Annotated in this window: 51 protein-coding genes, 1 pseudogene and 1 riboswitch (2 of these 53 only partly in view); of the genes and pseudogenes, 27 read left to right on the top strand and 25 right to left on the bottom strand. The window is 65.6% G+C overall.

All coding sequences use genetic code 11. The annotated features are described in order from the left end of the window. Nucleotides 1–503: the 3' end of an NAD(P)/FAD-dependent oxidoreductase gene (locus tag CR917_RS22750; protein WP_043863590.1), read on the top strand. Its footprint begins 679 nt before the window's first position; 503 of the gene's 1,182 nt are visible here — the last part of the coding sequence; its start codon lies beyond the left edge, outside the window; it ends in the stop codon at nucleotides 501–503. 121 nt (nucleotides 504–624) lie between these two features. After that, on the top strand, nucleotides 625–2,805 hold the full coding sequence (gene yccS, locus CR917_RS22755; RefSeq protein WP_104573209.1) for a YccS family putative transporter: 2,181 nt from the start codon (nucleotides 625–627) through the stop codon (nucleotides 2,803–2,805). On the opposite strand, the gene CR917_RS22760 is transcribed toward yccS, so the two are convergent. Then, on the bottom strand, nucleotides 2,806–3,543 hold the full coding sequence (locus CR917_RS22760) for an ABC transporter substrate-binding protein (RefSeq protein ID WP_058541622.1): 738 nt from the start codon (nucleotides 3,541–3,543) through the stop codon (nucleotides 2,806–2,808). It abuts the gene before it with no gap. A gap of 242 nt (nucleotides 3,544–3,785) precedes the next feature. On the opposite strand from CR917_RS22760, the gene CR917_RS22765 reads away from it, so the two are divergent. Continuing rightward, nucleotides 3,786–4,238, top strand: a complete 453-nt coding sequence (locus tag CR917_RS22765) for a GNAT family N-acetyltransferase (RefSeq protein ID WP_104573007.1) — start codon at nucleotides 3,786–3,788, stop codon at nucleotides 4,236–4,238. A gap of 68 nt (nucleotides 4,239–4,306) precedes the next feature. On the opposite strand, the gene CR917_RS22770 is transcribed toward CR917_RS22765, so the two are convergent. From CR917_RS22770 to tkt, 9 genes and pseudogenes are all read right to left on the bottom strand, one after another. Beyond that, complete coding sequence (locus CR917_RS22770; RefSeq protein ID WP_043863593.1) at nucleotides 4,307–4,603, bottom strand: helix-turn-helix domain-containing protein; 297 nt, start codon at nucleotides 4,601–4,603, stop codon at nucleotides 4,307–4,309. A 17-nt stretch (nucleotides 4,604–4,620) separates the two neighbouring features. Continuing rightward, the gene (locus tag CR917_RS22775) at nucleotides 4,621–5,121 is read right to left on the bottom strand and encodes a YgjP-like metallopeptidase domain-containing protein (protein WP_043863594.1); all 501 of its coding nucleotides are present in this window, start codon (nucleotides 5,119–5,121) and stop codon (nucleotides 4,621–4,623) included. A 61-nt stretch (nucleotides 5,122–5,182) separates the two neighbouring features. Then, nucleotides 5,183–7,291 (bottom strand): annotated as a pseudogene (locus CR917_RS22780) (putative bifunctional diguanylate cyclase/phosphodiesterase); the annotation flags it as partial. 264 nt (nucleotides 7,292–7,555) lie between these two features. Beyond that, complete coding sequence (fba, locus tag CR917_RS22785) at nucleotides 7,556–8,620, bottom strand: class II fructose-bisphosphate aldolase (protein WP_043863595.1); 1,065 nt, start codon at nucleotides 8,618–8,620, stop codon at nucleotides 7,556–7,558. Nucleotides 8,621–8,720: 100 nt separating this feature from the next. Continuing rightward, a complete protein-coding gene (locus CR917_RS22790) occupies nucleotides 8,721–9,047 on the bottom strand; it encodes an MliC family protein (protein WP_043863596.1) in 327 nt (108 codons plus the stop codon). A gap of 51 nt (nucleotides 9,048–9,098) precedes the next feature. After that, nucleotides 9,099–9,317, bottom strand: a complete 219-nt coding sequence (locus CR917_RS22795; RefSeq protein WP_043863597.1) for a hypothetical protein — start codon at nucleotides 9,315–9,317, stop codon at nucleotides 9,099–9,101. 32 nt (nucleotides 9,318–9,349) lie between these two features. Continuing rightward, nucleotides 9,350–10,513, bottom strand: coding sequence for a phosphoglycerate kinase (locus CR917_RS22800; RefSeq protein WP_043863598.1), 1,164 nt, complete (start codon nucleotides 10,511–10,513; stop codon nucleotides 9,350–9,352). Nucleotides 10,514–10,525: 12 nt separating this feature from the next. Beyond that, nucleotides 10,526–11,593, bottom strand: a complete 1,068-nt coding sequence (gene epd, locus CR917_RS22805; protein ID WP_043863599.1) for an erythrose-4-phosphate dehydrogenase — start codon at nucleotides 11,591–11,593, stop codon at nucleotides 10,526–10,528. A gap of 150 nt (nucleotides 11,594–11,743) precedes the next feature. Next, nucleotides 11,744–13,741, bottom strand: a complete 1,998-nt coding sequence (gene tkt / locus CR917_RS22810; RefSeq protein ID WP_043863600.1) for a transketolase — start codon at nucleotides 13,739–13,741, stop codon at nucleotides 11,744–11,746. A gap of 257 nt (nucleotides 13,742–13,998) precedes the next feature. On the opposite strand from tkt, the gene CR917_RS22815 reads away from it, so the two are divergent. The 4 genes from CR917_RS22815 (at nucleotide 13,999) to CR917_RS22830 (ending at nucleotide 18,424) form a co-directional block, all read left to right on the top strand. Then, nucleotides 13,999–14,994: a metalloregulator ArsR/SmtB family transcription factor gene (locus tag CR917_RS22815; RefSeq protein WP_043863601.1), complete on the top strand. Its 996-nt coding sequence runs from the start codon at nucleotides 13,999–14,001 to the stop codon at nucleotides 14,992–14,994. Between the two features lie 19 nt (nucleotides 14,995–15,013). Next, nucleotides 15,014–16,204 carry a methionine adenosyltransferase gene (gene metK, locus CR917_RS22820; RefSeq protein ID WP_043863602.1) on the top strand — a complete coding sequence of 397 codons (1,191 nt, stop codon included), beginning with the start codon at nucleotides 15,014–15,016 and terminating at the stop codon, nucleotides 16,202–16,204. A gap of 112 nt (nucleotides 16,205–16,316) precedes the next feature. Further along, entirely contained in the window at nucleotides 16,317–17,969 is a 1,653-nt protein-coding gene (gene ligB / locus CR917_RS22825) for an NAD-dependent DNA ligase LigB (protein ID WP_104573009.1), read from the top strand. Between the two features lie 59 nt (nucleotides 17,970–18,028). Then, the gene (locus tag CR917_RS22830) at nucleotides 18,029–18,424 is read left to right on the top strand and encodes a DUF1090 domain-containing protein (RefSeq protein ID WP_043863604.1); all 396 of its coding nucleotides are present in this window, start codon (nucleotides 18,029–18,031) and stop codon (nucleotides 18,422–18,424) included. 98 nt (nucleotides 18,425–18,522) lie between these two features. Here CR917_RS22830 and CR917_RS22835 read toward each other — a convergent pair whose 3' ends face one another. Then, nucleotides 18,523–18,966 (bottom strand): cytochrome c, encoded by a 444-nt coding sequence (locus CR917_RS22835; RefSeq protein ID WP_173925103.1) that lies wholly within the window; start codon nucleotides 18,964–18,966, stop codon nucleotides 18,523–18,525. Nucleotides 18,967–19,097: 131 nt separating this feature from the next. Between CR917_RS22835 and CR917_RS22840 the strand changes: the two genes are divergently transcribed. Beyond that, the gene (locus CR917_RS22840) at nucleotides 19,098–20,255 is read left to right on the top strand and encodes a murein transglycosylase A (RefSeq protein ID WP_054915759.1); all 1,158 of its coding nucleotides are present in this window, start codon (nucleotides 19,098–19,100) and stop codon (nucleotides 20,253–20,255) included. A gap of 1 nt (nucleotide 20,256) precedes the next feature. On the opposite strand, the gene CR917_RS22845 is transcribed toward CR917_RS22840, so the two are convergent. After that, entirely contained in the window at nucleotides 20,257–20,643 is a 387-nt protein-coding gene (locus CR917_RS22845; RefSeq protein ID WP_104573010.1) for an MAPEG family protein, read from the bottom strand. Nucleotides 20,644–20,666: 23 nt separating this feature from the next. Continuing rightward, nucleotides 20,667–21,500, bottom strand: a complete 834-nt coding sequence (locus tag CR917_RS22850; RefSeq protein ID WP_104573011.1) for a DMT family transporter — start codon at nucleotides 21,498–21,500, stop codon at nucleotides 20,667–20,669. Nucleotides 21,501–21,670: 170 nt separating this feature from the next. On the opposite strand from CR917_RS22850, the gene CR917_RS22855 reads away from it, so the two are divergent. Beyond that, on the top strand, nucleotides 21,671–22,906 hold the full coding sequence (locus tag CR917_RS22855; protein WP_043863609.1) for a sodium:proton antiporter: 1,236 nt from the start codon (nucleotides 21,671–21,673) through the stop codon (nucleotides 22,904–22,906). Here CR917_RS22855 and CR917_RS22860 read toward each other — a convergent pair. Beyond that, a complete protein-coding gene (locus CR917_RS22860) occupies nucleotides 22,890–23,771 on the bottom strand; it encodes a LysR family transcriptional regulator (RefSeq protein WP_104573012.1) in 882 nt (293 codons plus the stop codon). The two genes, CR917_RS22855 and CR917_RS22860, sit on opposite strands and share 17 nt — an antisense overlap. Before the next feature lie 92 nt (nucleotides 23,772–23,863). On the opposite strand from CR917_RS22860, the gene CR917_RS22865 reads away from it, so the two are divergent. After that, nucleotides 23,864–24,277 carry a VOC family protein gene (locus CR917_RS22865; protein WP_043863611.1) on the top strand — a complete coding sequence of 138 codons (414 nt, stop codon included), beginning with the start codon at nucleotides 23,864–23,866 and terminating at the stop codon, nucleotides 24,275–24,277. A 45-nt stretch (nucleotides 24,278–24,322) separates the two neighbouring features. Continuing rightward, nucleotides 24,323–25,618 (top strand): cation:dicarboxylate symporter family transporter, encoded by a 1,296-nt coding sequence (locus CR917_RS22870; RefSeq protein ID WP_235593722.1) that lies wholly within the window; start codon nucleotides 24,323–24,325, stop codon nucleotides 25,616–25,618. Between the two features lie 18 nt (nucleotides 25,619–25,636). On the opposite strand, the gene CR917_RS22875 is transcribed toward CR917_RS22870, so the two are convergent. Then, nucleotides 25,637–26,035 carry an acyl-CoA thioesterase gene (locus tag CR917_RS22875; protein WP_043863612.1) on the bottom strand — a complete coding sequence of 133 codons (399 nt, stop codon included), beginning with the start codon at nucleotides 26,033–26,035 and terminating at the stop codon, nucleotides 25,637–25,639. A 183-nt stretch (nucleotides 26,036–26,218) separates the two neighbouring features. Further along, nucleotides 26,219–26,324, top strand: a riboswitch (S-adenosyl-L-homocysteine riboswitch). A gap of 21 nt (nucleotides 26,325–26,345) precedes the next feature. Here CR917_RS22875 and ahcY point away from each other — a divergent pair. From ahcY to CR917_RS22900, 5 genes are all read left to right on the top strand, one after another. Next, nucleotides 26,346–27,755, top strand: a complete 1,410-nt coding sequence (gene ahcY, locus CR917_RS22880; RefSeq protein ID WP_054915763.1) for an adenosylhomocysteinase — start codon at nucleotides 26,346–26,348, stop codon at nucleotides 27,753–27,755. A gap of 96 nt (nucleotides 27,756–27,851) precedes the next feature. Then, nucleotides 27,852–28,697: a methylenetetrahydrofolate reductase [NAD(P)H] gene (metF, locus tag CR917_RS22885; RefSeq protein ID WP_043863614.1), complete on the top strand. Its 846-nt coding sequence runs from the start codon at nucleotides 27,852–27,854 to the stop codon at nucleotides 28,695–28,697. A gap of 104 nt (nucleotides 28,698–28,801) precedes the next feature. Next, nucleotides 28,802–29,884, top strand: a complete 1,083-nt coding sequence (locus CR917_RS22890) for a hypothetical protein (protein WP_078479850.1) — start codon at nucleotides 28,802–28,804, stop codon at nucleotides 29,882–29,884. A gap of 48 nt (nucleotides 29,885–29,932) precedes the next feature. Next, nucleotides 29,933–30,718: an ABC transporter substrate-binding protein gene (locus tag CR917_RS22895; protein WP_043863615.1), complete on the top strand. Its 786-nt coding sequence runs from the start codon at nucleotides 29,933–29,935 to the stop codon at nucleotides 30,716–30,718. A 222-nt stretch (nucleotides 30,719–30,940) separates the two neighbouring features. Beyond that, nucleotides 30,941–32,833, top strand: coding sequence for a DEAD/DEAH box helicase (locus tag CR917_RS22900; RefSeq protein WP_043863616.1), 1,893 nt, complete (start codon nucleotides 30,941–30,943; stop codon nucleotides 32,831–32,833). A 65-nt stretch (nucleotides 32,834–32,898) separates the two neighbouring features. Here CR917_RS22900 and CR917_RS22905 read toward each other — a convergent pair whose 3' ends face one another. From CR917_RS22905 to CR917_RS22915, 3 genes are all read right to left on the bottom strand, one after another. Then, nucleotides 32,899–33,477, bottom strand: a complete 579-nt coding sequence (locus tag CR917_RS22905; RefSeq protein ID WP_043863617.1) for a YceI family protein — start codon at nucleotides 33,475–33,477, stop codon at nucleotides 32,899–32,901. Between the two features lie 32 nt (nucleotides 33,478–33,509). Next, complete coding sequence (locus tag CR917_RS22910; protein WP_043863618.1) at nucleotides 33,510–34,061, bottom strand: cytochrome b; 552 nt, start codon at nucleotides 34,059–34,061, stop codon at nucleotides 33,510–33,512. A 245-nt stretch (nucleotides 34,062–34,306) separates the two neighbouring features. Then, the gene (locus tag CR917_RS22915; RefSeq protein WP_054915764.1) at nucleotides 34,307–36,073 is read right to left on the bottom strand and encodes a flavin monoamine oxidase family protein; all 1,767 of its coding nucleotides are present in this window, start codon (nucleotides 36,071–36,073) and stop codon (nucleotides 34,307–34,309) included. 190 nt (nucleotides 36,074–36,263) lie between these two features. Between CR917_RS22915 and CR917_RS22920 the strand changes: the two genes are divergently transcribed. Then, complete coding sequence (locus CR917_RS22920; RefSeq protein ID WP_104573013.1) at nucleotides 36,264–37,670, top strand: adenosylmethionine--8-amino-7-oxononanoate transaminase; 1,407 nt, start codon at nucleotides 36,264–36,266, stop codon at nucleotides 37,668–37,670. A gap of 107 nt (nucleotides 37,671–37,777) precedes the next feature. Then, nucleotides 37,778–38,497 carry a 16S rRNA (uracil(1498)-N(3))-methyltransferase gene (locus tag CR917_RS22925; RefSeq protein WP_043859631.1) on the top strand — a complete coding sequence of 240 codons (720 nt, stop codon included), beginning with the start codon at nucleotides 37,778–37,780 and terminating at the stop codon, nucleotides 38,495–38,497. A 55-nt stretch (nucleotides 38,498–38,552) separates the two neighbouring features. Here the strand turns inward: CR917_RS22925 and CR917_RS22930 are convergent, their stop codons facing one another. From CR917_RS22930 to pilG, 7 genes are all read right to left on the bottom strand, one after another. Then, a complete protein-coding gene (locus tag CR917_RS22930) occupies nucleotides 38,553–39,170 on the bottom strand; it encodes a hemolysin III family protein (protein ID WP_043862136.1) in 618 nt (205 codons plus the stop codon). A 77-nt stretch (nucleotides 39,171–39,247) separates the two neighbouring features. After that, nucleotides 39,248–39,712, bottom strand: a complete 465-nt coding sequence (locus CR917_RS22935; RefSeq protein WP_043862137.1) for a chemotaxis protein CheW — start codon at nucleotides 39,710–39,712, stop codon at nucleotides 39,248–39,250. Continuing rightward, complete coding sequence (locus CR917_RS22940; RefSeq protein WP_371920443.1) at nucleotides 39,705–45,041, bottom strand: Hpt domain-containing protein; 5,337 nt, start codon at nucleotides 45,039–45,041, stop codon at nucleotides 39,705–39,707. The genes CR917_RS22935 and CR917_RS22940 overlap by 8 nt, the downstream gene beginning before the upstream one ends. 17 nt (nucleotides 45,042–45,058) lie before the next feature. Next, nucleotides 45,059–47,107, bottom strand: coding sequence for a methyl-accepting chemotaxis protein (locus CR917_RS22945; RefSeq protein ID WP_043862138.1), 2,049 nt, complete (start codon nucleotides 47,105–47,107; stop codon nucleotides 45,059–45,061). 15 nt (nucleotides 47,108–47,122) lie between these two features. Continuing rightward, on the bottom strand, nucleotides 47,123–47,677 hold the full coding sequence (locus CR917_RS22950) for a chemotaxis protein CheW (RefSeq protein ID WP_078479846.1): 555 nt from the start codon (nucleotides 47,675–47,677) through the stop codon (nucleotides 47,123–47,125). After that, on the bottom strand, nucleotides 47,674–48,039 hold the full coding sequence (gene pilH / locus CR917_RS22955) for a twitching motility response regulator PilH (RefSeq protein ID WP_043862140.1): 366 nt from the start codon (nucleotides 48,037–48,039) through the stop codon (nucleotides 47,674–47,676). Before pilH ends, CR917_RS22950 begins: the two co-directional genes overlap by 4 nt. A gap of 48 nt (nucleotides 48,040–48,087) precedes the next feature. Continuing rightward, nucleotides 48,088–48,498 (bottom strand): twitching motility response regulator PilG, encoded by a 411-nt coding sequence (gene pilG / locus CR917_RS22960; RefSeq protein ID WP_043862141.1) that lies wholly within the window; start codon nucleotides 48,496–48,498, stop codon nucleotides 48,088–48,090. A 210-nt stretch (nucleotides 48,499–48,708) separates the two neighbouring features. On the opposite strand from pilG, the gene gshB reads away from it, so the two are divergent. The 9 genes from gshB to hslU form a co-directional block, all read left to right on the top strand. Continuing rightward, nucleotides 48,709–49,662 (top strand): glutathione synthase, encoded by a 954-nt coding sequence (gene gshB, locus CR917_RS22965; RefSeq protein WP_043862142.1) that lies wholly within the window; start codon nucleotides 48,709–48,711, stop codon nucleotides 49,660–49,662. A 99-nt stretch (nucleotides 49,663–49,761) separates the two neighbouring features. After that, on the top strand, nucleotides 49,762–50,667 hold the full coding sequence (locus CR917_RS22970; protein WP_043862143.1) for an energy transducer TonB: 906 nt from the start codon (nucleotides 49,762–49,764) through the stop codon (nucleotides 50,665–50,667). A gap of 781 nt (nucleotides 50,668–51,448) precedes the next feature. Next, nucleotides 51,449–52,018, top strand: a complete 570-nt coding sequence (locus tag CR917_RS22975) for a YqgE/AlgH family protein (protein WP_043862144.1) — start codon at nucleotides 51,449–51,451, stop codon at nucleotides 52,016–52,018. Continuing rightward, nucleotides 52,018–52,452 carry a Holliday junction resolvase RuvX gene (gene ruvX, locus CR917_RS22980; protein ID WP_043862145.1) on the top strand — a complete coding sequence of 145 codons (435 nt, stop codon included), beginning with the start codon at nucleotides 52,018–52,020 and terminating at the stop codon, nucleotides 52,450–52,452. Before CR917_RS22975 ends, ruvX begins: the two co-directional genes overlap by 1 nt. Nucleotides 52,453–52,511: 59 nt before the next feature. Continuing rightward, on the top strand, nucleotides 52,512–53,030 hold the full coding sequence (gene pyrR / locus CR917_RS22985) for a bifunctional pyr operon transcriptional regulator/uracil phosphoribosyltransferase PyrR (protein WP_054915766.1): 519 nt from the start codon (nucleotides 52,512–52,514) through the stop codon (nucleotides 53,028–53,030). A gap of 12 nt (nucleotides 53,031–53,042) precedes the next feature. Then, complete coding sequence (locus CR917_RS22990) at nucleotides 53,043–54,047, top strand: aspartate carbamoyltransferase catalytic subunit (RefSeq protein WP_043862147.1); 1,005 nt, start codon at nucleotides 53,043–53,045, stop codon at nucleotides 54,045–54,047. Then, entirely contained in the window at nucleotides 54,044–55,315 is a 1,272-nt protein-coding gene (locus CR917_RS22995; RefSeq protein WP_043862148.1) for a dihydroorotase, read from the top strand. Before CR917_RS22990 ends, CR917_RS22995 begins: the two co-directional genes overlap by 4 nt. 143 nt (nucleotides 55,316–55,458) lie before the next feature. Then, nucleotides 55,459–55,989: an ATP-dependent protease subunit HslV gene (gene hslV, locus CR917_RS23000; protein WP_028945572.1), complete on the top strand. Its 531-nt coding sequence runs from the start codon at nucleotides 55,459–55,461 to the stop codon at nucleotides 55,987–55,989. 77 nt (nucleotides 55,990–56,066) lie between these two features. Beyond that, on the top strand, nucleotides 56,067–56,669 hold the 5' end (the start) of the coding sequence (hslU, locus tag CR917_RS23005; RefSeq protein ID WP_054915767.1) for an ATP-dependent protease ATPase subunit HslU. Its footprint extends 735 nt past the window's final position; only the first 603 of its 1,338 coding nucleotides appear in the window; the start codon lies at nucleotides 56,067–56,069; the stop codon falls past the right edge of the window.

The following is a 56,669-nucleotide window of genomic DNA, read 5'->3' on the forward strand; positions in this document are numbered from 1 at the left end:
ACCTGCTGTTCACCCACCGCGGCCTCAGCGGCCCGGCGATCCTGCAGGTGTCGTCGTTCTGGCACAGCGGCGACAGCGTCGAGATCAACCTGCTGCCCGAGCATGACGCCCTCGCCTGGCTGCAACAGCAACAGGCCGAACGCCCCAACAGCGAACTCAAGACCCTGCTTGGCGAGGTCTTCACCAAGAAGATGGCCAACCTGCTGGCCGAGCACTGGTTCGTGTCCCGGCCGATGAAGCAGTACACCCCGGCCGAACTGGCCGAGGTCGCCGACAAACTGGCGGCCTGGCAGGTGGTGCCGGCCGGCACCGAGGGCTACCGCACCGCCGAAGTCACCCTGGGCGGGGTCGACACCCGCGAAGTGTCGTCCAAGACCCTGGAGTCGCTGAAAAGCCCCGGCCTGTATTTCGTGGGCGAAGTGCTGGACGTCAGCGGGCACCTGGGCGGGTTCAATTTCCAGTGGGCCTGGGCATCGGCCTACGCGGCCGCGCAGTTCGTCTAACCTTCGCGTTAGAATCGCGCATCACGGAACAAATTTTGCTGGTACGTGACCACGGTGACAGTTCGCTGCCACCGTGACCGGCTCAATTTCGATCATCGCCAAGCAGGCCTGCCGCCCTATCATGTCATCGTCTTCCTTGCGTCACTCGCTGCGTCGTTTGTGGGCCCTGGACAAGTTCAGCTACAGCATCCGGGTATTGATCGCGCTGACCGGCAGCATGGCGCTGTGCTGGTACCAGGACGAGATGGGGCTGCTGATCCCGCTGTTCCTGGGCATCATCGCCAGCGCCCTGGCCGAGACCGACGACAGCTGGCAGGGCCGGCTCAACGCCCTGGCCGTGACCCTGGTGTGCTTCACCGTCGCTGCGCTGTCGGTGGAGCTGCTGTTCCCCTACCCGATCCTCTTCGGCTGCGCCCTGGCGCTGGCGGCGTTCGCGCTGACCATGCTCGGCGCGCTGGGCGAGCGCTACGGCGCCATCGCCTCGGCCACACTGATCCTGTCGGTGTACACCATGATCGGCGTGGACCAGCGCGGCGGCCAGGTCACCGACTTCTGGCACGAGCCCTTGCTGCTGGTGGCAGGCGCCGCCTGGTACGGATTGCTGTCGGTGCTGTGGCAGGCGCTGTTCTCCAACCAGCCGGTGCAGCAGAGCCTGGCGCGGCTGTTTCGCGAACTGGGCCGCTACCTCAAGCTCAAGGCCACCCTGTTCGAGCCCATCCGCCAGCTGGACGTGGAGGCCCGCCGCCTGGAACTGGCCCAGCAGAACGGCAAGGTGGTGGCCGCCCTCAACGCCGCCAAGGAAATCATCCTGCACCGCGTGGGCAATGGCCGCCCCGGCTCCAAGGTGAGCCGCTACCTGAAGCTGTACTTTCTGGCCCAGGACATCCACGAGCGCGCCAGTTCCTCGCACTACCCCTACAACGCGCTCACCGAGGCGTTCTTCCACAGCGACGTGCTGTTTCGCTGCCAGCGTTTGCTGCGCCAGCAGGGCAAGGCGTGCGTGCAATTGTCCGAGTCGATCCAGCTGCGCCAGCCGTTCGTCTACGACACCAGCTTCGCCGCCGCACTGGAAGACCTGCACGCCTCGCTCGAGCACCTGCGCATCCAGAGCAACCCGGCCTGGCGTGGCCTGCTGCGCTCGCTGCGGGCGCTGGCGGCGAACCTGGCAACCCTCGACCGCCTGCTCGGCGATGCCAGCAACCCCGACAACCTGGCCGACAACAGCGACTCGAGCCTGCTCGACCGCTCGCCGCGCAGCCTCAAGGATGTGTGGAGCCGCCTGCGCCAGCACCTCACGCCGACCTCGCTGATCTTTCGCCACGCCCTGCGCCTGCCGCTGGCGCTGTCGGTCGGCTACGGCATGGTGCACCTGATCCACCCCACCCAGGGCTACTGGATCATCCTCACCACGTTGTTCGTGTGCCAGCCCAGCTATGGCGCCACCCGGCGCAAGCTGGTGCAGCGGATCATCGGCACCGCCATCGGCCTGACCGTGGGCTGGGCGCTGTTCGACCTGTTCCCCAGCGCGATCATCCAGTCGCTGTTCGCGGTGGCCGCCGGGGTGGTGTTCTTCGTCAACCGCACCACCCGCTACACCCTGGCCACGGCGGCGATCACGCTGATGGTGCTGTTCTGCTTCAACCAGATCGGCGACGGCTACGGTCTGTTCCTGCCGCGCCTGTTCGACACCCTGGTGGGCAGCCTGATCGCGATCCTGGCGGTGTTCCTGTTCCTGCCCGACTGGCAGGGCCGTCGGTTGAACAAGGTGCTGGCCAACACCCTGAGCTGCAACAGCACCTACCTGCGCCAGATCATGCAGCAGTACGCCCAGGGCAAGAGCGACGACCTGGCCTACCGCCTGGCCCGGCGCAACGCGCACAACGCCGACGCGGCGCTGTCGACCACGCTGGCCAACATGCTCATGGAGCCGGGGCATTTTCGCAAAGAGGCCGACGTGGGCTTTCGCTTCCTGGTGCTCTCGCACACCCTGCTCAGCTACCTCTCCGGGCTGGGTGCACACCGTGACAGCGCACTGGCACCCGAGGCCCACGAGCAGTTGATCGACGGCGCGGGTGCCAGCCTGGCCGCCAGCCTCGACGAAATCGCCACTGGCCTTGCCAGCAAGACCCCGGTGGCGATCCACAGCGACGCCGAGGAAGCCCTGGCGGCGAGCCTTGAGCAGATGCCCGAGGAAATGGACGAGAACCAGCGCCTGGTGCAGACCCAGCTGGCACTGATCTGCCGCCAACTGGGCCCGCTGCGCACCCTGGCCGCGCACCTGATCAAGGACACCCCGGCCTGACTACAGGCCGTAGTCCTTGAGCAACCGGGCATAGCTGCCATCGGCCTTCATGGCGGCGATGGCCTTGTCGAAGCCGGCCACGATCTGGGCATGCTGCGGATGCCTGAGGCTGACCAGGATGTGCAGGCTGTTCTCGCTCACCGGCTTGCCGAAGAACTGCACGCGGTTGCGCACGTCCGCGCTTTCACGCTGCAGGTAGTAGCGCGCCACGTATTCGTCCTCCAGGGTCAGGCGCACCCGCCCGGCAGCCAGCATGCCCACCGCCACCGAAAAGTCGCGCACCGGCACCTTCTGCAGACGCCCGTCATTGTCGAATTCGGCCGCATAGGCATAGTCGCGCACCACCGCGATGGCGTGCGGGTAGAGATCGCTCAGGGTATCGAAACGCAGCACGTCGCCCTTGCGCTTGAGCAGCCGCACGCGGTTGCTCAGGTAGCCTTGGGAGAAGGCCCCGATGCGGGTACGCGCATCGCTCTGCCAGGCGTTGATCAGCACATCGTAGCGGCCCTCGCCGATGCCCAGCAGCGCGCGTGCCCACGGCGCCTGCTCGAACTCGCTGGCAAACCCGGCACGCTCCAGGGCGGTGGTGACAAGGGCGGTGGCCAGCCCGCCCCTGGGTAGGCGGGCGTCGGTGAAGGGGGGCCAGGCATCGGCCACCAGCCGCAGTTTTTCGGCCTGGGCCGACTGGGCACAGAGCAGCAATCCAAGCAAACCCAAGGCTCGAAGCAGTGGCCGCATGCTCAAATCCCTTAGCGGATCGGGTCCGCGTTCTTGTTGAGTGGCATGAGATTTCTGTTGGCGCAAAGCTAGGCTGCACGGCCAGATTACACAAAGATTCCGGTATCGGGCAGTGCCGTGTGATAGCTAATTGCCTCTATTTTTGCCGATTCCGCGCCGACTTGATCCATGGCAATTCGCGACCTTCGCCCTGAGGTGCTCGGCGTGGTTATGATCGGGGCATTACACAGGAGAGAAACGCGATGAGCATCGACTGGATCTGCAAGCATCACACCGACCTTGGCAAGCAACAGCTGTACGCGCTGCTGACGCTGCGCATCGAGGTGTTCGTGGTGGAGCAGAAATGCCCGTACCTGGAAATCGATGGCCAGGACCTGGAGGGCGACACCTGCCACCTGATGGCCTGGCGCGATGGCGAGCTGGTGGCGTACCTGCGCCTGCTGGACCCCGAGTCACAGGGCGGCGACGTGGTGATCGGGCGGGTGGTGATTGCGCCGTCGGCGCGGGGCGAGGGGCTGGGGCATGCACTGATGGTGCAGGGGCTGGCACAGGCCGAGAAGCACTGGCCAGAGGTGCCGGTGTACCTGTCCGCACAGGCGCACCTGCAGGCCTACTATGCGCGGCACGGGTTCGAGGTGGCCGGGGAGGCGTATCTGGAGGATGGCATCCCGCACATCGGCATGCGCCGGGGCTAGACGCTTCGCCGGCAAGGCCGGCTCCTACAGGGGTTGGTGCAGGGGCCGGGCTTGCCGGCGGAGGGGCTTCAGGGGTAGCCCAGCACCTGGCGGATACTGCGCAGATGCTGGGTGATCCACTGCTTGTCGATCGCACCCCAGTCACGTATCCGGTAATGCCCGGCATGGTTGCGCGCACCTTCCTGCTGCTCGAACTCGCACACGATGTCCAGGTCGGCCAGCGCCGCGATGGTGTCCTGCGCCGTGCGCCGCGGCATGCCGGTGGCCTCCATCAGCGCCGGCACGCTGCTGGCGGTACGGCTGTCGATCAGCCACGCCACGTACAGGCGACGATAGAAACTGGTCTTGGTCTTGCTCACTTCCATTGGCAATTCCCTTTCGCTCACTGGGCACCGGACAGGTCGCGCCAGGTCAGGTAGATGCGCAGGTCGAACTCCAGTTGATGGTAGCCCGGCTGCATGTATTCGCAGAGTTGGTAGAACGCCTTGTTGTGGTCGCTCTCCTTGAGGTGCGCCAGTTCGTGCACCACGATCATCTTCAGAAACTGCGGCGCCGCGTCCTTGAACAGCGAGGCGATGCGGATTTCCTTCTTGGCCTTGAGCTTGCCGCCCTGCACGCGCGATACCGCGGTGTGCAGGCCCAGCGCGCGGTGGGTGAGATCGAGGCGATTGTCGAACAGCACCTTGTCCAGGTTCGGCGCATTGCGCAGGTGCTCCTGCTTCAGGGCCTGGGCATAGGCATACAGCGCCTTGTCGCTCTGTACCGCATGGCGCTCGGGGTAGCGCTGGCGCAGGTAGTCACCCAGACGGTTCTGGGCAATCATCTGGCGCACCTGGTCTTGCAGGGCAGGCGGATAGGCTTGCAGGTACTTGAGTACGGTCATGGGCACGGGGCATTGCAGGCAAAGGCGTCAGTGTACTCAATTCCCCGGCCGCCTCGTTGCGCCAGTCGAAAAAAGCCGGGAAATCACCGGCGCGCTGCGCCGTCAGGGGCCGTGCCACCAGAAAGCCCTGGGCATAGGCGCAACCGTTTGCCTGCAGCCACTGCGCCTGCTCCCGCGTCTCGACGCCCTCGGCCACCACACACACGCCATAGTCGCGGCACAGGCCGATGACACTGCGGACCAGCGCCGCGTCCGCCGCCGAACCGGGCAGGCGCGCCACCAGGTGCCGGTCGAGCTTGAGCGTGTCGATGGGCAGGTCGCGCAGCAGGCGCAGCGAGCACTCTCCGGCGCCGAAATCGTCCAGCGCCACTCGCACGCCCAGCTCGCGCAGCCTGCGCAACTGACGCAGCGCGATGTCGAGGTTGGCGGCCAGCGAGGTTTCCGCCACCTCCACCTCAAGCTGGGCCGGGCGCAGGCCATGGCTGGCGATCACCCGCCCCAGTTCCTCGACCAGGTTGGGCATGGCGAACTGCACGCGGCTGAGGCTGATGCTCAGCACCAGGTCCGGCTCGAACCGCGCCTCCCAGGCGCGCCGCTGCGCCGCACCCTGGGTGTAGATCCAGCTGGCCAGCCGCGAGACCAGCCTGGCCTCCTCCAGCAACGGCAGGAACAACCCCGGCGGCACATCGCCGACACTGGGGTGCTGCCAGCGCAACAACGCCTCGAACCCGCGCAGGCGACCATCGGCAAACGCCACCTGCGGCTGATACACCAGGCTGAAGTCGTGCCGCTCGATCGCGTCGCGCACACTGTCTTCGAGCATCAGGCGCGAGCGAGCACGACCGTTGAGCTCCTGGTCGTAGTAGCGGTATTGCTGGCGGCCGGCCTGCTTGGCGGCATACATGGCCGCGTCCGCCGCACGCAGCAGGCCGTCCAGGTGCGGCCCGCAGTCGGAGTAGGTGGCGATGCCGATGCTCACGCCAAGCGTCACCTCCAGGCCGTCGATCTGCTGGCAGATGGACATGCGCTCGATCAGCTTTTCGGCAAAGCGCGCCGCCTGCTCCGGGTATTCCAGGGTATCGAGCAAGGCCGTGAACTCGTCGCCGCCCATGCGCCCGAGGATCGCGTAGGCGCCCAGGCATTCCTTGAGCTGTTCGCCCACCCAGTGCAGCACGCGGTCGCCGGCCGCATGGCCGAGCGAGTCGTTGACCCGTTTGAAACCGTCAAGGTCCATGTACATCAAGGCCTGGGCCTTGTCGGAATGCTCGCTGCGCAGCAGCGCAGCTTCGGCGGCCTGGCAGAACCCGCGGCGGTTGAGCAGCCCGGTCAGCGGGTCGGTCACGGCCTGGAACTCCAGTTGCTGGTGCAGGTTGCGCACCACCGACATGTCCAGCACCGTCACCACCATCGCCCGCTGCTCGCCGGGCAGCGCCGCGCACGACAACGCCACCGGCAGGGGCAACCCGGAGGCGGTGAGCAGCACGGCGTCGTGCAGGCGGTAGATATCGCGCTCCTGGTAGGCCTGGTAGAATGCCGAGTCGCGCCACCGGGTTGGCACGGGCGACTGCACGAAGCCCAGCAGGTCTGCGCCCTGCAATTGCTCCACCGGGGCCTGGAGCAGGCGCGAGATGGCCGGGTTGGCAAAGCGGATGCGACCGTCCTCGGCCACCACCAGGATGCCTTCGGCGGCGTTGTCCAGCACCGAGGCGTTGAATGCGCGCTCGGCCTCCAGGTCGCGGCTCAGGCGCTGCAAGGCACGCCGGTTGCGCTGCTGGTCGAGCAGGGCCTGGACCTTGGGCTTGAGAATGTGCGGGTCGAATGGCTTGAACAGATAGTCCACCGCGCCACTGGCATAGCCCTTGAGCACGGCCGCCTGGGACTGTTCGTTGGCGGTCAGGAAGATGATCGGGGTCAGGCAGGTGCGCTGGCTGCCGCGCATCAGGCGCGCGACTTCGAAGCCGTCCATACCGGGCATCTGCACATCCAGCAGCACCAGGTCCACCTCATGCTCGAGCAGCGTGCTCAGGGCTTCGGTACCGGAGCTTGCGGTCAGCACACGCCAGTCCTCACGTGCAAGCAAGGCTTGCAGGCTGATCAGGTTTTCCGGGTAGTCATCGACGATCAGTAAAACCGAACCGCTGTCGTGAGTGTGAGGGTGCGCGCAATCCATGCTGCTTCTCTTGTGTAACGACGCCAGATTCCGGATGGAACTTGAGGCTTTACTCTAGACCTGGCTGAAACAAATCTGAAGTCAGCACATTGGCATCATCGGTATAAACAAAGTGTTGCCCGACTAACGGTCTGTCGCGTTGGGCCAGATCCGGTGTCCGTGGCGGCCCCGCAGCCGAAAACCCCCGGTTCCGGCCGGTGAAGCAGGCCGCACGGGCACAAAAAAACCCGCATCGCTGCGGGTTTTTCGTACAACCAACCAGGCTTAGTTGACCTTGGCGGCCAGCTCGCCCTTGGCATAGCGCTGGAACATCGCTTCGAGGGAGATCGGCTTGATCTTCGAGGCGTTGCCGGCGGTGCCGAAGGCTTCGTAGCGGGCGATGCACACGTCGCGCATGGCCTTGACGGTTTCACCGAAGAACTTGCGCGGGTCGAACTCGCTCGGATTGGTGGCCATCAGGCGACGCATGGCACCGGTGGACGCCAGGCGCAGGTCGGTGTCGATGTTGACCTTGCGCACGCCGTACTTGATGCCTTCGACGATTTCTTCAACCGGCACGCCGTAGGTTTCCTTGATGTCGCCACCGTACTGGTTGATGATCGCCAGCCACTCCTGCGGCACCGAAGACGAACCGTGCATCACCAGGTGAGTGTTGGGGATGCGCTTGTGGATCTCCTTGATGCGGTCGATCGCCAGCACGTCGCCGGTAGGCGGCTTGGTGAACTTGTAGGCGCCGTGGCTGGTGCCGATGGCGATGGCCAGGGCATCGACCTGGGTACGCTTGACGAAATCGGCGGCTTCTTCAGGGTCGGTCAGCATCTGGCTGTGATCCAGCACGCCTTCGGCGCCGATGCCGTCTTCTTCACCGGCCATGCCGGTTTCCAGCGAACCCAGGCAGCCCAGCTCGCCCTCTACCGAAACGCCGCAGGCGTGGGCCATGGCCACGGTCTGCTGGGTGACACGCACGTTGTAGTCGTAGTCGGTCGGGGTCTTGCCGTCTTCGCCCAGCGAGCCGTCCATCATCACCGAGCTGAAGCCCAGCTGGATCGAACGCTGGCACACGTCAGGGCTGGTGCCGTGGTCCTGGTGCATGCACACCGGGATGTGCGGGAATTCTTCGATCGCCGCCAGGATCAGGTGGCGCAGGAACGGCGCACCGGCGTATTTGCGGGCACCGGCCGAGGCCTGGACAATCACCGGGGAGTCGGTCTTGTCGGCGGCTTCCATGATGGCGCGCATTTGCTCGAGGTTGTTGACGTTGAAAGCCGGAACGCCGTAGCCGAACTCGGCGGCGTGGTCCAGCATCTGGCGCATGCTAATGAGTGCCATTGTGTATCTCTCTCCCGACAAGCGTCGTTTTTCGTGCAAGCCTGCCGCAGCGGCGGTTGCTATTCAAGTAGTGTGGGCCGACAGCGGTCGGCCCGGCCAGTCACGGTGCCTTGCAGCCCCGCCCTATCAAATCGTTGGTCGCTACCCAGTACACCAGGCCTTCATCACCCTTGGTGTGCAGGGCCAGCACGCCATCGCTGTACAGCGCACCCGACGCACCGGGCTCCGGCTTGAGCCGGTAGACCTGATCGCCGCCACCAAGGCGTACATCCACCTCTTCCTGGCTGGCATCGGCAAACCGCCACAGCACCTCGGCCTGACTGTCACAGACCCAGCGGGTCCAGTTGTCGGTCGGGGCCGGGGTTGGCTTGAGGCTTGCGCAACCTGCCATCAGAACCAGGGCCATCAGGGCTACAACGCTTTTCATCGAATATCCTCTAGAAGACCACGAACCGGCCAACAGGTTGCCTCGAACCGATCAAGGGCAACCCGGGGCCTGGCGCTGGTGTTCCTCGTCATACTTCTCCAGCCCGTCCGGGCCGAGCCTCTTGTTGATCACCGGCACGGTCTCTGCCTGCCACTGCGACTGGTAGCAACCGCCCTTCGGCTTGCCGGGGGCATCCGCCGCAGGCTCCGGGCTGCCAGCGCAGGCGCTGAGCAGACCGGCCAGGATAAACACAGGCAACCGCTTGACCATCAGGCCACACTCCCTTTGCCAGGCTGAGCGAGTCAGGCCTTGGCCCGTTGTTCCAGCACGTCCACCGCCGGCAGCACCTTGCCCTCGACGAACTCGAGGAATGCACCGCCACCGGTAGAAATGTAGGAGATCTGGCTGGCCACGCCATATTTGTCGATGGCCGCCAGGGTGTCGCCACCGCCGGCGATGGAAAACGCGGCGCTGTCGGCGATGGCCTTGGCCAGGGTCCTGGTGCCGTTGCCGAACTGGTCGAACTCGAACACGCCCACCGGGCCGTTCCACAGGATGGTCTTGGACGACTTCAGCAGCTCGGCGAACTGTTCGGCGGTCTGCGGGCCGATGTCCAGGATCATGTCGTCCTCGGCCACCTCGCCCACCAGCTTGACGGTAGCCGTGGCGCTTTCGGCAAATTCCTTGGCCACCACCACGTCCACCGGCAGCGGCACGTTGACCTTGGCCGCGATGGCCTTGGCGGTGTCGATCAGGTCGGCTTCGTACAGCGACTTGCCCACCGGGTGGCCGGCAGCGGCCAGGAAGGTGTTGGCGATGCCGCCACCGACGATCAGCAGGTCGCACACCTGGCTCAGGCTGTTGAGCACGTCCAGCTTGGTCGATACCTTGGAACCGGCGACGATGGCGGCCATCGGCTTGGCCGGGGCCTTCAGGGCCTTGCCCAGTGCATCCAGTTCGGCGGCCAGCAGCGGACCGGCAGCGGCGACCTTGGCGAACTTGGCCACGCCGTGGGTCGAGCCCTCGGCACGGTGGGCGGTACCGAAGGCGTCCATCACGAACACGTCGCACAGGGCGGCGTATTGCTGGGCCAGTTCGTCGGCGTTCTTTTTCTCGCCCTTGTTGAAGCGCACGTTCTCGAACAGCACGATGTCGCCGGCCTTCACGTCCACGCCGCCCAGGTAGTCGGCCACCAGCGGCACCTCACGGCCCAGCGCCTTGCTCAGGTAGTCGGCCACCGGCTTGAGGCTGTTCTCGGCCGAGAACTCGCCTTCGGTCGGGCGCCCCAGGTGCGAGCAGACCATCACGGCCGCGCCCTTCTCCAGGGCCAGCTTGATGGTCGGCAGCGAGGCCAGGATGCGCGCGTCGCTGCTGACCACACCGTCCTTCACAGGCACGTTGAGGTCTTCGCGGATCAGTACGCGCTTACCTTGCAGATCGAGGTCGGTCATCTTCAAAACGGTCATGAATGCAGTCCTTCAGGGCTGTTTGCGAGTGGTGCTGGTTGAGTCCACGACGCGCAGAAAATGTTCGGCGACGTCGAGCATGCGGTTGGCGAACCCCCATTCGTTGTCGAACCAGGCCAGCAGGTTCACCAGGCGGGGGCCGCAAACGCGGGTCTGGCTGGCATCGACGATGGCCGAATGTGGGTCATGGTTGAAATCACAGCTGGCGTGGGGCAGTTCGGTGTAGGCCAGCAACCCCTTGAGCGGGCCACTCAGGGCCGCTTCACGCAGCACCTGGTTGACTTCGGCCGCGGTGGTATCGCGGGCGGTCTGCAGGGTGATATCCAGGCACGACACGTTCACCGTCGGCACGCGTACCGCTTTGGCCTGGATTCGCCCGGCAAGTTCCGGCAGCAGGCGTTCGATACCCCGCGCGAGCCCGGTGGACACCGGAATCACCGACTGGAACGCCGAACGGGTGCGGCGCAGGTCTTCGTGGTGGTAGGCATCGATCACCGGCTGGTCGTTCATTGCCGAGTGGATGGTGGTGATCTGTACGTACTCGATGCCGAAGGCCTGGTCGAGCACACGCAGCAGCGGCACGCCGCAGTTGGTGGTGCAGGAGGCGTTGGACACCAGCCGTTCGCCGCCTTCAAGGCAATCCTGGTTGATGCCGTAGACAACGGTGGCGTCGACATCCGCCTCGCTGGCCATAGGCTGGGAAAACAGCACCCGTGGTGCGCCGGCGTCGAGGAAACGCTGGCCGTCGGCGCGGGTGTTGTAGGCCCCGGAGCATTCGAGCACCAGGTCGACGTCGAGCGCGGCCCAGTCGATGCCTTCGGGGGTGGCGCTGCGCAGTACTTTGACGCAGTCGCCATTGATATGCAGACAATCGCCGTCGACCCTGACCTCACCGGGAAAGCGCCCGTGGGTGGAGTCGAAGCGTGTCAGGTATTCGAGGCTGGCCTGATCGGCCAGGTCATTCAGTGCAACGATCTCGAAGCCCGCGCTGGCCCCCCGCTCAAAGAGTGCGCGCAGGACGCAACGACCGATGCGGCCGTAGCCGTTGAGTGCAACTTTGTAGGGACGCGGTTGGGGCATGGGATGCTCACGGAACAGAATGTTATCTGCAACCTGCAGGAACCGAGTCGCGGCAATCGCGGGTCAAGCCCGCTCCCACAAGGACACTCGTGATCCCTGTGGGAGCGGGCTTGACCCGCGATGGGTTCAACGCCGCTCCAACTGGTTTTATCAGTCTTCCAGCAGCTCTTCAGCCGTACCCAGGATGTTCTCCAGGGTGAAGCCGAACTCTTCGAACAGTGCCGAAGCCGGCGCCGACTCACCGTAGGTGGTCATGCCGATGACGCGGCCTTCCAGGCCCACGTACTTGTACCAGAAGTCGGCGTGGGCAGCTTCGATGGCAATCCGCGCGCCCACCTGCAGTGGCAGAACCGACTGCTTGTAGCTGGCGTCCTGGGCATCGAACACGCTGGTGCATGGCATCGATACCACGCGCACCTTGCGGCCCTGCTCGGTCAGCTTGTCGAACGCCTGCACCGCCAGGCCCACTTCGGAACCGGTGGCGATCAGGATCAGCTCAGGCTCGCCTGCGCAGTCCTTGAGCACGTAGCCACCACGGCTGATGTCGGCGATCTGGCCGGCGTCGCGGGTTTGGTGCTGCAGGTTCTGACGCGAGAAGATCAGCGCCGAAGGGCCGTCCTTGCGCTCCAGGGCGTGCTTCCAGCTCACGGCCGATTCGACCGCGTCGGCCGGACGCCAGGTGTCCAGGTTCGGCGTGGTGCGCAGGCTGGTCAGCTGCTCGATCGGCTGGTGAGTCGGGCCGTCTTCGCCCAGGCCGATGGAGTCGTGGGTGTAGACGTGGATCACGCGTTGCTTCATCAGGGCCGACATGCGCACGGCATTGCGGGCGTATTCCATGAACATCAGGAAGGTCGCGCCGTAAGGCACCAGGCCGCCGTGCAGGGCAACGCCGTTCATGATGGCGGTCATGCCGAACTCGCGCACGCCGTAGTACATGTAGTTGCCGCTGGCATCTTCGGCGCTGACGCCCTTGCAACCCTTCCACAGGGTCAGGTTGGAGCCGGCGAGGTCCGCCGAGCCACCGAGGAACTCCGGCAGCAGCGGGCCGAAGGCGTTCAGGGTGTTCTGGCTGGCCTTGCGGCTGGCGATGCTTTCGCCCTTGGCGTCCACTTCGGCGATGTAGGCGGCAGCCTTCTCGGCGAAGTCGGCTGGCAGTTCGCCGCTCAGGCGACGCTTGAGTTCGCTGGCCAGCTCAGGGAAGGCTGCGGCGTAGGCAGCAAAGCGCTGGTCCCAGGCGGCTTCGGCGGCGGCGCCAGCCTGCTTGGCATCCCACTCGGCATAGATGTCGGCCGGGATTTCGAACGGGCCGTGGTTCCAGTTCAGGGCCTGGCGGGTCAGGGCGATTTCGGCATCGCCCAGTGGCGCGCCGTGGCAGTCTTCCTTGCCGCCCTTGTTCGGCGAACCGAAGCCGATGGTGGTCTTGCAGCAGATCAGGGTCGGCTGCGCGCTCTTGCGCGCGGTCTCGATGGCGGTCTTGATCTCTTCTGGGTCGTGACCGTCGACATTGCGGATCACCTGCCAGTGGTAGGCTTCGAAACGCTTCGGCGTGTCGTCGGTGAACCAGCCTTCGACTTCGCCGTCGATGGAGATGCCGTTGTCGTCGTAGAAGGCGATCAGCTTGCCCAGGCCCAGGGTACCGGCCAGTGCAGCGACTTCGTGGGAAATACCTTCCATCATGCAGCCATCACCCAGGAACACATAGGTGTGGTGGTCGACGACGTCGTGGCCTGGACGGTTGAACTGGGCGCCCAGCACTTTTTCGGCCAGGGCAAAGCCCACGGCGTTGGCCAGACCCTGGCCCAGCGGGCCGGTGGTGGTCTCGACGCCTGGGGTGTAGCCGAATTCCGGGTGGCCCGGGGTGCGGCTGTGCAGTTGACGGAACGCCTTGAGGTCGTCGATCGACAGGTCGTAGCCGGTCAGGTGCAGCAGCGAGTAGATCAGCATCGAGCCGTGGCCGTTGGACAGCACGAAGCGGTCACGGTCGGCGAAGTGCGGGTTGCTCGGGTTGTGCTTCAAGAAGTCACGCCAAAGAACCTCGGCGATATCCGCCATGCCCATCGGGGCACCGGGATGGCCGCTGTTGGCTTTTTGCACGGCATCCATGCTGAGGGCACGAATGGCGTTGGCACGCTCACGACGGCTGGGCATCGCTTGTCTCCTGGGGGGCTTGAATATTAACGAACGGAAAAAGGCGGCCATTTTCGCCCAGGCACGTGCCCGGGGGCAATCACGGATGGTCGATGAGGGACGTTTTTAGTGCGATTGAGCGACTAATCCCGTGTTGCGCCGACAAAACGGCAGAAATTGTCGCCTGCCATGCCGGGCCGGGCCCGCCCATCGAGCAATATCAAAACTTTTTGATATAGAACTTGCGAGGCCGCTGCACGCTGACTAGACTGCCGCCCATGAACCTTCACGCCCCCTCCATCGACCCCGAGCAAAGCGACGCGCTGGCTGCCCTGTGCAAGGCCGGCGGTGACCCGCTGCGGCTGAACGTGCTGCGCGCGCTGGCCAGCGATTCGTTCGGGGTGCTGGAGCTGGCGCAGATCTTCGCCATCGGCCAGTCGGGCATGAGCCACCATCTCAAGGTACTGGCCCAGGCCGACCTGGTGGCCACCCGGCGCGAAGGCAACGCGATCTTCTATCGCCGCGCACTGCCCGACAGCCAGCGCCTGGGCGGCAAGCTGCACGGGGCGCTGCTGGAGGAGGTCGACGCGCTGGAACTGCCGGCCGAGGTGCAGGCGCGCATCGGCCAGGTGCAGGTGCGCCGGGCCGCCACCAGCCAGGACTTCTTCCTGCGTGTGGAAGAGAAGTTCCGCGCCCAGCAGGACCTGATCGCCGGCCTGGCGCAGTACCGCGAAAGCCTGCTGGCGCTGCTCGACAAGCTCAGCTTCGACCCGCTGGCCAGCGCCCTGGAGGTCGGCCCCGGCGATGGCGAGTTTCTGCCCGAACTGGCGCGGCGCTTCACCCACGTCACCGCCCTGGACAACAGCCCGACCATGCTCGAGCTGGCGCGCCAGGTGTGCCAGCGCGAGCGCCTGGCTAACGTAACCCTGCTGTTGGCCGATGCCCTGCATGCAACGGATGTACAGGCCGACTGCGTGGTGCTGAACATGGTGCTGCACCATTTCAGCGAGCCTGCCCAGGCCCTCGGGCACCTGGCCAAGCGTGTCAGACCAGGCGGAAGCCTGTTGGTAACAGAACTGTGCAGCCACGACCAGAGCTGGGCGCGCCAGGCGTGCGGCGATCTCTGGCTGGGCTTTGAACAGGATGATTTGGCCCGTTGGGCCAGCGCCGCGGGGCTGGTTCCCGAGGACAGCCTCTATGTGGGCTTACGTAATGGTTTCCAGATTCAGGTTCGCCACTTTCAGCGACCACCTGGCGACACTCACCATCGGTAAATTTTAGGAACCCGTCGAGATGAGCGAATACTCCCTTTTCACCTCCGAGTCCGTGTCTGAAGGGCATCCGGATAAAATCGCCGACCAGATTTCGGATGCGGTGCTCGACGCCATCATCGCCGAAGACAAGTTCGCCCGCGTGGCGTGCGAGACCCTGGTGAAAACCGGTGTGGCCATCATCGCCGGCGAAGTGACCACTTCGGCCTGGGTCGACCTCGAAGACATCGTGCGCAACGTGATCGTCGACATCGGCTACAACAGCTCCGACGTCGGTTTCGACGGCGCCACCTGCGCGGTGATGAACATCATCGGCAAGCAGTCGGTAGACATCGCCCAGGGCGTTGACCGCAGCAAGCCTGAAGACCAGGGCGCGGGCGACCAGGGCCTGATGTTCGGCTACGCCAGCAACGAAACCCCGGAGCTGATGCCAGCCCCGATCAGCTTCTCGCACCAGCTGGTGCAGCGTCAGGCCGAAGCGCGCAAGTCCGGCCTGCTGCCGTGGCTGCGCCCGGACGCCAAGTCCCAGGTCACCTGCCGCTACGAAGGCGGCAAGGTGGTGGGCATCGACGCCATCGTGCTGTCGACCCAGCACAACCCGGACGTGTCCTACGCCGACCTGCGCGAAGGCGTGATGGAGCTGATCGTCAAGCACGTGCTGCCGGCCGAGCTGCTGCACAAGGACACCCAGTTTCACATCAACCCCACCGGCAACTTCATCATCGGTGGCCCGGTGGGCGACTGCGGCCTGACCGGCCGCAAGATCATCGTCGACACCTACGGCGGCATGGCCCGCCACGGGGGGGGCGCTTTCTCCGGCAAGGACCCGTCCAAGGTTGACCGTTCGGCCGCCTACGCCGGTCGCTACGTGGCCAAGAACATCGTTGCCGCTGGCCTGGCCGAGCGCTGCGAAATCCAGGTGTCGTACGCCATCGGCGTGGCCCAGCCGACCTCGATCTCGCTGAACACCTTCGGCACCGGCAAGGTTGCCGACGAGAAGATCATCCAGATCGTGCGCGAGTGTTTCGACCTGCGTCCGTATGCGATCACCACCATGCTCGACCTGCTGCACCCGATGTACCAGGAAACCGCGGCCTACGGTCACTTCGGCCGCACCCCGCAGGTCAAGACCGTGGGCGACGACACCTTCACCACGTTCACCTGGGAACGCACCGACCGTGTCGACGCGCTGCGCGCGGCCGCCGGGCTGTAAGCAACACCCGGTACAAGCAACACCCGGTAAACAAGAGCCCCTGCCAGGCGACTGGCAGGGGCTTTTTCTTGCCTAGGCTTGAAGTTCCACCCGCCGAGCAAGGACGCTCGCCATGCCCTTCAAGCTGTTGTCCGGCCTGCTGTTCGCCAGCACGCTCGCCTGTACCCCAACCACCGCCCTCGCCCGGCCCTGCCCCGACTGGCCACCGGCAGTGGCGCAAAGCGAACTCAAGCAGCTGGGCGAGCGCCTGGCCGACTGGGACGATCATTACCATCGCCTGGGCGTCGCGTTGATCAGCGACGAGCTCTACGACCAGAGCCGGGCGCGCCTGCAACACTTGCAAGCCTGCTTCCCCGGCACCGGTGCACCCCCGGCAGACCCGCTCGGAACCGCCACCGGCCCGTTGCGCCACCCCATCCCCCACACCGGCCTGAACAAGTTGCCCGACGAAGCCGCCGTGCGCGCCTGGATGCACGGCAAGCAGGACCTCTGGGTACAACCCAAGGTGGATGGCGTGGCCGCCACGCTGGTCTATGCAAAGGGCCGGCTGGTGCGCCTGATCAGCCGCGGCGACGGCGCCTACGGGCATGACTGGAGCCGCCACCTGCCGGCACTGGGCGCCCTCCCCCACACGTTGCCCGAACCTCTGGACCTGATACTGCAAGGCGAGCTGTTCTGGCGCCTGGACGGGCATGTGCAGGCCGCAGCGGGCAGCCGGAATGCCCGCGGCAACGTCGCCGGGTTGCTGGCGCGCAAGCAGCTCACCCCCGCGCAGGGCGCGGTGGTCGAGCTGTTCGCCTGGGCCTGGCCGCAGGGCCCCCTGGACCAGCGCGAGCGCCTGGCACGCCTGAGCGCCCTGGGCTTTGCCTACAGCGAGGCGTTCAGCCAGCCGGTGCAGACCTTCGACCAGGCCGCCCACTGGCGCCAGCACTGGTACCGCACGCCACTGCCATTCGCCAGCGACGGTGTGGTGCTGCGCCAGGGCCGGCGTCCGCCCGGCGAGCGCTGGCAGGCCCGGGCGCCGTACTGGATAGCGGCATGGAAATACCCCTTCGCCCAGGTACTGGCCGAGGTGCGACGCGTGCAGTTCAATGTGGGGCGCACCGGTCGCATCACCCCGGTGCTGCAACTGGCACCGGTGCAGCTGGATGACCGCACGGTGCGCCAGGTCAGCGTGGGCTCGCTAAGACGCTGGCAGCAACTGGACATTCGCCCGGGCGATCAGGTGGCGATCAGCCTGGCAGGCCTGACCATTCCCCGTCTGGACGGCGTGGTGCACCGCGCCCTCGAACGGCGTGAGATGAAGGTACCGGCAGCCGATGCGTTTCATCCGTTGAGCTGCTGGGAGCTGAGCGCCGGGTGTCGTCAGCAGTTCCTGGCCAGGTTGCAATGGCTGGGCGGCAAGCAGGGCCTGGCACTCCCAGGTGCCGGGCCGGCCAGCTGGGAGCGCCTGGTCGACGCCGGCCAGTTGCGCACACTGGCCGATGTGCTGGAACTGCCCGCCGAACATCCGTTGTACCCCGCCCTCGAACAGGCCCGTCAGCGACCCTTTGCCACCTGGGCGCGAGCCCTGGGTATGCCGGCCCCGCGTGCGTTGGCAGCGGGGGACACCTGGGCCGCACTGGCTGCCCGCGATGCGGCGCAATGGCAGGCCGAGCCCGGCGTGGGTGCCCACCGTGCCGGCCAGTTGCTGGCCTTTTTCGCTCACCCGCAGGTGCAGGCCCTGGCGGCGCGGTTACGTGAACATACAATCGAGGGTTTCTAAATTTGTCGGATCAGGGCAGCATCATGGGTTTCTGCCAAGCCCGCGACCACGGAGCCACTATGAAACTGCTTTCCCCGCTTGCCCTGTTCGCCGCCTGCTCGTTGCTCGCCACTTCGCTGATGGCTGCCGAGGAACAACCCGGCCTGACCGGCTGCGCTGCCAAGAAGCAGGCGATCAGCGAACAGATCGAACAGGCCCGCGCCCACGGCAACAGCGCCCAGCAGGCCGGCCTCGAGAAGGCCCTGAGCGAAGTGACCGAGCACTGCACCGATGCCGGCCTGAAGAAACAGCGTGAACAGAAGGTGCTGGATGCCCGTCATGAAGTGACGCAGCGCACCAAGGACCTGGACAAGGCCATGAAGAAAGGCGACGCCGACAAGATCAACAAGCGCAAGGACAAACTGGCCGAGTCGAAGAAGGAACTGCAACAGGCACTGGATGAGCTGGAGAAGTAGTCCGCGTTGAACCCTTCGCCGGCAAGGCCGGCTCCTACGTACAGCGCGCCAACTGTAGGAGCCGGCCCTGCGGCGAAAAGGCCGGCCAGCTCACCCCATCAATGATTGCGAAACTCGGTATGACAGGCCTTGCACGCCGCTTCCACCTTGCCCATCGGGGCCGCGACCGCCGCAGGCTCCAATGGCTGAGTACGGGTCTGGGCGACCAGCTCGCCGGTCACCTGCTCCATCTGCCGCGCCAGCTCCTGGAAGCGCGCCTGCTTTTGCCACACATCGGGCGTGGCGCTGCTGTCCTCCTCGCGCACCTGCGGGAAATGCTGCCACGGCTGGTGCGACAACGCGTCGAGCTTCACCGCACCATCGGCAAATTTCTGCCCGTCGAACGCCAGCCGGCCACGCAGCATGCCGCCGAGGTCTTCGCTGGTCTTGAGCATCTGCTTGAAAATCGCCTTGCGCTGGCCCAACGGCGAGTTGGGGTCGACACCGCCACAGGCGCTCAGGGCCAGGCAGGCCACCAGGATCACAGTCATTCGCTTGAACATCATGCTTGGCTCGGCACACGGAAAAAGGCGGCCAGTATCCCCGCCTTGCCGGCAAACACCAATACCCCTACCAAAAACAAGGGTTGCCTGGCCGCCCTGAACGCCAGGCACACCGTAGAGGACTACCCCGCATGAAAACCGCCCTGAGCCGCCTTGGCCTGACCGCCGCGTTGCTGGCCCTGCTGGTCGGCTGCAACGGCAGCGCCCCGGATAAATCCGCACCGCATCCGCTCGCCACCTACAGCCCCGCCACCTGGAAAGACCTGCCCAAGGTCTCCGACAGCGACCTGCTGGCCGGCTTCAATGCCTGGCGCAGCGCGTGCGAGCGCCTCAAGAACGATCCGGTCTGGGCCACCCCCTGCGCTGCTGCGGTGCAGGTGCCCGACGACGCCACCCAGGTGCGTGGCTTCTTGCAGACGCAGCTCGAGGTGTACGGCCTGCGCTCGGCCGAAAACAACGCCAACGGCCTGATCACCGGCTACTACGAACCGGTGTACCCCGGCAGCATGACCCGTACCGCCACGGCCAACGTGCCGGTGTATGGCATCCCCGATGACCTGGTGGTGGTGGCGCTCGACAGCATCTACCCCGAACTCAAGGGCAAGCGCCTGCGCGGTCGCCTGGACGGGCGCGTGCTCAAGCCCTACGACACCGCCGGGGTGATCCAGCAGCAAGGCGTCAAGGCGCCGGTGCTGGCCTGGCTGACCGACCCGATGGACCTGCAGTTTCTGCAGATCCAGGGCTCCGGGCGCATCCAGCTCGAAAGTGGGCAGCAGCTGCGCGTGGGCTATGCCGACCAGAACGGCCACCCGTATCGCCCGGTGGGCCGCTGGCTGGTCGAGCAGGGCCAGCTCAAGAAGGAAGACGTGACCATGGGCAGCATCCACGCCTGGGCCCAGGCCAACCCGAGCCGCGTGCCCGAGCTGCTGGCCAGCAACCCCAGCTATGTGTTCTTCAGTACTCGCCCGGACAGCAACGAAGGCCCGCGCGGTTCGCTGAACGTGCCGCTGACCGCCGGCTACAGCGTGGCCATCGACCGCAAGGTGATCCCGCTGGGCAGCCTGCTGTGGCTGTCGACCACCCGCCCGGACGGCGCGCCGGTGGTACGCCCGGTGGCCGCGCAGGACACCGGCGGGGCCATCACCGGCGAAGTGCGCGCCGATCTGTTCTGGGGTACCGGCAGCGAGGCCGGCGCTCTGGCCGGGGACATGAAGCAGCAGGGTCAGATCTGGCTGCTGTGGCCCAAGGGCGCGGCACTGCCGGTGGTGCCGCAGGTGGAAGGCAAGTAGCTCAGGCCGAGACCACGAAGAAGCTGACGATCAGGCCGATGCCCGCGAACCACACCGCCGAGCGCAGCGCGGCCCAGTCGGCCAGGTAACAGATGATGTAGAGCAGGCGGCTGGTGATGTAGAGCACCGCCAGCACGTCCTGGGTGACCTGCTCGGCATTGCCGACGATGTCGGCGATCACCACCGCCGCGACGAACGCCGGAATCGACTCGAAACTGTTGAGCTGCGCAGCATGGGCGCGGCGCGGCAGGCCTTCGAGCTTGTCCAGAAAACCGCGCGGGTCATGGTTCTGTCGCAGGCTGAAGCGACCACTGCCGAACTTGGCGATGCTGGTGCACACGAACGGCAGCAGCAACGCGATCAATACACACCAGAAAGCGACGGTCATGGCAGGGGTCCTTGTTGTTGGGGTCAGAGTTTCATGATCAGCATGCCGATCAGTACCAGTGCACAAGCTAAGAGCCTCGGCCCGCCGAAAGGTTCTTTGAGGTAGCGCATGCCCATCAGCACCACCAGGATCACGCTCACCTCGCGCAGCGCCGCAGCCTCGGCCACCGAGCCCAGTTGCATGGCCCACAGTACCAGCGCGTAGCTGGACAGCACGCACAACCCCACGGCCAGGCCCAGCTTCCACTGGCTGCGCCAGAACTGCACAAACGGCGCGCGCCGGGCCACCGTCGCCAGCAACGGGAACGGCCAGGCGCTGATCAGCGTCAGCCACACCAGGTAGTCCAGCGGCTGCGACCACAGCCGGATCGCGCTGCCGTCGAGCCAGGTGTAGCAGCCGATGCACAGGCCGATCAGCGCCACCACCGGCAGCATCGACCAGGGCAGACGTTCGCCGCCACCGCCCTGCCACAGCAGGCAGGCCATGCCGCACGGGATCAGCAGAATGCCGAAGATCTGCTGGGTGCTCAGCGTCTCGCCGGCAAAGGTCAGGGTCAGCGCCAGCACCACCAGCGGCGACAACCCGCGCATCAGGGGGTAGACCAGGCCCAGGTCGCCGACCCGGTAGGCCTTGATCAGCAGGTAGCGGTACAACAGCTCGAACGCCGCCGAGGCCAGCATCCACGGCCAGATCTCGGGCGGCGGTACCTGCACGAACGCCACCATCGCCAGGGCGAACAGCAGCGCCACCACGTCCATGCTGGCAATCACCAGCAGACGCTCGCCGCTGAACTTGATCAGGGTGTTCCAGGTGGCATGCAGCAGGGCGGCGATCAGCACCAGCGAAGTGGCGAGCACGGTTGAGTTCCTGGGTAGTGCACGGCTGCGCAGTTTCAACCAGGCGCAACAAAACAGCCAGCCTGCGGTCAACGTTGATCGAAAAAGTGTGTCCTGAACCTCGCGCCGGCGCATCCAAGCCCTGCCCGAGCCATTCGGGCACTGACTTGGAAGCCATTACAGGACCTAGGATGCTTGAGCTAGTTGCCGCGTTTATTTGCCTCACCACCCTCCTCACCTATGTGAACTACCGCTTTATCGGCCTGCCGCCGACCATTGGCGTGATGGTCACTGCACTGCTGTTTTCCCTGATCCTCCAGGGCCTGAGCGTCATCGGCTACCCGGGCCTGGAAGAACGGGTGCAGGGCCTGATGAGCCAGATCGACTTCAACGACCTGCTGATGCACTGGATGCTGGCGTTCCTGCTGTTCGCCGGCGCGCTGCACGTGAACCTGGCCGACCTGCGCGACTACCGCTGGCCGATCGGCCTCCTGGCCACCGTCGGCGTGCTGATCGCCACGGTGGTGATCGGCTACCTGGCGCACTGGATCTTCGCCCTGTTCGGCTGGCACGTGAACCTGCTGTACTGCCTGCTGTTCGGCGCACTGATCTCGCCCACCGACCCGATCGCGGTGCTCGGCGCCCTGCGTACCGCCAATGCGTCCAAGCCGCTGAAGACCACCATCGTCGGCGAGTCGCTGTTCAACGACGGCACCGCGGTCGTGGTGTTCACCGTGCTGCTGGGCATCGCACAACTGGGCGAGACCCCGAGCGTGAGCGACACCGCGATCCTGTTCGCCCGCGAGGCCATCGGCGGCGCGCTGTTCGGCGCGGTGATCGGCTACGTCACCTACCGCATGATCAAGAGCATCGAGCAGTACCAGGTGGAGGTCATGCTGACCCTGGCGCTGGTGATCGGCGGCTCGGCCGCAGCCTACGAACTGCACGTCTCGGCGCCCATCGCGATGGTGGTAGCGGGCCTGATCATCGGCAACCTGGGTCGCAACCTGGCTATGAACGACATGACCCGGCGCTACATGGACGGCTTCTGGGAACTGATCGACGACATGCTCAACGCGCTGCTGTTCGCGCTGATCGGCCTGGAGCTGTTGCTGCTGCCGTTCTCGTGGATGCACCTGGCTGCGGCCGGGGTGCTGGCAGTGGCGATCCTGCTGTCGCGCCTGCTGACCGTGGCGCCGGCGATCGTCATGCTGCGCCGCTGGAGAACGGTGCCGCGCGGCACCATCCGCGTGCTCACCTGGGGCGGCCTGCGCGGCGGTGTGTCCGTGGCCCTGGCGCTGTCGCTGCCATCGGGCCCCGAACGTGACCTGCTGCTGAGCATCACCTACATCGTGGTGCTGTCGTCGATCCTGCTGCAGGGCCTGAGCATCGGTCGCGTGGTGCGCGGGGTTACCGAGCAGCCTTGACCGGCGAGGGGCTGCCCAGCAGCCCCAGCAGATGCCGCATCGCCACTGGCCGGCGCGGCGTCGAGCCGTGCAGCACCACCAGTGCCCGCGCGTGGCGCGGGTCATCGCCCAGCGGCCAGGCACAGATGCCCTCATGGGGCATGCCGGCCCATTGCGGCACCAACGATACCCCCATGCCCTGGGCCACCAGCATCACGATGGTTTCCAGCGCATCCAGCTCGCACAGCAACTGCGGCGTTATCAATTGCTCATCCAGGTAGCGCTGGGCGATCTGCCCGCCCCACGACTGTGCGTCATAGCGAATGAACGGGTGCTCGCGCAGCAACGTATCGGGGGTCAGCGCGGCCTGTGCAGCCGGCGCGATCAGAATCAGCGGCTCGACCTTGAGCACCTGCAGCGCCAGTGCCTTGGGCAGCGTGAAGGGCGGGCGCACCAGAATCGCGGCATCCAGTTCGCCGCCGAGCACCTTCTCGTACAGGCTGCGCGAATCACCCGGGGTGATCTGCAGCTTGAGCCCCGGCGCCGATCGCGCCAGACGCTCGATAAGCCCCGGCAATACCCCGGTCAACGCCGTCGACACCGCGCCCACCCTGACGTCCCCCGTCAACCCGTCATGGCTCAGGTCGTGCTGCAGTTCACGCGCCTGCTCGATGATCGCCTGGATCCTGGGCAACAGCAGCAGGCACTGGTCCGAGGGGCGGATGGCATGCGCAGTACGCAGCAGCAAGGTGCAGCCCAGTGTGCGTTCCAGCGCCTGCACGCGCTGGCTGATCGCCGCTGCCGTGCGGTTCTCGCGACGCGCGGCCGCGGCAATCGAGCCGGTTTCCACCACTGCCACCAGGCTTTTCAGAAAGCGCACATCCATAAGTTTTTCTTTCGCTCAGAGCAAGGCAAAGCCGTTTTACCCCGTCACACGGCCTACTTACCCTCAACGCTCAACCACACGGGGGATACGCCATGAACAGACCCTTTCACGCTGCATACCACGTTTGCGACCTGGAACAGGCGCGTATTTTTTATCGAGATGTTCTGGGCTGCACCGAAGGGCGCAGCACCGCGACCTGGGTCGACTTCGACTTCTTCGGCAACCAGCTCTCGTTGCACCTGGGCACCCCGTTCGCCACCACCCGTACCGGGCAGGTTGGCGAGCACAAGGTACTGATGCCGCATATCGGCGTGGTACTGCCACTGGACGAGTGGATGACCCTGGCCGTGCGCCTCACCCGGCGTGGCCTGGCATTCGAGATCCCGCCGGTGGTGCGCTTTGTGGGCGAGCCGGGCGAACAACGCACGATGTTCTTCCTCGACCCCAGCGGCAATCCGATCGAGGTCAAGGGCTTCAAGGATTTCGCCGGCCTGTTCGCGCAGTAACGCACCCTTCGCACTCCCCACAACCACAACAACAAGGGGCACCCCATGGGCATTCGCACACCTTCCAGCCTGGTCACGCGCATCATGATCGGCCTGGTCGCCGGCGTGATCGTCGGCATCCTTCTCAACCAGTTCCCCGAGCACAAGGCCTGGTTCATCGACAACCTGCTGCAGCCGGCCGGCGACCTGTTCATCAAGCTGATGAAGATGATCGTGGTACCGCTGGTGTTCGCCTGCATGACCGTCGGCATCGCCGGCGCCGGCAGCACGCGCGCCCTGGGCCGGGTCGGGATGAAGACGTTCGTGTACTTCTTCACCATCACCAGCATCGCGATCCTGTTCGGGCTGGTGGTCGGCAACGTGTTCCAGCCCGGCGCCGGCGCGGACTTCAGCAGCACGCTGCAGGCACCGGTCACCACGCTGGCATCCAGCACCGAAACGCAGAACCTGGGGCGCACCCTGGTGGCCATCGTGCCGGACAACATCGTGCTGGCCATGGCCGAGGGCAAGCTGCTGTCGGTGCTGTTCTTCGCCATCCTGTTCGGCTGCGCCCTGTCGATGCTGCCCCAGCAGCAGAAGGCACCGTTGATCAGCGTGATGCAGGGCGTATCGGACACCATGTTCAAGGTCACCCACCTGGTGATGCACTACTCACCCATCGGCATCTTCGGGCTGATCGGCGTCACCGTTGCCAGCTTCGGCCTGAGCGCACTGCTGCCACTGGCCAAGCTGATCGGCATTACCTACGTGGCGGTGCTGCTGTTTGCGCTGTGCGTGCTGGGGGCGGTGGCCAGGCTGGCGGGGGTGCGGTTCTTCCACCTGTTGCGCGAGATACGCAGCGAGTTGCTGCTGGCCTACAGCAGCGCCGCCTCGGCCACGGTGATGCCGCAACTGATCGAGAAGATGGAGCGCTACGGCGCGCCACGCCCGATCACCAGCATGGTCATTCCGTTGGGGTATTCATTCAACCTCGATGGTGCGTCGCTGTTCGCAGCGCTTGGCACGCTGTTCATCGCCCAGGCCTATGGCATCGACCTGGGCCTGGCTGACCAGGCGATGCTGGTGCTGATCATGGTGCTGACCTCCAAGGGTGCGGCGGGGGTGCCGGGCTTCATGTTCATCATCCTCACCGCCACGCTGACCGCGGCAGGGCTGCCGGTCGAGGGCGTGGCGATCATCGCCGGGGTGTATCGGCTGATGGACATGCCGGTCACTGCACTCAACGTGCTGGGTAACGCGCTGGCGCCACTGGTGATCGCACGCTGGGAGGGCCAGCTCAAGGCACCTGGCCAAACCGCCCCCGCCAGCCCCGCTGCCCCTGACTTGAAGCTTGAAGCTTGAACTGTGCAGCTACCGCCGTCATTCCACCGAGGTATCGAACTGATCCTTGATGAACTTGATCTCGGTACGCCCATGGGGTGCCGGCAAGCCGTCCTCACCCAGGTTGACGAAGACCATCTTGTCGACGGTGAGGATGCTCTTGCGGGTGATCTTGTTGCGCACTTCGCATTTGAGGGTGATGGAGGTGCGGCCGAATTCGGTGGCGGTGATGCCCAGCTCGATGATGTCGCCCTGGCGCGAGGCGCTGACGAAGTTGATCTCCGAGATGTACTTGGTCACCACACGCTGGTTGCCCAGTTGCACGATCGCGTAGATCGCCGCCTCTTCGTCGATCCAGCGCAACAGGCTGCCACCGAACAGGGTGCCGTTGGGGTTGAGGTCTTCGGGTTTTACCCATTTGCGGGTGTGAAAGTTCATGCGTACTCCTGACCGTCTTGCCAATCGATGCCGACAATGATGGCAGAGCCTGCCGGCGGCCTCCATTGAACATCGACTATCGTCTCGATTAATTGACAGAAAGCCTTGGGCCGATGCGCGGGCGCAGCTATAATCGCCAACGCTTCACAGACGGTCATCACCACTCGATGCCGTTCCCGCCACCTGTCCGAGGGGCGCTGCAGCAGGTTCTCCTGTCAGGCTCGGATGGGGCGTTGCCTGCACGGGGTTCCCCGCACGGGCACTAAACGCACAACGGCGCCCATTCGCACACTACGAATGGAGGCTCTTGATGAGCGCTGTAAACACGCCTGCAGATTTTACCGACTACAAAGTCGCCGACATGTCCCTGGCTGCCTGGGGCCGCCGCGAAACCATCATCGCCGAGTCCGAAATGCCGGCCCTGATGGGTCTGCGCCGCAAGTACGCCGCTGAACAGCCGCTCAAGGGTGCAAAAATCCTCGGCTGCATCCACATGACCATCCAGACCGCCGTGCTGATCGAAACCCTGGTCGCGCTGGGCGCCGAAGTGCGCTGGTCGTCGTGCAACATCTTCTCCACCCAGGATCAGGCCGCTGCCTCCATTGCCGCCGCCGGCATCCCGGTATTCGCCTGGAAGGGCGAGACCGAGCAGGAATACGAGTGGTGCCTGGAGCAGACCATCCTCAAGGATGGCGCGCCATGGGATGCCAACATGATCCTCGACGACGGCGGCGACCTCACCGAGCTGCTGCACAAGAAGTACCCGCAGGTACTGGACCGCGTTCACGGCGTGACCGAAGAGACCACCACCGGTGTGCACCGTCTGCTCGACATGCTGGCCAAGGGCGAGCTGAAGATCCCGGCGATCAACGTCAACGACTCGGTCACCAAGAGCAAGAACGACAACAAGTACGGCTGCCGTCACAGCCTCAACGACGCCATCAAGCGCGGCACCGACCACCTGCTGTCGGGCAAGCAGGCGCTGGTGATCGGCTACGGTGACGTGGGCAAGGGTTCGGCCCAGTCGCTGCGTCAGGAAGGCATGATCGTCAAGGTCTCGGAAGTCGACCCGATCTGCGCCATGCAAGCCTGCATGGACGGCTTCGAGCTGGTTTCGCCGTTCATCGACGGTATCAACAACGGCACCGAAGCCAGCGTCGACAAGGCCCTGCTGGGCAAGATCGACCTGATCGTGACCACCACCGGTAACGTCAACGTGTGCGATGCCAACATGCTCAAGGCCCTGAAAAAGCGCGCCGTGGTATGCAACATCGGTCACTTCGACAACGAAATCGACACCGCCTTCATGCGCAAGAACTGGGCATGGGAAGAGGTCAAGCCACAGGTTCACAAGATCCACCGTACCGGCCCTGGCGATTTCGACGCGCAGAACGACGACTACCTGATCCTGCTGGCCGAAGGCCGCCTGGTGAACCTGGGCAACGCCACTGGCCACCCGAGCCGCATCATGGACGGTTCGTTCGCCAACCAGGTACTGGCACAGATCTTCCTGTTCGGCCAGAAGTACGCCGACCTGTCGCCGGCCCAGAAAGCCGAGCGCCTGACCGTTGAAGTACTGCCGAAAAAACTCGACGAAGAAGTGGCCCTGGAAATGGTCCGCGGTTTCGGCGGCGTGGTAACCCAACTGACCAAACAGCAGGCCGACTACATCGGCGTGACTGTTGAAGGCCCGTTCAAACCAGACGCCTACCGCTACTGATGGGCCAAAGCCGGTGACGCTGCCACAGCGTCACCGGCTTTTTTCTGTGGCCAGCCTCACGGCTGGCCAGCACGATCGGTTTACCAGGATTTCGCCATGTCTCAGGAACGCCGTTACAGCTTCGAGTTCTTCCCGACCAAGACCGACGCTGGACATGAAAAACTGCTCGCCACGGCTCGCACCCTGGCCAGCTACAACCCGGACTTCTTCTCCTGCACCTATGGTGCCGGTGGCTCGACCCGCGACCGCACGCTCAACACCGTGCTGCAGCTCGAAAGCGAAGTGAAGGTACCGGCCGCGCCGCACCTGTCGTGCGTGGGCGACAGCAAGGACGACCTGCGCAGCCTGCTGGCCCAGTACAAGGCCGCCGGCATCAAGCGTATCGTGGCCCTGCGCGGCGACCTGCCGTCGGGCATGGGCATGGCCAGTGGCGAGCTGCGCTACGCCAACGAGCTGGTCGAATTCATTCGCCAGGAAAGCGGTGATCACTTTCACATCGAAGTGGCCGCCTACCCGGAAATGCACCCCCAGGCCCGTCACTTCGAAGACGACCTGATCAATTTCGTGCGCAAGGCCAAGGCCGGCGCCGACAGCGCCATCACCCAGTACTTCTTCAACGCCGACTGCTACTTCCACTTCGTCGAGCGCGTGCAGAAGCTGGGCGTGGACATCCCGGTGGTACCCGGCATCATGCCGATCACCAACTACAGCAAGCTGGCGCGCTTCTCCGATGCGTGCGGCGCCGAGATCCCGCGCTGGGTCCGCAAGCAGCTGGAAGCCTATGGCGACGATGTGCAAAGCATCCAGGCCTTCGGCGAACAGGTCATCACCGAAATGTGCGAAAAACTGCTGCAAGGCGGCGCACCGGGGCTGCACTTCTATACCCTGAACCAGGCCGAACCCAGCCTGGCAGTGTGGAACAACCTCAAGCTGCCACGCTGATTACTGTCAAACACGGTAATAAATAGTTGCGAAAACGGTAAGGGCTTTAGCGTACGCTAAGGCCCTTTCCATTTTCCCTTACAGATACGGATCTTCGCGTTTCTATGCCCCTCGCTTCCCCTTCCGCACGTCCCCAACTGATCTATCTTGTCTTCGGTGCCCAGACTTACCATCAGGAAGCGCAGTTCAGCATCTCCAGCGCCTTGGCCAACCTGCACAAGACGCCGGGGGAACCCCTCGATATCCAGGTGTTCAGCGACGACCCGCACCCCTATCGCCACTTGCCGGTAACGGTGCATGCACTCGATGCCGACACCCGCAAGGCATGGAGCGAGCCGCACGGTTATCACTTTCGCACCAAGCACGTGCTGCTGCGCCAGGTGCTGCAGGACCACGAAAACGCCCTGCTGATCGACACCGACACGTTTTTCCATCAGTCACCCATCGAGCTGTTCCGGCGCATGCAGCCCGGCACGCTGCTGTGCAATGCGGTCGGCGGCAAATACGGCGTAAATCAGCAATGCGCACTGTACCAAAACCTTGCAGGCCCACTGCAGGCACGCGGCCTGGCCGAAGACGGCATGCCATTGCTCAATTCGGGCGTCATCGGCCTGTATCGGCAGGACGCGGGCCTGCTCGACCAGTCCATTGCCTTGATGGACGAGTTCTATCCGCTGGCCCCGCGCGCCTATACCCTCGAAGAGTTCTGCCTGGCGGTCGCCGCCCATGACACCTTGAACGTGCAGGAATGCCCCGACCTGATCCACCACTACTGGAGCCGCAAGCAACTGTTCCGAGCCAAGATCCAGGCCTGGCTGAACAAGCACGGTAGCGACCCGCTCTCGACACAGGCCATGGCCGATATCGCCCAGGTCAACACACAGCTGCCACGCCCGCCGCTGCTGCAACGCCTGCACTGCAAGCTGCTGGGGCTGTTGCTGCCGGCAAGGCAACGTCAGTTCATGCGTGAACTGGCCTACGGCTGTCATCCCTATGCCAACGAATTCGATCGCGCCTGCGCCCAGGCCTGGTGGGAAAAAGCCCTGGAGAACGTCGAGAGGCGCCAGGGCAAGCCCGCCTGCGCCAACCAGCTCGGGCAGTGGTTCAGGCATCCAGGCATGCGCCTGGCCCTGGGTCGTCAGCTGCCGATCGTGAAAGCTCACCTGGAGCAGCGCCGCGAGGGCTGAAGCCTGGGCGCGCTGGCCATTCTCGAGCAGCCATCGTACTCTCCAGCCATGCCCGATCTTTACCGACTGTTCGCCGCCCTGTTTCTCGCCTGCCTGAGTACCCTGGCTCATGGCGAGAGGCTGCGCATCGTCACCGACCCCTGGCCGCCCTATGTGTACCAGGAAAACGGAGAGGCCAAGGGCATCGACTACGAGGTCACCGCCGAGGTGTTCAAGCGCCTGGGCATCGAGGTGCAATGGCAGTTCCTGCCATGGAAGCGCTGCCTGGCGATGGTCGAACAGGGGCTGGCCGACGGCGTGCTCGACATCTTCAAGACCGAGCAGCGCGACGCCCAGCTGTTCTACCCCAGCGAACCGCTGTCGCACGTGGAGTTCGTGCTGTTCCAGGCCAACGCCCGGCCCCACGCCATCAGGCACCTGGAAGACCTCAAGGGGCTGACCGTGGGCACCGCGCCCGGCTATACCTACGGCCCGGCGTTTGCCGATTCACCCGACTTCAAGCGCGAGCCGGCACCTACCCTGGAAGCCAACCTGGGCAAGCTGCAACTGGGGCGCATCGACCTGCTGGTCACCGATCGCCGGGTTGGCCGGCATGTGATCAAGAGCCTGGGCCTGGAGCAACAGGTCAGCGAACTGGGGCTGGTGATCGACCGCCAGCCCCAGTTCCTGGCAGTACGCCGCAATGCCGGCATGGACCTGCTGGCGCAACGCTTCGCCGCCGAGCTGCGCCGCTTCAAGCAGGAGCCGGCCTATGCCGAGCTGAACGCACGCTACGCAGGCGCCGAGGTGAATATTCCGCAAACCGTTGAGCAGCAGGAACGCAGCACGCACTGATTGCTCTGTTATACTCCGCCAACCCCGCCAGGCTTACGCCCGGACGCTCGGCCTTGCAAAAGGCATCCCGATCGGCAGGACAGCGCGCCCAGAGCCCGCCCGCCGCCCCCCGGATGCGCATTGAAGGCCCAGCAGGACCGGACGCGATAGCATCACCTGATGCCCGTCGCGCCAGGCACGAACTTCCCATAGGGCTTAGCCCCCACTAGAACAGGATTACTCATGTCCTTTGCTTCCCTCGGTCTCTCCGAGGCTCTAGTCCGCGCTATCGAGGCAGCGGGCTATACCCAGCCTACGCCGGTGCAACAGCGGGCCATTCCCGCCGTGTTGCAAGGTCGCGACCTGATGGTCGCGGCGCAGACAGGTACTGGTAAAACCGGTGGCTTTGCACTGCCGATTCTCGAACGCCTGTTTCCAGGTGGCCACCCCGACAAGTCCCAGCGCCATGGCCCACGCCAGCCGCGGGTACTGGTGCTGACCCCCACCCGCGAACTCGCCGCCCAGGTCCACGACAGCTTCAAGATCTACGCCCGCGACCTCAAGTTCGTCAGCGCCTGCATCTTCGGCGGTGTCGGCATGAACCCGCAGGTGCAGGCCATGTCCCGCGGCGTCGACGTGCTGGTGGCCTGCCCCGGCCGTCTGCTGGACCTCGCCGGCCAGGGCAGCGTCGACCTGAGCCACGTTGAGATCCTGGTGCTCGACGAAGCCGACCGCATGCTCGACATGGGCTTCATCCATGACGTGAAGAAGGTCCTCGCACGCTTGCCTGCCAAGCGCCAGAACCTGCTGTTCTCGGCGACCTTCTCAAAAGACATCACCAACCTGGCCGACAAGCTGCTGCACAACCCCGAGCGCATCGAGGTCACGCCGCCCAACACCACGGTCGAGCGTATCGAGCAGCGTGTGTACCGTCTGCCCGCCAGCCACAAGCGTGCCCTGCTGGCCCACCTGATCACCCAGGGTGCCTGGGAGCAGGTGCTGGTCTTCACACGTACCAAGCACGGCGCCAACCGCCTGGCCGAGTACCTCGAGAAGCACGGCCTGACTGCCGCGGCGATTCACGGCAACAAGAGCCAGAATGCGCGCACCAAGGCCCTGGCCGACTTCAAGGCCGGCACCGTGCGCATCATGGTCGCCACCGACATCGCCGCCCGCGGCCTGGACATCGACCAGTTGCCCCACGTGGTCAACTTCGAGCTGCCCAACGTCGAGGAAGACTACGTGCACCGTATCGGCCGTACCGGCCGTGCGGGCCGTTCCGGCGAGGCCATCTCGCTGGTGGCGCCGGACGAAGAGAAGCTGCTCAAGAGCATCGAGCGCGTCACCCGCCAGAAAATCCAGGACGGCGACCTGATGGGCTTCGATGCCTCGACGGTCGAAGCCGAAAAACCCGAAGCCCGTGAACGTCCGCAGATGAACCCGCGCGGTGGCCGTGGCCAGCGTGCCGACGGCAGCAATGCCGGCGGGCGCAAGGACAAGGGCAAGGACAAAGGCCAGGAAAAGGATAAGCCCGCAGGCGACAGAGCCACTGAGAAGGCCGCCGGCGGGCGCCAAGAGCGCAAGCCCCGTGACAACAGCAAAACCCGCCAGGCACCCTCGGGTCAGGCAGCAGTAGTTCCGAAAATCCCGGCCGACCGTGACCCTGAAGCCTTCCTGGACGACGAAGTGGACAACTTCGGCAACCGTGCCGACTACGTCAGCCCGTACCAGAACAAGGGCGGGCAGGGCCGCAACCGTCGCCCGGGCGCACCGGCAGCCGCCGGTACCGGCACCGGAGCACCCCGCGGTGGCCAGCCACGCAGCAACACCGGTGGTGGTGCACGTAGCGGTGGCGCCGGCAGCAATGGCGAGAAGCGCGGTGGTGCACGCAGCGGTGGCGGTGGTCGCGATGGCCAGGCGCGTCGCGACGGCAGCAACAACCGCAACCGCCGCCCGGCCCGTGACGATCAGTCGTCGCAGGAACCGGCAGTGCGCAACCCGCGTGACGGCCAGTCGCAGCCCAAGATCGTGCACAAGGAATCCAAGATCGACCGGTTCCCGACCGCCGAACAGCTCGAGCAACTGCCAAGCCGCCCACGTGGCGAGAAGCCTGCGCTGCTGACGCGCAACCGCTGATCCCGCCACTGCGCACACAAAAACGCCGCCCCTAGGGGCGGCGTTCTTGTTTACAGGCCAGGCAATTACTTCTGCTTGACGCCTTCCAGCGAGATGTCCAGCTGGGCGGTCTGTGCCACGTCGCCAGGCAGCTTGATGCCGAAGTCTTTCAGGTCCAGTGTGGTGGTAGCGTTGAAACCGGCGCGCTCGCCGCCCCATGGGTCCTTGCCTTCACCGTTGAAGGTGGCCTTGAAGGTCACTGGCTTGGTCACGCCGTGGAAGGTCAGGTCGCCGGTCACGTCGGCAGTCTTGTCGCCAGTGGGCTTGACGGCGGTGGAGACGAACTTGGCGTCGGCGAATTTCGAAACGTCCAGGAAGTCCTTGCTGGCGATGTGCTTGTCACGCTCGGCGTGGTTGGACCACAGGCTGGCGGTCTTCACGTCTACCGAGATCTTGCTGTCCTGCGGCTTGGCGGAATCCCAGCTGAAGGTACCGTCCCAGTCCTTGAAGGTGCCGTGGATGAAGCTGTAGCCCAGGTGGCTGACTTTCCAGTCGATGAAGGCGTGCTGGCCTTCCTTGTCGATCTTGTAGTCGGCAGCCATGGCCTGGCCAGCGGTGAACAGGGCGGTACCGAGCGCCAGAGCGGCAAAAGTCTTTTTCAACATTACTTCTATTCCTTTGGAGTTGAGGTTGAACATCAAGCTTTGCGGCCCAGCATGCGGGTGAGGGTCGCGTCACGGTCGATAAAGTGGTGCTTGAGGGCGGCCAGGCCATGCAGGCCGGCGAAGATCACCAACCCCCAGGCCAGGTAGAAGTGGATTTCCCCGGCGACATCCGCCTGGTTGGGCAGGTCGCTGACCAGTGCCGGCACCTCGAACAGGCCGAACACCGGGATGCCCACGCCGTCTGCGGTGGAGATCAGGTAGCCGGTGATCATCACCCCGAACAGGCCCACGTACAGCAGGCCGTGGCCGGCCTTGGCGGCGAAGCGGGTAAGCGGGCCGTGGTTGGCCGGGGCCGGTGGTGGCGGGCTGATGAAGCGCCACAGCACGCGACCGAGCATGATCGCCAGCAGGGTCAGGCCGATACTCTTGTGCAGGTCGGGTGCCGTTTTGCGCCACGCACTGTAGTAGTCCAGGCCGACCATCCAAAGCCCCAGGCCGAACAGGCCGAAGACCGCCAGGGCCACGCCCCAGTGCAGGACGATACTGACCACGCCATAGCGAGAAGGAGAATTGCGCAGTTGCATTGCCGTGTTTCCCTGTAAGAACTGTGCCCAAGACTAACCGGTTATCTATCGAATTAAAGCGGAAAATTTCGCTTTGAACGATCGAGAAACATGATCTTTAGTGTGAGACGAACAGGTTAAGGAAACATTAACTCGGCAGGAAGGAATTCTGGTGCTGCTGGACGCGCATCGCGGGTCAAGCCCGCCCCCACAGGGTCTTCGGCGATCCTGTGGGAGCGGGCTTGACCCGCGATGCGGTCACTGCATTACTGCGTCTTGGCTTGGGTAGCCGCCGCCGGCTTCTTCGCCACCGGCTTGGCCGCAGGCTTTTTGACCGGCTGGGCCTTGGCCGCAGGCTTCTTGGCTGGCGCAGCTTTCGCCGGGGCCTTCTTGGCAGCAGGCGCAGGCTTTGCCGGCGCCTGCCTGGCTACTGGCGCAGCCGCAGCGGGCGTTGGCGCCGGCGCAGGTGCAGCGGCTGGGGCTGGGGCTGGCGCAGGAGCTGGCGCCGCATCAACCGGCTTGGCCGGCGCTTTGTCTACCGGCTTGTCACCGCCACCGAACAACCGCGAGAAGAAGCCAGGCTTGCTGTCCTTGGCCGCCACCGCTGCCGCTGCGGCCCCGGCCGCCACCGGCGCCAGCTTGGCCGGGTCGAACGACTTGCCGTTGGACATGTCCACCACCTGGCCCGCCGCGCGCTGGCCGCTGCGCAGAGCGCCTTCCAGGGTGCCGGGGTACAACGCATCGGTGTGTTCGCCGGCAAACGCCACGCGCTGCACCGGACGCTCCCACAGGCGCCAGAACTTGCTGATCTGCCCCGGCCCGTAGGCGAGGTACGCACCGCCCGTGCCGGCATCGGTGCTGTAGCGACGCACTTCATAACCGGTGAACGCGCCACGCGCCTGCGGGTAGAACGCATGCAGGCGAATCAGCACCTGGTCGACCATCTGCTTGTCGCCGAACGCCTGCAGCAGGCGCGCGTTGTCACCGGACAGGTTGATCACCACGTTGGCGCCACCCTTGAGCGCCGGCTCGATCCACAGCATGCCCAGGCCGGTGTTGCTGTAGATTTCGCCCGACATGCGCGCACGGCTTTCCCAGACCGGGGTCTTGAACTTGAGCAGCAGCTGGTCGCGCCAGCCGTAGTTGGTGCCCTTGAGCGCCGCCAGGTGCTGGTTGTCCAGGCCCGGGGTCATCTGGATCTTGGCCAGGGCGCGCAACGGTACCGCCAGCACCACGTAGTCGGCGCTGTAGCCCACCGCGCCGACCTTGACCGTGACGCCGTCCTTGTCCTGGATGATGGCGCTGACCGGTGCGCTGGTCTTGATGGTCTTCAGTTGCTTGACGAAAGCCTGCGCCAGCACCGGGCTGCCGCCGGGCAGACGGGCGGCGCGCAGGTCGCGATCGCTCACATCGCGGTACACGCGGGTCTGCTGCGCGAAATACAGCAACGACAGGCGCGAAGGCTCGTCATAGCGGGTACGGATCTGCTGGTTGACCAGCTGGCGCGCGGTCGGTGGCAGTTGCAGCTTGTCCAGCCAGCCGGAAACGTTGAGCTGGTCGAGGGCGAACAGGGTGCTGTTGGCCGCCGGGTTTTCAGGGTCGCTGATCGAGCGCGCCAGGTCGTCGAGGGTCTTCTCGTAGCGCTTGAGTGCCTCGGCGGTGGCCGGCTGCTTGGTGGCCAGGTCTGCGGCGCTGAAGTACTCGCCATCGATCAGGTAGCTCGGTACGCGCACGAACTCCGGCGCCGGCAGGGTGGCCAGCTTGAAGGTGTCGAGGTAGCGGTTGAGGGTCGGCTGGGCCTTGCTGTTGCCGATCCACTCGCTGGTGGCCAGGCCCGAACGCCCGCCCATGCCCGGCTTGGCTTCCAGCAGGGTCACCTGCCAGCCCTTGTTTTGCAGTTCGTAGGCGGCGGTGAGGCCTGCCAGGCCGCCACCTACCACGATGGCCGTCGGCTGCTTGGCAGCCGCGAGGGCGCCCGCGCTGAACAGCCCTATCATTACCAGCGCGCAGGCGCGCAGCCAACCAGCAGACATTCGGCGAACTCCGGATCAAAGGCGGAAAATGCGGGGTGAACCCCCCGGGAAAAACGTCGGTGAAGGATACGTCAGGCCGCCCGGGCCTGCCACTAATGCCCGCACCGTTTGCGCCTTATGGGTTGTCCTGCCCCGGCGCTTTGCATAGGCTTGCGCGGTTACCCGAACCCGCGTCGCCAGGAGAGAGCCCATGGGCCTGAATCAACAGTGGATGGAACGTGACCTCAAGGTCCTGTGGCATCCCTGCACCCAGATGAAAGACCACGAGCACCTGCCGCTGATCCCGATCAAGCGTGGCGATGGCGTATGGCTCGAAGACTTCGAAGGCAAGCGCTACCTCGACGCGGTGAGCTCCTGGTGGGTCAACGTGTTCGGCCACGCCAACCCGAAGATCAACCAGCGCATCAAGGACCAGGTCGACCAACTCGAACACGTGATCCTCGCAGGCTTCAGCCACCAGCCGGTGATCGAACTGTCCGAGCGCCTGGTCAAGCTCACCCCCGAGGGCCTGAACCGCTGCTTCTACGCCGACAATGGCTCCTCGTGCATCGAAGTGGCGCTGAAGATGAGCTTCCATTACTGGCTCAACAAGGGCCAGCCGGACAAGAAGCGCTTCGTCACCCTGAGCAACAGCTACCACGGCGAGACCATCGCGGCGATGTCGGTGGGCGACGTGCCGCTGTTCACCGAGACCTACAAGGCACTGCTGCTCGACACCCTCAAGGTGCCCAGCCCCGACTGCTACCTGCGCCCCGAGGGCGTGAGCTGGGAAGACCATTCGCGCACGATGTTCGCCGCCATGGAACAGACCCTGGCCGAGCACCACCAGAGCATCGCCGCCGTGATCGTCGAACCGCTGATCCAGGGCGCCGGCGGCATGCGCATGTACCACCCGGTGTACCTCAGGCTGCTGCGCGAGGCGTGCGACCGCTACGGCGTGCACCTGATCCACGACGAGATCGCCGTAGGCTTCGGGCGCACCGGCACGATGTTCGCCTGCGAGCAGGCCGGCATCCGCCCCGACTTCCTGTGCCTGTCCAAGGCCCTCACCGGCGGCTACCTGCCGCTGGCCGCGTGCCTGACCACCGACGAGGTGTACAGCGCGTTCTACGACGATTACCCGACCCTGCGCGCGTTCCTGCACTCGCACAGCTACACCGGCAACCCGCTGGCCTGTGCCGCGGCGCTGGCGACCCTGGACATCTTCGAGCAGGACAACGTGATCGAGGCCAACAAGGCCCTGGCCACACGCATGGCCACGGCCACCGCGCACCTGGTCGACCACCCGCATGTGGCCGAAGTGCGCCAGACCGGCATGGCCCTGGCCATCGAGATGGTGCAGGACAAGGCCAGCAAGACCGCCTACCCGTGGCAGGAGCGGCGCGGCCTGAAGGTGTTCGAGCATGCCCTGACCCGTGGTGCGCTGCTGCGCCCGCTGGGCAGCGTGGTGTACTTCCTGCCGCCGTACGTGATCACCCCCGAACAGATCGACTTCCTGGCCGAGGTGGCCAGCGAGGGCATCGATATCGCCACGCGCAGCAGCGTGAGCGTGGCGGTGCCGGCCGATTTCCATCCTGATTTCCGCGATCCGGGCTAAACAGCATCGCGGGTCCCAGCTCCAACAGGGATCACCTGTAACCCTGCAGGAGCAGGCTTTACCCGCGATGGCGCCCGAACTGCCTCCATCTTATTCAGAGCAGAACCATGAGACTGTCCCGCTTCTTCATCGACGCCCCCCTGAGCCTGGGCGAGCACGACCTGCCCGAGGCCCAGGCCCACTACATCGGCCGCGTGCTGCGCATGGCGCCGGGCGATGCGGTGCAACTGTTCGACGGCAGCGGCCAGGAATACCTGGGCGAACTGCTCGAGGTCGGCAAGAAGAGCGTACGCGTCACGCTCGCCCAGGCCCTCCCCGGCCAGGCCGAATCCCCCCTGCACGTGCACCTGGGCCAGGGCCTGTCCCGTGGCGAGCGCATGGACTGGGCGATCCAGAAGGCCACCGAACTGGGCGCCAGCGTGATCACCCCGATCGTCAGCGAACGCTGCGAGGTGCGTCTGAAGGACGAACGTGCCGACAAGCGCCTGGCCCACTGGCGCCAGGTGGCGATCAGTGCCTGCGAACAATGCGGGCGCTCGACAGTGCCGACGATCCATTCGCCGGTGCTGCTGGCAGACTGGCTCAAGGCGCGAGACGAGGCGCTGAAACTGGTGCTGCACCCGGTGGCCGAACCCTTGACCAGCCATGCCAGGCCCGCGAGCCTGGCGTTTCTGATCGGGCCGGAAGGCGGCTTGTCGGAGGTAGAAGTGGAGCAGGCCAAGGCGGCAGGGTTCCATGCCGCGCGCCTGGGCCCGCGGGTACTGCGTACCGAAACCGCGCCAGTGGTGGCGCTGGCAGTGGCGCAGCAGCTGTGGGGCGACTTCTAGACCGCGTCGCGGCGTTCGCCGGCACTGCAGGAGCCGGCTTGGTGGCGAAGGGGCCCTAAAGCACGTAGAAAAATATCGCGATAAAGTGCAGCAGGCTGCCGGCAATCACGAACAGGTGCCAGATGCCATGCCAATGGCGGAAGCGGCTGTCATAGGCAAAGAAGATGATGCCGATGGTGTACAGCGCGCCCCCCGCTGCCAGCCAGGCGAACCCCGCCGTACCCAGGCTGGCCAGCAGCGGTTTGACCGCCACCAGCACGATCCAGCCCATCAGTGCGTAGATCACGATGGACAGCACGCGCGCCTCGGAGCGCGGCTTGATCTCCTGCAGCATGCCGATAACCGCCAGCCCCCACACCACCCCGAACAGGCTCCAGCCCCACGGACCGCGCAGGCTCACCAGGCAGAACGGGGTATAGCTGCCGGCAATCAGCAGGTAGATCGACAGGTGATCGAGCTTGCGCATGATCACCTTCGCCCGCCCGCGCACGCTGTGATAAAGGGTCGAAGTGCTGTACAGCAGCATCAGCGTGAAGCCGTAGATGGCCAGGCTGACGATCTTCCAGGGGTCGCCCTGCATCCCGGCCACCACCAGCAGCCAGATCGCGCCGATGCAGGCCAGAACCGCGCCCACCAGGTGGGTCCAGGCATTGAAACGTTCACCGTGGTACATGCATTGATGCCCTCCGTAGAATGATTCGCTCCCCTACCCTACACAAGCCCGGCATCAAGTGCATTACGCGGTTGGTACTAGGCCCCGGCCGTCTGCAACAGCTGTTCCAGCCCGGGCAGGTCCGGTACCCGCGCCACCTGCTCGCCCACCTGCACCGCCGCCAGCTCCAGCGGCGCCAGGGGCACATCGACGTAGTTGAGCTGGCTGTCGAGCTTGCACGTGCGCGGTATGCCCTGCACCAGCAGGGCGAAGAAACGCCGCGGCGTATCGCCCAGGGCATTGAGCACCACGATGCGCGCGCGCTCGCCAACCTGGGTCTGGCCACCGCAGGCCGCCTCGAAGCTCAGCAGCGGCAGGCGCTGGCTGCGCCAGTCGATCCAGCCCAGCAACCAGGCCGGCTGATGCGGCAAGGGCGTGCACGGCTGGTAGCCGATCAGCTCGGCCACCGCCACGTTGGGCAGCACCAGGCTGCGGTCGCTCAACGGCAGCAACAGCCCGGTGAGGGTGTTGCGCCGATTGTTGCGAGGGGTCTGTTCAAGCATGCGGGGTACTCCAGCGGGCAATGCTCTGCAGCAGCACCGACTCCTGGTAGGGCTTGCCCAGGTAGTCGTTGACGCCAATGGCCATGGCCCGGTCGCGGTGCTTCTGGCCGGTACGCGAGGTGATCATGATGATCGGCAGGTCCTTCAGGTGCGGGTCCTGGCGCACCTGGGTGGCCACCTCGAAGCCGTCCATGCGTGGCATCTCGATGTCCAGCAGCAAGATGTCGGGACGGTGCTCGGCCAGTACACTCATGGCATCGACCCCATCCTTGGCCGTCAGCACGTTCATGCCATGGCGCTCCAGCAGGCGCCCGGTCACCTTGCGCACCGTGACCGAATCGTCCACCACCAGCACCAGCAACGGACGTGCGGCGGCATTGCCAGGGTGCTCCAGGCGCAGGCGTGCGGCGCCCTGGGCCACCTTGGACAACTGCAGGTGCAGCGCACGCAGTTGCGCCAGCAGGTCGAGAATCAGTACCACGCGGCCATCGCCCAGCAGGGTCGCCCCGGCCAGCCCGTGCACTGCGGCAAACTGCGGGCCAAGGCTCTTGACCACGATTTCACGGCTGGCCGCCAGGCTGTCTACCTGCACGGCGAACTGCTGGTCGTGGGCCTGCACCAGCAGTACCGGCAGCGGCAGGCTCTGCCCCAGCAGGCGCGGCTGCACCTCGCCCTGCAGCAGTTCGCCGAGGTAGCGCAGCTCATAACGGTGGCCGGCGTAGCGGTAGCACGGCGGGTCCAGCTGGTAGCAGGCCTCGAGCTCGGCCGGCGGTACACGGACCACGCCCTCGATGGTGTTCAGCGGCACCGCGTACTGTTCTTCGCCGTAGTTCACCATCAGTGCGCGATTGACCGACACGGTGAACGGCAGGCGAATCAGAAAACGCGCACCCTTGCCCGGCACCGAGTTGATCACCATCGAGCCGCCCAGTTGCTTGACCTCTTCGTGCACCACGTCCATGCCCAGGCCACGCCCGGAAATCTGGGTGATCTTCTCGGCAGTGGAGAACCCGGGCCGCAGGATGAACTGCATCACCTCGTGGTCGCTCAGTTCGGTGGCAGGGTCCAGCAGGCCGCGCTTGATCGCCTTTTGCCGCACCGCCTCCAGCGGCACGCCGGCGCCATCGTCGGTCATTTCGATGACGATATCGGCGCCTTCGTGCAGCAGGTTGAGGGCGATGGTGCCCTGCTCCGGCTTGCCCGCCGCCAGGCGCGCCGCACGGTTTTCCATGCCGTGGTCGACGGCATTGCGCAGCATGTGTTCCAGCGGCGCCACCATGCGTTCGAGCACACTGCGGTCCAGCTCGCCCTCGGCATTGCCCACCACCAGCTCGACCTGCTTGCCCAGCTCGCTGGCAACCTGGCGCACCACCCGCTGCAGGCGCGGCACCAGGCGCTCGAACGGCACCATGCGGGTGCGCGTCAGGCCTTCCTGCAACTCGCTGTTCACCCGCGCCTGCTGTTGCAGCAGGCTGTAGGCGTCATGGGCACGCACGGCCAGGGTTTCCTTCAGATCCAGCAGATCGGAGGCCGACTCGAACAGGGCCCGCGACAGCTGCTGCAACTGTGAATGACGGTCCATTTCCAACGGGTCGAAGTCGTCATAGCCCAGCGCCTCGCCTTCGCTCTGCTGGCGGCTGAGGATGCGCCCCTGGGTCTCGGTATCGAGCCGGCGCAGCTGGTCGCGCATGCGCTCGAGCGTGGTTTCCATCTCGCCCAGGGCCACCTGCGCATCGTTCACCTGCTGTTCGATGCGCCCGCGAATGATCGAGTTCTCGCCCGCCAGGTTGCCCAGGTCGTCGAGCAGCTCGGCCGTCACCTTGACCATGTCGGCCGGGGCACGCTCCGGGCTCGGCGCCGCCACTTCCACCGGGGCAACCTCGGCGCCGGGCGTTGCGGCAGCGGTGTCGCTCAGGGCAGCACTGCTGAAATTGCGGATATAGTCGATCAGCGCCGTGGCAGCGTGCAGCGGCTGGTGCAGGCGCACCGCATCGAGCATGTGCGCCAGGCGGTCATGGCAGTTCTGCAGCAGGCTGAACAGCGCAGGGCTGGGTTGCAGCTGCCCGGCCGCCAGGTGTTCATAGAGGAATTCGAGTTCATGGGCCAGGTCGCCGATGGGCGCGATCTCAACCATGCGCGCACCGCCCTTGAGGGTGTGCAGGTCGCGCAGCAGGTTCTCCACCTCCACCCCGTTGCGCGGGTCGGCCTGCCAGCGCAGCAGCGCGGCACCGGCACTTTCGGCGATGTCGAAGCCTTCCTCGAGAAAGATCTCCAGCAGTTCCTTGTCGCCCTCGTGACGCTGGGGCTCCGCCGGCTTGCCTTGGGGCTCGGGCGCCGGTGCGGTGTGACGGAACTCGCGCAGGGCTGCCAGCTGTTCCACCACCAGCTCCGTTGCCTGTCCCTGCTGCACCTGCTCGAGCAGACGCCCGAGCAACGCATGGCTTTCACGCAGCAGGCCCGGCAACAGGTTGCCGGGCTGGTAACGGCGATCGACCAGGCCTTCGTAGAGCAACTCCAGCTCCTGGGCCAGCACCTCGACCGCCCCCACCTGCGCCAGCTGTGCGCCACCCTTGAGGGTCTGCAGGTCGCGCTGCAGCGACGACAGCGCCGAGCCGTTGTCGGGGTCGCCGGCCCAGCGCGCCAGGGCCTGGTCGGCCCCTTCGAGGATGTCGCGGGCCTCTTCCAGAAACAGCTCGACCACCTCGCTGTCGTGCGCCTGGCGTTGCAGCGCGCGGGTGGCATCGCCCAGTTCGGCGATCTGCCCGGGCTGCTCGCCCTGGCTGCGCACCAGGCCCATGGCATCCGGCGCCAGGCCTTGTTCGAGCAGCTCGCGCAATGCGTGCAGGCGTTGCGGTTGCGGGTCCACTTCCTGGCCGGCGGCAATCTGGTCGAGCATGTCGATCAAGGCTTCATGGGCCCGTTGCGCCTCGCCGAAGAAGCGCTCGCTGACCGCCAGGCTGCTCTCCTCCACCGCGCCGTACAGGTCCAGCAGCGCCTCGCACAGTTCGTCTACCTGCCACAGGTCGGCCAGGTGCGCGCTCTGCCCCAGGGTGGTCAGTTCATCCAGCAGCGCAGTCAGCTCCTGGCGCTCGCCGGGGTGCTCCTGCCAGCGTTGCAACAGGGTTTCGGCGTCCAGCAGGATGTCCATGCCCTGGGCCAGGAAGCTGGCGATCAGTTGCGGGTCGCGCTTGACCCGCAGGCCCTGGCTCGGCGCATCGCGCAGTGCCTGCAGGCGCGCAGCAACCACCTGGTCGATCTGTTCGATGAGGGTCCGGGCACCGCCGATGGGTGCCAGCGGGGTGCTGTCGAGCTGTGCCAGACCGCGGCGCAGCAGCGGTTCGGCCATCTGCAGCAGGTACAGCTCGTCAAGGTCCAGGCCCAGCTGGTGGGCCTTGAATTCGCGGGCAAGCAGGTCCAGTGCGTTGGCCAGCTCGGCGATCGGCACCACCCCGGCCATCGCGGCGCTGCCCTTGAGGGTATGCAGCGCCCGTTGCAGGCTGTCGCTGACCGGCACCGGCAACTGCACCTCGGCGGCCTGCAGGAACTCGTCGACACTGGCCAGGTGGGTCTGCGCCTCGTTGCGGAAGATCTCCAGCAGGCGCGGGTCGAAGGCCGGCTCCGGGGCTGTGACGCCCAGCGGGTCGTTCATCGCCAGCGCATGCAGGCGCGTGGCCAGGCGCTCGACCTCGGCATGGGGCAGAGCCTGGGCCTGGGCGAATTCATCCAGCAACGGCGTCAGCAGCGCAATGCTCTGCTCGAGCCCGGCCAGCACATCGCCGCTGGCTTCGACGCGGCCTTCGAGCATGCGGTTGAGCAGGTGCTCGGCGGCCCAGGCAAGCTCGGCCAGCACCTGGGCGCGCACCATGCGGCCGCTGCCCTTGAGGGTGTGGAAGGCGCGGCGCATTTCCACCAGCGCGTCACGTGCCGCCGGGTTGCCCCGCCATATCGCCCAGTGCTGTTGCAACTGCTGCAGCACCTCCTCGGCTTCCTCCAGGAACACCTCGCGCAGCTCGTCGTCCAGCGGTGCCTCGTGCATCTCGGGCGCAGGCGCGGGTGCCGACGGGGCCGGCGGCAGGCTCGGGAACCCCAGTGCGGTCAGGGCCAGCTGGGTGCGCTCGAGCCATTCGTCCAGGTCGGCCTGGGGGTCGATGGCGCGCCATTGCAGGTACAGTTCCAGGCTGCACAGGGCATCGGCCAGGTGATCCAGCGCGGCGTTGTCCGGCAGCCGCTCGGCGTACAGCAGGTGGGTCTCGACGTAATCATGGCAACGCCGCACCAGCGCCGCCGCCCGGGGCAGCATGAGCATCGCCAGCGCCCCGCGGATCTGCGTGAACAGCCCCGGCAGCGGTTGCAGGCGCAGGCGATCCCAGCCGGCCTCCAGGCAATCGGCGATCAGGTCCTTGGCCTGCAGCAGCACGCCGTGGGCCTCGTCCAGCACCAATCGGCGAATGTCGTCCAGGTCGGTGCCGGGTACGCTGGCCTGGCTGACCGACTCGATCGAGCCCACCATGCCGCCCAGGGTCGCCTCGACATACAGCAGCGCCCCGGCAACATCCATCAGCAGCGCGTCCTCGGGCACCCGCTGGCCCTGGGCCAGGGCCTGAAGCACCGCCACCTGGTCGATGATCACCCGGCGCGGCTGGCCGAAGCCGAGCACCGCCAGGGTATCGGCGATCTGGCGCAACGGCGCCAGCAGCGGGGCCAGCGCCTCGACCTGCTGGCGGTCGCTGCGCACGAACAGGTCCAGTTGCTCCTTGATGCGCACCAGGTCTTCGCGCACTGCCAGCACCACCGAACGCATCGCATCGCGCCCCGGCACCGCCTCAAGCGGGTCCCGCAGCGCGCCGAGGCTCAGGCCTAGCCCCGCAGCGGGCTCGGCGACGGTCTGCTCGCCCGGCAGGCTGGCCTGGGCCAGCGCCGGCGCGCCACGCGCGGCGCGCAACGGGTTGAGCAGTGGCAGCACCAGCAACGGCAGCTCGTGCCGGGCGCCGCGCAGGCGTTGCAAGTACTGCGGCAACTGCTCCAGCGCCCTGAACAACGCGCCCAGCGCGTCACCGCGAGAGGCCACGCGGCCTTCGCCCAGGGCCTGGGCCAGCTGTTGCATTTCGCGGGTCAGCAAGGCCGCACCTTCCAGCTCGAGCATCTGCAGGCAGCCGCGCACCTGGCGCAGCGGCGCGTCGAAACGCTCCAGCACCTGGCTGTCGCCAGCGTCGCCGGCAAACTGCTCCAACGCCTGGCGGGCCTGGGCCAGGCAGTCGTCGATGGGGCCCTTGACCCAGGCCAGGGCCACCTTGTCGTGGCGCTCGGCGATACGCACTTTAGTAGCCATAAAGTCCCACGCGCCGGTCAGCGCGGCTCCGTGGTTGGCGGCAAGGTGAAACCCGACACCGAACGGCGCATCTCGCTGGCCATGCGCGCCAGGTTGCCGATGCTCTCGGCGGTGGCGGTCGAGCCGGACGAGGTCTGCGAGGTGATCTGCTGGATCACCGCCATGGTGTGGGAAATCTGCCCGGCCGACGAGGTCTGCAACTGCGCGGCATCGGAAATGCTGTGGATCAGTTCGGCCAGGGTCTGCGATACACCCTCGATCTCGGCCAGCGCCACCCCGGCATCCTGCGCCAGACGCGCCCCGCGCACCACTTCGGCGGTGGTCTGCTCCATGGAGATGACCGCCTCGTTGGTGTCGGCCTGGATCGCGCGCACCAGCGCCTCGATCTGGCGCGTGGCCGAGGATGAGCGCTCGGCCAGGCGCTGCACCTCGTCGGCCACCACCGCAAAGCCGCGCCCGGCCTCGCCGGCCATCGACGCCTGGATCGCCGCGTTGAGGGCGAGGATGTTGGTCTGGTCGGCAATGTCGTCGATCAGGCTGACGATGTCGCCGATTTCCTGGGACGACTCGCCCAGGCGCTTGATGCGCTTGGCAGTGTCCTGGATCTGCTCGCGGATGTTGTCCATGCCGTTGATGGTGTTGTGCACCACCTCGTTGCCCTTGTTGGCAATGGCCACCGAGCGCTCGGCCACCTTGGCCGACTCGTAGGCGTGCCCCGACACCCGGTCGATGGACTCGGCCATGTCGCCCACCGCAATCGACGCATCGGTGATCTGCTGGGCCTGGTGCTCGGAGGCCTTGGCCAGCAGGTGTGCGGTGGTCTGGGTCTCCTGCACCGCGCTGGCGACTTCCTCGGCGCTGAGGTTGATGGTCGCCACCAGGTCGCGCAACTGGTCGATGGAATAGTTGATGGAGTCGGCGATGGCCCCGGTGAAGTCCTCGGTGACCGAGGCGGTGACGGTCAGGTTGCCGTCGGCCAGTTCCTGGATCTCGTTGAGCAGGCGCATGATCGCCTGCTGGTTGCGTTCGTTGGTTTCGGCGGTTTCGCTGAGCTGGCGATTGGTTTCGCGCACCATCACCAGTCCGATCAGGATGATCGAGGCCAGCGCCAGCAGGCCCAGCACGTAGCCGCCGACGGTATCCAGGGTGCGCCCGGAGGCCAGGTTCTCGAAGCCGTTGGCCAGGTGCGAGGCTTCGTCGAGCAATGTCTGCGACAGGCTGAAGATGCTGCCGGCCGCCTCGCGCACGCGAAACAGCTCGGGCGAGGTTTCAAGAATCTCGTCGACGGAGCCTGCGACAAACTGGAACAGTTCGGCGATCTCGGCCAGGCGCGCACGGGCATCCGGGTCCTGGACGCGGGTGACCTGGATCGACGGCGCGCCGCCGAGCATGCCGTCGAGCACCTGGCCGAAGCGGCTGGCATCGCGGCCGAAGGCATCGGCGGCCTGCACCGCGGTGTCGTCGCCGGCCAGCACGGTGTTGACCGAGCCCAGGATGCGCTCGGCCAGCAGCGACTGGCGCTGGGCCACCGCCACCTGGCTGGCGGGGGCGCCACTTTGCAGCAGGATCTCCACCACCTTTTCGTACTCGACCTGCAACTGCGGCACGGTCTCGGCCAGGGTCGCGGCCACCTGGTGCAGCGACAGCACGGTCTGCTCGCTGGCCAGGATCGCGTCGGTGCTCTTGCGCAGGCTCTCCCAGTCGCGTTGCACCGCATCCATCTCGCCGCGTACCGCCACCGGGGCCGACGGCAGGCCGGTGGCCGGGTCGCCTTTTTTCAGGTAACCCCAGCGCTGTTCGAAATCGTTGCGCGCATCGTTGAGCAGCTTGAACGCCACGGCCTTGCCGGCGGCGGCCTCGGTGGCGTTCTTGGCGATGCGCTGGGACAGCACGCGCAGCTCGCCGGCATGGCCGATGTACTGCTTGTCGTAGTTGGCCTGGGTATTGAGGTAGGCGAAGTTGGCGAACAGCAGAATGATCGACAGGATCAGCACGATGAACAGTGCGGCGATCTGCGCGCTGCTGCGCGAGCCTTGTACCGAGGGGCGGGTCTTGAACTTGGTCACAGGTCTGGCATCCCTTTACAACGCCACATCGAGAAAGCCTGGCGCCTGGGCCAGGGCGAAGGGGCTGAAAATGCCCCAGCAGTGCTCGCGCTGAAAGTGCCCCTGCACGAAGGGGGCCGCAGCCGGCAGCAGCGGCGCCGGCGGCGACAGCTCCAGGCCGTGCAGGGCAAAGTGCTGCAGGCCCACCACTTCGTCCACCAGCAGCCCGGCGAACAGCTCCTCGTGGTCCAGCACCAGCACCCGCCGCTGCTTGCGCACCACCGACAGGCCCAGGCCGAGAAAACCGCACAGGTCCATCACCGGCAACAGCCGCCCGCGCAGGTTGGCCACCCCCGCCACCCACGGCTTGACCCCGGGAATGCGGCTGAGCCGGGGTTCCTGCAGCACTTCGGCGACCTCGCCCATGGGCGCCACGAACCAGTGTTCGGCCATGCGAAAGCCGATGCCGCTCCAGGTCTGCAGGCGGGTTTCCTGCAATGGCAGGTCGGCCGCCAGCAGGCGACAGCGCCGGTCGATTTCGAGCAACAGCTCGAAGGCGGTCAGCGATTCGCCCATGCGCCGCGTGGTCAAGCCTTGAGAACTTTGTTCAGGACCTGGATCAGGGTGTCTTCGTCCACCGGCTTGGTCAGGTAGTCGCTGGCGCCCTGGCGCTGGCCCCAGACCTTGTCGGTTTCCTGGTCCTTGGTGGTGACGATGATCACCGGGATGCCCTTGGTGACGTCGTCCTTGCTCAACTGACGGGTCGCCTGGAAGCCGTTCATGCCGGGCATCACGATGTCCATCAGCACCGCATCGGGCTTTTCCTGGCGGGCCAGGGCCACGCCATCGGCGCCGTTCTCGGCCTTGAGCACCTGGTGCCCGTGCTTTTCGAGCATTCCGGTCAGTTTGTACATTTCGGTCGGCGAATCGTCGACGATCAGAACTCGGGCCATGCTGTTCCCCAATAAAGGCATGACGCCGCAGCCAGGAGGGCGGCAGCGTCAGGGTGCGGGTTGTTCTTCTGCGGCGAAACCCGGCACATGGGCGCGGATCGCATCCAGCAGTTCTTCCTTGCTGAAAGGTTTGGTCAGAAATTGATCAGAGCCCACCTGGCGGCTGAGCGCCTTGTCGAACAGGCCGTCGCGCGACGACAGCATGATCACCGGGATGTCCTTGAACGCGCTGTTCTGCTTGATCAGCAGGCAGGTCTGGTAGCCATCGAGGCGCGGCATCAGCACATCGACGAAGATGATCCCCGGGGTGTGGTCGACGATCTTGCCCAGGGCGTCGAAACCGTCGACTGCGGTGACGACTTCGCAACCGGCTTCGCCCAGCAGCTTTTCGGCAGTGCTGCGAATCGTCTTGGAGTCATCGATCACCATCACCTTCAACGCCGTGTCGGGCTGTACCATAATTGCTCTACCATCGCCTGGAAGGGCCTTGCAGGCCACGTGCCAGGCCTTTTTAGCACACTCTGGGGGTGCATTCCATCGAGCCTCGCCGCGCCCTGCGCCGATGCCTGCCGGCTGACGTTTCCCCTTGACCGCCAGCCCGCCGGGCGCCACCCTGACGCACTTCAATTCGAGCCACTGCGGCAGCACGCCGCCGAGAGGAAATACCCCATGAGCGTTCGCCTCGGGATTGTCATGGACCCCATCGCGCAGATCTCCTACAAGAAGGACAGCTCGCTGGCCATGTTGCTGGCCGCCCAGGCCCGTGGCTGGTCGCTGTTCTACATGGAGCAGCACGACCTGTACCAGAGCGAAGGCGTGGCCCGTGCCCGCATGCGCCCGCTCAAGGTGTTCGCCGACCCCGAGCACTGGTTCGAGCTGGAGGCCGAGACCGACGCCGCGCTGAGCGAGCTGGACGTGATCCTGATGCGCAAGGACCCGCCCTTCGACATGGAGTTCGTCTACAGCACCTACCTGCTGGAGCAGGCCGAGGCCGCCGGGGTGCTGGTGGTCAACCGTCCGCAGAGCCTGCGCGACTGCAACGAGAAGCTGTTCGCCACGCTGTTCCCGCAGTGCACGCCGCCAACCCTGGTGAGCCGGCGCCCGGACATCATCCGCGAATTCGCCGCCAAGCACGGCGACGTGATCCTCAAGCCGCTGGACGGCATGGGCGGCACCTCGATCTTCCGCCACCGCGTGGGCGACCCCAACCTGTCGGTGATCCTCGAGACCCTGACCGCCCTGGGCACCCAGCAGATCATGGCCCAGGCCTACCTGCCGGCGATCAAGGACGGCGACAAGCGCATCCTGATGATCGACGGCGAGCCGGTGCCGTACTGCCTGGCGCGCATCCCGGCCAGCGGCGAAACCCGCGGCAACCTGGCCGCCGGCGGTCGTGGCGAGGCCCGCGAGCTGACCGAGCGCGACCGCTGGATCGCCGCCCAGGTGGGCCCGACCCTGCGCGAGAAGGGCCTGCTGTTCGTCGGCCTGGACGTGATCGGCGAGCACCTGACCGAAATCAACGTGACCAGCCCCACCTGCATCCGCGAAATCGACAACGCCTACGGCACGCAAATCGGCGCGCAGCTGATGGACGCCATTGATCGCAAGCTCAAGGCACGCTGACCGCCGACAAGTGGCGGGCCCGCGTTGTGGGGTATCATGCCGGTCCATTCTCGACTGGCACCCCGCTGCGCCGGCCCTGCCCCGGCTGCTGGATAATCGATGACGCTTCCTGCCGACCTTCCTGCCGATTTTGCCCCGCCCCGTGTCCGCGCGGCGGACCGGCTGGGCTTTACCCTGTTCCTGGCGGCGCTGCTGCACCTGGCGCTGATCCTGGGCCTGGGGTTTACCTTCGCCAAGCCTGAAGAAATCCGCCGCACCATGGAAATCACCCTGGCCACCTTCAAGAGCGAGGCACCGCCGAAGAAGGCCGATTACCTGGCGCAGGACAACCAGCAGGGCAGCGGCACGCTGGACAAGAAGGCGGTGCCCAAGACCACCGAGATTGCCCCGTTCCAGGACAGCAAGATCAACAAGGTGACGCCGCCCCCGGCCGCGAAGCCCGAAGTGGCGCCCCAGCCGGCCCCGCCCAAGGCAGTGGTGGCCACCACAAGGCCCAAGCCGCAGAAGGTCGAGACCCGCCCCAAGGAGCAGCAGCCCAAGGTGCAACCCAAGGCGGCCACGCCGACGTTCGACAGCGCCGACCTGTCCAGCCAGATCGCCAGCCTCGAGGCGGAGCTGGCCAACGAACAGCAGCTGTATGCCAAGCGCCCGCGCATCCACCGCCTGAGCGCGGCTTCGACCATGCGCGACAAGGGCGCCTGGTACAAGGATGAATGGCGCAAGAAGGTCGAGCGCATCGGCAACCTCAACTACCCGGACGAGGCCCGCCGCCAGCAGATCTACGGCAGTTTGCGCCTGTTGGTGTCGATCAACCATGACGGTTCGCTGTACGAGGTGCTGGTGCTCGAATCTTCCGGGCAGCCGCTGCTGGACCAGGCGGCGCAGCGCATCGTGAGGCTGGCGGCGCCGTTTGCGCCGTTTACCGGGGACCTGTCGGATATCGATCGGCTGGAAATTGTTCGAACGTGGCGCTTCGCCCGTGGGGATCGGTTGTCGAGCAACTGATCGCCGAAGGTGTACTCGCCTGACATCGTCAAGCGGCTCAAGCAACACCTGTAAGTACGAGTGTTCGTAATCAAAACTACCGAAGCTGGCCAACAAAAAATGTTGTCGCGAAATTGAAGCAGGACCAGCACTTACAATAACTGCGAGGCATGCCTCAACTGCTAGACAGTGAGAAGAGTTTCAACTCGCCATGTCAGATCATTAACCTTCGAGTGGGTTGTTGACGGCAGTAGACCAGTTCAGGTTGTTGCCTACTGTGCCATCGTCTTCAAGATGCCTAACCGTAAATTGGTAGCCATGGTGAGGGTTTGGGCCAGGTGGCTTGAAGGTAATTGTGAAACACCCATTCTCGTACGTCTTACCTTCGCCGCAGTATTCTCCGGTCCCACTGACACAGACCAGATAAGCGCGTTCGGGGTCACCGCGTCCTGTAAGCGTTACCTCACTAGTAAAGAAATTTCCGATTGCTTCGTTGATAGACATCCGAGTGATCATTGCACTTCTCCTTTAGATAAGCCAAATGCTCGGTTTGCGGTGAGACTATGAGTTGATCCAAGCCACCTGTCACCTGACACAGTTACCAGTTGTAGGTCGCCGCGAAAAAAATGTACCCGCTTCAAAAAGCAGCGCAGTGCCGCGACATCAGCAACCGCAGGGTCACCTAACTAGCGCCTCACACAGCAGCCCGTGCCGATTAGCACCGCCAAGAAACAGGCATAATCGGCCCGCAGGCTCGACACGCACCTTGTCAGCGTGGCCGCTCGCCGCCACACTAACCCCCATGAAAAACCTCAGCCCGAGTTACCTCAAGCATCAGTTCCTGATTGCCATGCCGCACATGGCCGACCCGAACTTTGCCCACACCCTGACCTACATCGTCGAGCACAATGCCAACGGTGCCATGGGGCTGGTGGTCAATCGCCCGCAGGAGCTGAACCTGGCCGATATCCTCGAGCAGCTGCGCCCGGACACCGAGCCTCCGGCACGCTGCATCCACGTGCCTATCCATATCGGCGGCCCGGTACAGACCGACCGCGGTTTTGTGCTGCACACCAACGACAAGACCTTCCAGGCCACCGTCCAGCTCGACGGGCTGGCCCTGTCGACCTCGCAGGACGTGCTGTTCGCCATCGCCGACGGCGTGGGCCCGGCGCAGAGCCTGATCACCCTGGGTTACGCCGGCTGGGAAGCCGGGCAGCTGGAAGCGGAACTGGCCGACAACGCCTGGCTCAACTGCCCGTTCGACCCCGAGATCATCTTCGGCATGGCCTGCGAGCAACGCCTCGAAGCCGCCGCAGCCAGCCTGGGCATCAACCTCAGCCTGCTCACCAGCCAGGCGGGGCACGCCTGATGGCGGCGCTCAAACTGCTGCTGGGCTTCGACTACGGCACCAAGCAGATCGGCGTCGCCGTCGGCCAGGTGATCACCGGCCAGGCCCGCGAGCTGTGCACCCTGAAGGCGCAGAACGGCGCACCCGACTGGGCCCAGGTGGAAAAACTGTTCAAGGAATGGCAACCCGACGCGGTAGTCGTCGGCCTGCCGCTGAACATGGACGGCACGCCCAGCGAAATGAGCGCGCGCGCCGAGAAGTTCGCCCGACGCCTGAACGGCCGCTTCAACGTACCGGCCTACACCCACGACGAGCGCCTGACCACCTTCGAGGCCAAGGGCGAACGCATGGCCCGTGGCGGCCAGCGTGGCAGCTACCGCGACAACCCGGTGGACGCGATTGCCGCCGCCCTGCTGCTGCAAGGCTGGCTCGACGCCCACGCCGAACAGGCCTGAACCCGACCATCGGTTACACGCCGGGCCAGCTCTCTGCCCCGGCCTCTTGAGGAGCAAGCATGAGCCTACCCAACCCCGCCGAACTGATCCGGCAGATGGCCGTTGACCTTCGCGCCCACCTGCAACGCCGCGCCATCGCCGAACCGCGCTTCATCGGCATCCGCACCGGCGGCGTATGGGTGGCCCAGGCGCTGCTGGCCGAGCTGGGCAGCGATTCGCCGCTGGGCACCCTCGACGTGTCGTTCTACCGCGACGACTTCAGCCAGAACGGCCTGCACCCGCAGGTGCGCCCGTCCGAGCTGCCGTTCGAGATCGAAGGCCAGCACCTGGTACTGGTGGACGACGTGCTGATGAGCGGGCGCACCATCCGCGCCGCTCTCAACGAACTGTTCGACTATGGCCGCCCGGCCAGCGTGACCCTGGTGTGTCTGCTGGACCTGGATGCCGGCGAACTGCCGATCCGGCCAAACGTGGTGGGCGCCACCCTGTCGCTGCAAGCCCATGAACGGGTAAAATTGTCCGGCCCCGCGCCGCTCGAACTCGAGCGCCAGGACCTCGCTTCCGCTTCCGCCCTTTAAGAGTCCCCCGCGATGACGCCAATCGACGCCAAGCGCCCGCTGCAGCTCAATGACCAGGGCCAGCTGCGCCACTTCCTCTCGCTCGACGGTTTGCCCCGCGAACTGCTGACCGAAATTCTCGACACGGCCGACTCGTTTCTCGAAGTCGGCGCGCGTGCGGTCAAGAAAGTCCCGCTGCTGCGCGGCAAGACCGTGTGCAACGTGTTCTTCGAGAACTCCACGCGTACCCGCACCACCTTCGAACTGGCCGCCCAGCGGCTGTCGGCCGACGTGATCACGCTGAACGTGTCGACCTCCTCCACCAGCAAGGGCGAGACCCTGTTCGACACCCTGCGCAACCTTGAAGCCATGGCCGCCGACATGTTCGTGGTGCGCCACGCCGACTCGGGCGCCGCGCACTTCATCGCCGAGCACGTGTGCCCGGAGGTGGCGATCATCAACGGTGGTGACGGGCGCCACGCGCACCCCACCCAGGGCATGCTCGACATGCTGACCATTCGTCGCCACAAGGGCGGCTTCGAGAACCTCTCGGTGGCCATCGTCGGCGACATCCTGCACTCGCGGGTGGCGCGCTCGAACATGCTCGCGCTGAAAACCCTGGGCTGCCCGGACATCCGCGTGATCGGCCCCAAGACCCTGCTGCCGATCGGCATCGAACAGTACGGCGTGAAGGTCTACACCGACCTGGAGCAAGGCCTGAAGGACGTCGACGTGGTAATCATGCTGCGCCTGCAGCGTGAGCGCATGACCGGCGGCCTGCTGCCCAGCGAGGGCGAGTTCTACCGTCTGTTCGGCCTGACCACCGCACGCCTGGCCGGGGCCAAGCCCGATGCCATCGTGATGCACCCCGGGCCGATCAACCGTGGCGTGGAAATCGAGTCGGCCGTGGCCGACGGCGCCCACTCGGTGATCCTCAACCAGGTCACCTACGGCATCGCCGTGCGCATGGCGGTGTTGTCCATGGCCATGAGCGGGCAGACCGCGCAACGTCAATTCGAGCAGGAGAACGCCCAGTGAGCCTGAGTATCCTCGGCGCCCGTGTCATCGACCCAACCAGCGGCCTGGACCAGGTCGGCGACCTGCACATCGACGCCGGCAAGATCGTCGCCATCGGCGCTGCCCCGGCCGGCTTCAAGCCCGCCCGTACCCTGGACGCCACCGGCCTGGTGGCCGCGCCCGGCCTGGTCGACCTGAGCGTTGCCCTGCGCGAGCCCGGCTACAGCCGCAAGGGCAGCATCGCCAGCGAAACCCGCGCCGCCGCCGCCGGTGGCGTGACCAGCCTGTGCTGCCCGCCGCAGACCCGGCCGGTGCTCGACACCTCGGCAGTCACCGAGCTGATCCTGGACCGCGCCCGTGAAGCCGGGCACAGCAAGGTGTACCCGATCGGCGCCTTGAGCAAGGGCCTGGAAGGCGAGCAACTGGCCGAGCTGATCGCCCTGCGCGATGCCGGCTGCGTGGCCTTCGGCAACGGCCTGAACAGCTTCACCAACACCCGCACCCTGGCCCGCGCGCTGGACTACGCGGCCACCTTCGACCTGACGGTGATCTTCCATTCCCAGGACCGCGACCTGGCCCAGGGCGGCCTCGCCCACGAGGGCGCGATGGCCAGCTTCCTCGGCCTGCCGGGCATTCCGGAAACCGCCGAGACCGTGGCCCTGGCCCGCGACCTGCTGCTGGTGGAACAGACCGGCGTGCGTGCGCACTTCAGCCAGCTGACCAGCGCCCGGGGTGCCAAGCTGATCGAACAGGCCCAGGCCCGCGGCCTGCCGGTGACGGCGGATGTGGCGCTGTACCAGTTGATCCTCACCGACGAGGCGCTGCGCGACTTCTCCAGCCTGTACCACGTGCAACCGCCGCTGCGCACCCGCGCCGACCGCGACGGCCTGCGTGATGCGGTCAAGCGGGGCGTGATCCAGGCGATTTCCAGCCATCACCAGCCGCATGAGCGCGACGCCAAGCTGGCGCCGTTCGGTGCCACCGAACCAGGCATCAGCAGCGTCGAGTTGCTGCTGCCGCTGGCGATGACACTGGTCGAGGACGGCCTGCTCGACCTGGCAACCTTGTTGCAGCGTTTGTCTGCAGGCCCTGCGGCGGCCCTGCGCCTGCCGGCCGGGCAGTTGCAGGTGGGTGCGGCGGCAGACCTGGTGCTGTTCGACCCGCAGGCCTCGACCGTGGCTGGCGAACAATGGCGCTCCAAGGGCGAAAACTGCCCGTTCATCGGGCACTGCCTGCCGGGTGCGGTGCGTTACACCCTGGTTGACGGGCACATCAGCCACGAAGCCTGAGTCAAACCCTTCGCCGGCAAGGCCGGCTCCTACCGGTAGGAGCCGGCTTGCCGGCGAAGGGGCCGCAAAGGTTGAAATCTTTCCCCCCACCCCCATATGAGTCTGCATCAGGCATTTTCGCCTCGCTGCGTGGAGACTCTCCCTTGACCACCATCGTTTCAGTTCGTCGCCACGGCAAAGTCGTCATGGGCGGCGACGGCCAGGTTTCCCTCGGCAATACCGTGATGAAAGGCAACGCCAAGAAGGTTCGTCGCCTGTACCACGGCCAGGTCATCGCCGGCTTCGCCGGTGCCACCGCCGACGCCTTCACCCTGTTCGAGCGCTTCGAAGGCCAGCTCGAAAAACACCAGGGCCACCTCATTCGTGCCGCCGTCGAGCTGGCCAAGGAATGGCGTACCGACCGCTCGCTGAGCCGTCTGGAAGCCATGCTGGCCGTGGCCAACAAGGACGCCTCCTTGATCATCACCGGCAACGGTGACGTCGTCGAACCCGAAGACGGCCTGATCGCCATGGGTTCCGGCGGCGCCTACGCCCAGGCCGCCGCACGCGCCCTGCTGCAGAAAACCGACCTGTCGGCTCGCGAAATCGCCGAGACCGCACTGAACATCGCCGGCGACATCTGCGTGTTCACCAACCACAACCTGACCATCGAGGAGCAGGACCTGGCCGAGTAATTCAGCTGTTCTGGCGCCCGACCCCGACGGTCGGGCTTTTCCACGCTGAACACTTGCCCACAGGACCATCGACCATTATGTCCATGACCCCCCGCGAAATCGTCCACGAACTCAACCGCCACATCATCGGCCAGGACGATGCCAAGCGCGCCGTCGCCATCGCCCTGCGCAACCGCTGGCGCCGCATGCAGCTGCCCGAAGAGCTGCGCGTGGAAGTCACCCCCAAGAACATCCTGATGATCGGCCCCACCGGCGTGGGCAAGACCGAAATCGCCCGTCGCCTGGCCAAGCTGGCCAACGCGCCGTTCATCAAGGTCGAAGCCACCAAGTTCACTGAAGTGGGCTATGTGGGCCGTGACGTCGAGTCGATCATCCGCGACCTGGCCGACGCCGCGATCAAGCTGCTGCGCGAGCAGGAGATCGTGCGCGTGCGCCACCGTGCCGAAGACGCCGCCGAAGAGCGCATCCTCGATGCACTGCTGCCTCCGGCCCGCACCGGCTTCAACGAAGACCCGGTCAACAGCAGCGATTCCAACACCCGCCAGCTTTTCCGCAAGCGCCTGCGTGAAGGCCAGCTGGACGACAAGGAAATCGAGATCGAGGTGGCCGAAGCGGTCGGCGTCGACATTTCCGCGCCGCCGGGCATGGAAGAGATGACCAACCAGCTGCAGAACCTGTTC

It is taken from the genome of Pseudomonas sp. BRM28 (genome assembly GCF_002939405.1).
GTDB classification, from domain to species: domain Bacteria; phylum Pseudomonadota; class Gammaproteobacteria; order Pseudomonadales; family Pseudomonadaceae; genus Aquipseudomonas; species Aquipseudomonas palmensis.

Coding starts and splice junctions, on each gene's coding strand:
- yccS (WP_104573209.1), top strand. CDS start 625: ATGTCATCGTCTTCCTTGCGTCACTCGCTGCGTCGTTTGTGGGCCCTG.
- CR917_RS22760 (WP_058541622.1), bottom strand. CDS start 3,543: ATGCGGCCACTGCTTCGAGCCTTGGGTTTGCTTGGATTGCTGCTCTGT.
- CR917_RS22765 (WP_104573007.1), top strand. CDS start 3,786: ATGAGCATCGACTGGATCTGCAAGCATCACACCGACCTTGGCAAGCAA.
- CR917_RS22770 (WP_043863593.1), bottom strand. CDS start 4,603: ATGGAAGTGAGCAAGACCAAGACCAGTTTCTATCGTCGCCTGTACGTG.
- CR917_RS22775 (WP_043863594.1), bottom strand. CDS start 5,121: ATGACCGTACTCAAGTACCTGCAAGCCTATCCGCCTGCCCTGCAAGAC.
- fba (WP_043863595.1), bottom strand. CDS start 8,620: ATGGCACTCATTAGCATGCGCCAGATGCTGGACCACGCCGCCGAGTTC.
- CR917_RS22790 (WP_043863596.1), bottom strand. CDS start 9,047: ATGAAAAGCGTTGTAGCCCTGATGGCCCTGGTTCTGATGGCAGGTTGC.
- CR917_RS22795 (WP_043863597.1), bottom strand. CDS start 9,317: ATGGTCAAGCGGTTGCCTGTGTTTATCCTGGCCGGTCTGCTCAGCGCC.
- CR917_RS22800 (WP_043863598.1), bottom strand. CDS start 10,513: ATGACCGTTTTGAAGATGACCGACCTCGATCTGCAAGGTAAGCGCGTA.
- epd (WP_043863599.1), bottom strand. CDS start 11,593: ATGCCCCAACCGCGTCCCTACAAAGTTGCACTCAACGGCTACGGCCGC.
- tkt (WP_043863600.1), bottom strand. CDS start 13,741: ATGCCCAGCCGTCGTGAGCGTGCCAACGCCATTCGTGCCCTCAGCATG.
- CR917_RS22815 (WP_043863601.1), top strand. CDS start 13,999: ATGAACCTTCACGCCCCCTCCATCGACCCCGAGCAAAGCGACGCGCTG.
- metK (WP_043863602.1), top strand. CDS start 15,014: ATGAGCGAATACTCCCTTTTCACCTCCGAGTCCGTGTCTGAAGGGCAT.
- ligB (WP_104573009.1), top strand. CDS start 16,317: ATGCCCTTCAAGCTGTTGTCCGGCCTGCTGTTCGCCAGCACGCTCGCC.
- CR917_RS22830 (WP_043863604.1), top strand. CDS start 18,029: ATGAAACTGCTTTCCCCGCTTGCCCTGTTCGCCGCCTGCTCGTTGCTC.
- CR917_RS22835 (WP_173925103.1), bottom strand. CDS start 18,966: ATGTTCAAGCGAATGACTGTGATCCTGGTGGCCTGCCTGGCCCTGAGC.
- CR917_RS22840 (WP_054915759.1), top strand. CDS start 19,098: ATGAAAACCGCCCTGAGCCGCCTTGGCCTGACCGCCGCGTTGCTGGCC.
- CR917_RS22845 (WP_104573010.1), bottom strand. CDS start 20,643: ATGACCGTCGCTTTCTGGTGTGTATTGATCGCGTTGCTGCTGCCGTTC.
- CR917_RS22855 (WP_043863609.1), top strand. CDS start 21,671: ATGCTTGAGCTAGTTGCCGCGTTTATTTGCCTCACCACCCTCCTCACC.
- CR917_RS22860 (WP_104573012.1), bottom strand. CDS start 23,771: ATGGATGTGCGCTTTCTGAAAAGCCTGGTGGCAGTGGTGGAAACCGGC.
- CR917_RS22865 (WP_043863611.1), top strand. CDS start 23,864: ATGAACAGACCCTTTCACGCTGCATACCACGTTTGCGACCTGGAACAG.
- CR917_RS22870 (WP_235593722.1), top strand. CDS start 24,323: ATGGGCATTCGCACACCTTCCAGCCTGGTCACGCGCATCATGATCGGC.
- CR917_RS22875 (WP_043863612.1), bottom strand. CDS start 26,035: ATGAACTTTCACACCCGCAAATGGGTAAAACCCGAAGACCTCAACCCC.
- ahcY (WP_054915763.1), top strand. CDS start 26,346: ATGAGCGCTGTAAACACGCCTGCAGATTTTACCGACTACAAAGTCGCC.
- metF (WP_043863614.1), top strand. CDS start 27,852: ATGTCTCAGGAACGCCGTTACAGCTTCGAGTTCTTCCCGACCAAGACC.
- CR917_RS22890 (WP_078479850.1), top strand. CDS start 28,802: ATGCCCCTCGCTTCCCCTTCCGCACGTCCCCAACTGATCTATCTTGTC.
- CR917_RS22895 (WP_043863615.1), top strand. CDS start 29,933: ATGCCCGATCTTTACCGACTGTTCGCCGCCCTGTTTCTCGCCTGCCTG.
- CR917_RS22900 (WP_043863616.1), top strand. CDS start 30,941: ATGTCCTTTGCTTCCCTCGGTCTCTCCGAGGCTCTAGTCCGCGCTATC.
- CR917_RS22905 (WP_043863617.1), bottom strand. CDS start 33,477: ATGTTGAAAAAGACTTTTGCCGCTCTGGCGCTCGGTACCGCCCTGTTC.
- CR917_RS22910 (WP_043863618.1), bottom strand. CDS start 34,061: ATGCAACTGCGCAATTCTCCTTCTCGCTATGGCGTGGTCAGTATCGTC.
- CR917_RS22915 (WP_054915764.1), bottom strand. CDS start 36,073: ATGTCTGCTGGTTGGCTGCGCGCCTGCGCGCTGGTAATGATAGGGCTG.
- CR917_RS22920 (WP_104573013.1), top strand. CDS start 36,264: ATGGGCCTGAATCAACAGTGGATGGAACGTGACCTCAAGGTCCTGTGG.
- CR917_RS22925 (WP_043859631.1), top strand. CDS start 37,778: ATGAGACTGTCCCGCTTCTTCATCGACGCCCCCCTGAGCCTGGGCGAG.
- CR917_RS22930 (WP_043862136.1), bottom strand. CDS start 39,170: ATGTACCACGGTGAACGTTTCAATGCCTGGACCCACCTGGTGGGCGCG.
- CR917_RS22935 (WP_043862137.1), bottom strand. CDS start 39,712: ATGCTTGAACAGACCCCTCGCAACAATCGGCGCAACACCCTCACCGGG.
- CR917_RS22940 (WP_371920443.1), bottom strand. CDS start 45,041: ATGGCTACTAAAGTGCGTATCGCCGAGCGCCACGACAAGGTGGCCCTG.
- pilH (WP_043862140.1), bottom strand. CDS start 48,039: ATGGCCCGAGTTCTGATCGTCGACGATTCGCCGACCGAAATGTACAAA.
- pilG (WP_043862141.1), bottom strand. CDS start 48,498: ATGGTACAGCCCGACACGGCGTTGAAGGTGATGGTGATCGATGACTCC.
- gshB (WP_043862142.1), top strand. CDS start 48,709: ATGAGCGTTCGCCTCGGGATTGTCATGGACCCCATCGCGCAGATCTCC.
- CR917_RS22970 (WP_043862143.1), top strand. CDS start 49,762: ATGACGCTTCCTGCCGACCTTCCTGCCGATTTTGCCCCGCCCCGTGTC.
- CR917_RS22975 (WP_043862144.1), top strand. CDS start 51,449: ATGAAAAACCTCAGCCCGAGTTACCTCAAGCATCAGTTCCTGATTGCC.
- ruvX (WP_043862145.1), top strand. CDS start 52,018: ATGGCGGCGCTCAAACTGCTGCTGGGCTTCGACTACGGCACCAAGCAG.
- pyrR (WP_054915766.1), top strand. CDS start 52,512: ATGAGCCTACCCAACCCCGCCGAACTGATCCGGCAGATGGCCGTTGAC.
- CR917_RS22990 (WP_043862147.1), top strand. CDS start 53,043: ATGACGCCAATCGACGCCAAGCGCCCGCTGCAGCTCAATGACCAGGGC.